Origin of the sequence: Pseudocitrobacter sp. RIT415 (assembly GCF_003057695.2) — a bacterium.
In the GTDB taxonomy this organism is placed as follows: domain Bacteria; phylum Pseudomonadota; class Gammaproteobacteria; order Enterobacterales; family Enterobacteriaceae; genus Pseudocitrobacter; species Pseudocitrobacter faecalis.
Map to the genome: position 1 here is coordinate 1 of NZ_QBJC02000023.1, position 56,303 is coordinate 56,303.

The following is a 56,303-nucleotide window of genomic DNA, read 5'->3' on the forward strand; positions in this document are numbered from 1 at the left end:
TGGAGATATGCATGCGTAAGAATATATTAATTTTATCAATGAGCGCGATGCTGGGATGGGGTAGCGCCATGGCAGCCGATGATACTGCCGAAACAGACGGTAGCCTGACAATCACCGGTGAAGTTGTTGCTCCGGCCTGCACTATTGCGCCAGAAAGCGAGTCTGGATCTGTTGCGATGGCGAAAGTGAGCGCGACAAAACTCCAAACGCTGGGCCAGGAGTCTGGGGTGAAAAAAGATATCCCGATTAACCTGAAGGATTGTGACAACACGGTGACAAGCAACGCGGCATTTACGTTCACCGCAGAAGCCGATCCTGCCGTTGCCAGCGCGTTTAAGAATCAGAACTCGGGTAACGGCGCGGCGACCAACGTCGCGGTACAGATGTATATGCCTGATGGCACGACGAAAATTTTGCCAAATACCGAAACCGCACAAAACGGTATTCCGCTCGCCGCGACGGCTGACCAAACGATAACCTTTAAAGCGGATTACGTGGCAACGGGCAAAGCCACGGCAGGTACGGTTCAGGTTGCGACCACATTCCATATTAACTACTACTGATTTTGCCCCTGTATCCTGAAGGGGCGGGAAAGGCGAAAGGTACCCTCAAGTGAATACCCGCAAAGTAATAAGCATGGCTGCCGTGAGTTTTATCGGCACATTAACCCTCAGTGCGCCCGCCTGGGCTAACGATAGCGGCGGAGTGGGGTTAGGTGCGACGCGGGTGATTTACAGCGAAGGTGATGCGCAGGTCGCGCTGAGTGTGAGAAATACCAGTAAAACCGTACCGTATTTAATTCAGGCATGGGTGATGACGCCCGATAATAAAAAAACGCAGGACTTTATTACGACGCCACCGCTATTTGTGCTTAACCCCGCCAGTGAAAATTTACTGCGTATTATGTACGTCGGGCCTGCGTTGCCAAAAGACCGTGAATCGTTATTTTACGCAAGCCTACGCGCGGTGCCGTCAACGACAAAAAAAGAGGGGGGCAGTGTGTTAAAAATTGCCACCCAGAGCGTCATTAAGCTGTTCTGGCGTCCGAAAGGGCTCTCAATTTCTGTTAATCAGGCGGCAGAAAAACTGCGTTGCGATTGGTCAGGGCAGAGCGTCACTGTCCATAATCCCACGCCCTATTACATTACACTAACCGGGCTGACGCTCGGTGGTAAAGGCCTGAAGAACCAGATGATCTCGCCGCTTGGCAGCTTCCGTTTTGACGTGCTAAACGGTGCTGTTAACCAGACAGTGAGCTACCGAACCATCAATGATTATGGTGCCGAAACGCCCTCTATGACGTGCAAGTCCTAATGGATTGACGCTCCCGGACGCGAAATGTCGAGTTCTCCACGCCAACGCTGTCATCCGCTTGCCAGTACGATTCCCTCCTTTTTAGGCGGGCTGGCGGTGTTCGCCTCAACCTCATTGAGCGCGCTGGCTGACACCTGGTTTGATCCGGCTTTCTTTAAAGACGATCCGTCGCTGGTCGCAGACCTTTCACGTTTTGAGCAGGGCCAGCAAATCGCGCCAGGAAAATATCGGGTTGATGTCATTTTCAACCAAAGCTTTATTGCCACCCGCGATATTGAGTTTGTTGCCAATAACGAAAATCATCAGGTTGAACCCTGTCTGAATAAAACATACCTCAGCCAGATTGGCGTGAATATCGCCGCGTTCCCGGCGTTTAACGCGCTGGATGACGCCGCGTGTGTACCCCTGCCGAAGATGATTTCTGATGCCAGCGTTGCATTTGATGCCCGACAGCTTCGGCTGGAGATTTCTGTGCCGCAAATTGCGGTTAAAAATGATGCCCGTGGCTACGTTCCGCCAGAACGATGGGATCGCGGAATCAATGCATTGCTTTTAGGATATTCTTTCAGCGGGGCGAACGATGTGGAGAGCAGCGATGAAAACGGCGCCGACACGAACTATTTTCTCAACCTGAACAGTGGGCTGAATCTTGCGGGCTGGCGTCTACGCAATAACTCCACCTGGCGCTATAGCCAGGACGAACCAGGGCAATGGCAGAATATCAGCAGTTATATGCAGTACGCGTTCATTCCCGTAAAAGGCGAATTGACCGTTGGGGACAGTTATACCGGGGGCGATTTTTTCGATAGCGTCGGTTTTCGCGGCGTGCAGATAGCCTCGGACGACAATATGCTTCCCGATAGTCTGCGCGGTTTCGCCCCCACCGTGCGCGGTATTGCCAAAAGTAACGCTCAGGTAACCATTAAACAGAATGGCTATACGGTATATCAAACATACGTGCCTCCCGGCGCGTTTGAAATTAATGACCTGTTTTCCAGCGCCTCCAGCGGCGACCTGCAGGTGGAAATAAAAGAGTCCGACGGCACCCTCAACCGCTACACCATTCCTTACTCCAGCGTACCGCTTCTCCAGCGTCAGGGACGATTAAAATATGCACTGACGGCGGCACACTATCGCAGTAACAGCAACGATCAAGAGGAAAAAGCGTTTACCCAGGCGACGCTGCAATGGGGAGGGCCCTGGGGCGTCACCTGGTACGGCGGCGGGCAATTCTCTGAAGATTATCGCGCTGGCATGCTGGGGCTGGGATTTAACCTCGGTGAATTTGGCGCCATTTCGCTGGATGGAACATGGGCGAGCAGTACGCTGGCTAATCATCAGGATTCTCAGGGGCAATCCTGGCGTTTTTTGTATGCCAAAACGCTAAATCCCTTCGGCACCAACTTTCAGTTGATGGGCTACCGCTATTCAACCTCCGGTTTTTATACCCTTGCCGATACCATGTACGACCGTATGGAAGGTTACACGGAGAGTCAGGACGATGATACTCCGCTGTGGGCGCGTTACTACAACCTCTATTACAGCAAGCGCGGAAAGCTGCAAATCAATATTTCTCAACAGCTTGGTGAGTATGGCTCGTTTTACTTAAGCGGTAGCGAACAAACGTACTGGAACACGGATGACCAGGATCGCTTATTGCAATTCGGCTACAACACCCAGATTAAGGACATTACCCTGGGATTTTCGTGGAACTACAGCCAGTCTCGCGGCCAGCCCTCTGCCGATCAGGTCTTTGCGCTTAACGTCTCACTGCCGCTGGGCCAGTGGCTCTCCTCATCCGACGGTAATGTAAATAGTCGAGGCCACACTGCATGGATGACGTCCAATACCAGCGCCGACAACGACGGAAATGTGACGCAAAACGTGGGCGTTTCCGGTTCATTACTGGAAGACGGCAATCTCAGTTATAGCGTGCAACAAGGCTATGTGAGTCAGGGGGAGAGCGCCAGCGGGAACGCGAGTCTGGATTACAAAGGTTCCTGGGGCGAATCGAAAATGGGTTACAACTACAGCGATAACGGCAACCAGCAGCAGGTGAACTATGGGGTGTCCGGCAGCGTAATTGTGCATTCAGGCGGGGTGACCCTCGGCCAGTCGCTGGGGGAAACGAATGTTCTGGTTTCCGCGCCCGGTGCGGAAAATACCAAAATCGCCAACTACACCGGCATCAGCACGGACGGGCAAGGCAACTCGCTGCTTCCCTACGCCACGCCGTACCGCGAAAACCGTATTGCGCTGGATACCGCGTCTTTAAAACAAAATGTCGATATAGAGAACGCCGTGGTTAACGTGGTACCCACCAAAGGCGCGCTGGTGCGTGCAACGTTTAGCGCGCATGTGGGCGCGCGCGTGCTGTTCAGCCCGCTCATGAAAGGCAAGCCATTACGTTTTGGTGCGATGGCTACTCTCGATAACGGGGAAAAGATCAGCGGTATTGTGGGTGACGACGGCTCCCTGTATCTGTCCGGGCTACCTGAAAAGGGGAGCATCACCGTACGCTGGGGTGACGCACCAGAACAACAGTGTCGCCTGACGTTTGAACTAACGGCCGCAGAGATGGCCGCACCGATTACGCGCAAAAGCGCGCGATGCGAATAAACAGAGGAAACGGTCACATGCAACGAATCATCAAAATGCTGCTGGTGGGGGTTCTCATGTTAGCGAGCGCAAAAGTTATGGCTTACACCGGGCAGTGCCATACCGCCAGTGGCGATCCCTATATTGGCGTCAATTTTGGCGTGAGTACGATTTCTGAGGAAGAAAACCAGGCGGGGGTTGTTAAGGATAATTTTTATGCGTGGAATGAGGCCAATGATTATTACGTCTCATGTGACTGTAATAAAGACGCGGTAAGAGAAGGGCGCTGGGCGTTTGCGTCCGATTCCCCGCTGCCTGCGCTCGGCGAGAGTTGGTACAAAATTAATGATTACCTGGCAGCGCAGATTTGGTTAGGTGTAAAAGGTAACTCGCCGAGCAAAGTGCCGTTCGAAAATGTGGGAACCAGTGCGGATACTCGCTGGCACATTTGTGATCCTGGCGGTCAGCGACTGGGGGGCTCGGGGGCCAGTGGTAATGCCGGAAACTTCTCGCTCAAAATTCTGCAACCCTTCGTCGGATCGGTGGCCATCCCTCAAATGGTGCTGGCCAGACTCTATGAGTGCTACAACATTCCTGCCAGCGATACCTGCTCCGCCACGGGCTCGCCGGTACTCACTTATTACCTCACAGGTACCATCAACTCGCTGCAATCCTGCTCAGTTAACGCTGGTGAGACGATCGAGGTCGATCTTGGCGATGTCTTCGCGGCCAATTTTAAAGTGCAGGGGCAAAAACCGATGGGGGCGAAGACGGCGGCACTCTCGATTCCGGTGAGATGTAACACCGGCAATAGCGGGCTGGTGAATGTCAATCTTAGCCTGACGGCCACGCGTGATAACGATTACCCGCAGGCAATTAAAACCTCAAGGCCCGGGGTTGGCGTGCTGGTGACGGATGCGCAGGGAAATGCGGTCTCTCCCGATGGCGGTGCTATCTCGTTGGCTATACCGGATAACCGCGATGCCTACGCGCAGATGAATGTGTTTCCCGTCAGCACCACGGGTGTGCCGCCGGAAATCGGTAGCTTTGAGGCGACGGCCTCCATCCGTATCAATTTTGACTGAGGCGTGATGCAGATGGCTAAACGGTTGTGTTTCCTTCCCGGCATGTTCGCCCTCTGTGCCTTCTCCGCACTTGGCAATCTGAAAGGCGCCGATCAGGTGAACATGCATATTTATGGCAATGTTATCGATCAGGGTTGTGATGTGGCAACCAGCAGCGCCATGCAGAATATTTTTATTGGCAACTTTAATATCAGTGATTTTCAGGACGCGAATGCCGTCAGCGCGTCAGCCGATTTAACGATTGATATCAATGGTTGTGCGGCAGGGATAGAGGGGGCAAAAGTCTATTTTAGCGGCGATTCCGCTCCCCTTGCTCCAACGCTGCTGAAGCTAACCGATACCGGAGGGGGCGGCAATATGGCGACCGGGATCGCTGTACAAATTATTGATGCGCAAACTCAGGAAGAGATCCCGCTGAACCGTTTGACCGCGCGTAATCCACTCCAGGCCGGGGATAATGAACTGAAATACAAGCTGCGTTATAAATCGACGAAAGCGGGTGCCACGGGCGGAAATGCCACTGCGGTGCTCTATTTTGATCTGGTTTATGAGTAGGGCGCAGACGATGAAAACCAGGCAATGTCTCATTTATGCGCTGATGGCATGTAGCAGTCCCGCCTTTGCGCACGACGGTACCGTCAATATCAGCGGAACGTTTCGCAGCAACACCTGTATTCTTGCTCAGGACAGTAGAGCGATTCAGGTTCCACTCGGCACGCTTTCTATCAGTCAGTTTTCCGGGGGACACGCGTCGGTTGAAAAGGCGTTCGTTATTAATCTTGAGCAGTGCGGGGCAGATGTTAGCGCGGCGAACGTAACGTTTTCTGGTCAGTCGGACAGCGCAATGGCGGATCTGCTGGCGATAGAGACCGGGAGCGGCGCCGCAACCGGCCTGGCAGTCGCCTTGCTTGATGACCATCAGGCGATCGTCCCTTTAAAGCAGGAGAGTAAACCTTATCCATTAAAACAGGGCAAGGTCGCGCTGACGTTTTATGCGCAGTTACGCCCTACGGGCGGTGAGGTGACATCGGGGGCGGTGAATGCCAGCGCGACTTTTGTGGTGCGTTATGACTAGGTATGCATTGCTGTTGCTGTGCGCGGTGTCCGGTATCAGCCACGCCGGGGTGGTCGTCGGGGGGACACGCTTTGTTTTTCCTTCTTCAAGCGATACCCGAACAATCTCTGTGACCAATACCAGTCATGAGCCCTGGCTTATCAACAGCAAAATTAACGCCCCAACGGCGTGGCAGGGGGCGATTACTGTTAGCGGGCAGCCGCCGATGTTAGCAACGCCGCCGTTGTTTTTGCTGCAACCAGGTGCAACAGGAACGATTCGGTTAGTGAAAACAGATAACCGGATGCCTGAGGATCGCGAAACGCTGTTCGCGCTCAGTATCGCGTCGATCCCTTCGGGGCGGGTGGAAGATCGCAGTGTTAAAGTGGCGCTGCGCTCCTCCTTCAAACTCTTCTGGCGTCCTGCTTCGCTGAAGGGCAGCCCTGACAACGCGTGGCAACAGGTTTTATGGCAGCGTGACGCACAAGGCGTGACGGCCAGCAACCCTACGCCTTTTTACATCAACCTGGCACAGGTGAGCGTAAATGGCCGCCAGGTCGATGATGCTGGCGTGATCCCGCCATTAACGCAGCGCCATTTTGCCTGGTGTACCACAAAAATGCCCTGCAGCTTGCGCTGGCGAACCCTGAATGACTTAGGTGGGTTCACGCCAGTGAAGGAACAACGTTTTGCACAATAACGTGCGTGATGAAAACGTTTGCGTTTTTTTTGTTCCTGGTCAATTCCCTTTTTGTGCGCAATCACACATAATACGCCCCCGGTTTGCACACCGGGAATCCAGGAGAGTTCATGTACTACCCCTTCGTTCGTAAAGCCCTTTTCCAGCTCGATCCTGAGCGCGCTCATGAATTTACTTTTCAATCATTACGCCGGGTAACCGGAACGCCGTTTGAAGCGCTGGTTCGCCAGAAGGTGCCTTCAAAGCCGGTGAGCTGTATGGGATTGACCTTTAAAAATCCGCTGGGTCTGGCGGCAGGTCTGGACAAAAATGGCGAGTGCATTGATGCGCTCGGTGCGATGGGTTTTGGCTCGATCGAAATCGGCACCGTTACACCGCGTCCGCAGCCGGGTAACGATAAGCCGAGGATCTTCCGTCTGGTTGATGCCGAAGGTTTGATCAACCGTATGGGCTTTAACAACCTGGGTGTTGATAACCTGGTTGAGAACGTTAAAAAAGCGCATTTCGACGGCGTACTGGGTATTAATATTGGAAAAAATAAAGATACACCGGTTGAGCAGGGTAAAGATGACTATCTGATTTGTATGGAAAAAATCTATGCCTACGCCGGATATATTGCCATTAACATCTCTTCGCCAAATACCCCAGGGTTGCGTACGCTACAATATGGTGAAGCGTTGGACGATCTGCTTTCCAGTATTAAAAATAAGCAGACTGAACTTCAGGCGAAACACCATAAATATGTCCCTGTGGCGGTGAAGATCGCACCGGATCTTTCTGTCGAAGAGTTGATCCAGGTTGCCGATAGTTTAGTTCGCCATAATATCGATGGGGTGATTGCAACCAATACGACATTGGATCGTTCTCTGGTTCAGGGGATGAAATATTGTGATGAAACGGGTGGACTGAGCGGTCGTCCATTGCAATTAAAAAGCACCGAAATTATCCGTATGCTCTCTGCTGAATTAAACGGACGCTTGCCGATTATCGGCGTGGGTGGAATTGACTCCGTTATCGCCGCCCGCGAGAAGATTGCTGCCGGGGCGACACTGGTGCAGATCTATTCCGGGTTTATTTTTAAAGGCCCGCCGCTGATTAAAGAAATCGTTACTCACATCTAATCTTTTATCTCATTATGTGAACCAGGGCTTTATTTTAAGCCCTGGTTGCTTTATATTTCCTCATTGTTGCTTATTTAAACATTTTAGTCTTTTATTATTTAGGCAGTAAAAACGACGCGGGAAAGATTACACAGCAAACGGATGCTGAAATGAGGGGAGCGGACAATGCGAATTAAACCAGATGATAACTGGCGTTGGTATTATGATGAAGAGCACGATCGTATGATGCTCGATTTAGCCAATGGCATGTTGTTTCGTTCGCGTTTTGCTCGCCGGATGTTAACCCCTGACGCCTTTGCCCCTACCGGATTCTGTGTGGAAGACGCGGCGCTCTACTTCTCCTTTGAAGAGAAATGCCGCGACCTCGAACTCTCTAAAGAACATCGCGCCGAACTTATTCTTAACGCGCTGGTGGCGATTCGCTTCCTGAAACCGCAAATGCCGAAAAGCTGGCACTTCCGTGCCCATGACGATAGCTGGTCACCGATTACCGGTGATGCGGCAAGCGTCTGGCTGAGCGATACCAATCAGCAGGTGAATTTGCTGGTGGTTGAACCGGGCGAAAATGCCGCACTGTGTCTGCTGGCGCAGCCAGGCCTGGTGCTGGCCGGGCGAACCATGCAGTTGGGTGATGCTATCAAAGTGATGAATGACAGGCTGCAACCCCAGCCAGGCCTGGCGGGTTACAGCCTGGAGCAAGCGGTTTAACTACGCAGTTTCAGTGCGGTTTTTGGCACACAGCTACAGCACAGTACGGTGCCATCGTTGCCAATCGCGCTCTTCTTGAGCGGCGTCACTTCACCTTCTTCCAGCGTAATACGGCAACTGCCACAAATTCCTGCACGGCAGGAGTAGGGTATACGTATGCCCTGTTGTTCGAGCTGTTCCAGTAAAACCTGCTGATTATTACCGTTAAATGTTTGCCCCTGCCAGTTGATATCCACTTTCGAAGCCAAATCTTGCTCGACGGTCAGCGTGTCATCGTCTGCGCCAGCACCGTACACTTTCCCCGGCCCGGTAGCTAAAATTTCCACTTCATCGCCCACGCGAACCACACCGCTATTGCGCGGGATCAGGTTCTGGCCAAAATCGACGTCGCCGTTATCCTGCGCGGTGCGGAAGGATTGCAGCGTGTGTAAGGGTTCGCCCGCCGGGTGTTTTTGGCCTTTCTCCGGGCTAATGGTGGTAAAAATGCAGCGGCTGCACGGTTTCACCACGTCAAAGACGACTTCACCAATGCGAATCGTTTTCCAGTTGTCTTCGTCCCACGCCTGCGCGCCGGTCACCACCAGATTCGGCCGGAACTGTTCCATTCTGACGCTGGCCGGGCAACGCTGCTGTAAATCGCGCAGAGACGCTTCGTTCGTCAGCAGGTAGGGGAAACCATCGGCAAACGAGAGCGGCACCGCGTCGTGACGTTTTACCCGACGCGTGAGCGTGTCGCCAAGCCAGCGCAGCTGCACATCGCGTTTAAAAAACGGTGACAGCCATTGATTGATCGCCTCCGGGGCGATGTGAGCGGTAAAATGGTTGCCCCACACTTCCGTTGGTTCAGCCTGTGCGGTGAAATCGGCAAAACGTACCAGTGCGCTGCTACCGTCCGGCGCTGTGAGATGCAGGCCGTCGCGCAGAATGGCCGGAGTGAAGCGCACCATCGCCGGGTACTGCCGCGCAGTGATAAACGTGCCATCGGGTTCGGTCACCATAAAGATACGGTCAAACGCCATTCCGCTCATATCTGCGAAGGCGTGAGTGAGCCCGATACCCCTCATGGATTTCACCGGGTGAATGAAAAGTCGCGATAACGTCAGCATGACGCATTCCCTGAGTCAGAAATAAGCCTTTAACTTTATGACATGGGGCCGAGATTGGCTATAATGCGCAACAATTTTCTGCAAGTAAAAGTGATGATATGAATTCTCTGTTTGCCAGTACGGCCCGTGGGCTGGAAGAGCTGTTAAAAACTGAACTGGAAGGTCTGGGCGCACAAGAGTGCAAAGTCACCCAGGGTGGGGTCCATTTTCAGGGAGACACGCGCCTTCTTTATCAAAGCCTGATGTGGAGTCGCCTGGCGTCGCGCATCATGATGCCGCTGGGCGAATGCAGTGTCTGGAGCGATCTCGACCTCTATCTCGGCGTGCAGGCGATCGACTGGACGGAGATCTTCACCCCGAACGCCACTTTTGCCGTGAGCTTTAACGGGCTGAACGATGAGATCCGTAACAGCCAGTACGGCGCGCTGAAAGTGAAAGACGCCATCGTTGATGCGTTCACGCGCAAGAATTTGCCGCGTCCGAATGTCGATCGCGAAAATCCTGACCTGCGCATTAACGTGCGGTTAAACAAAGAGAAAGCGTTTATCTCTCTTGATCTGAGCGGTGAAGGTCTGCATCTGCGCGGCTACCGTGACCGCACGGGTCTGGCGCCAATTAAAGAGAATCTCGCGGCGGCGATTGTGATGCGTTCTGGCTGGGTGCCGGGTACACCGATGCTCGACCCGATGTGTGGTTCCGGTACGCTGCTGATTGAAGCGGCGATGTGGGCGACCGATCGCGCGCCGGGTCTGCATCGTGGCCACTGGGGCTTTAGTGGCTGGGCGCAGCATGACGACGCTATCTGGCAGGAAGTGAAAGCCGATGCGCAGACCCGCGCACGCGCAGGCCTTGCTGCTTATGAATCCCGTTTTTATGGCTCCGACACCGATCGCCGCGTAGTGGAAATTGCGCGCAGTAACGCCCGTCGTGCCGGTATCGGCGAACTGATCACCTTTGAACAAAAAGATGTGGCTCAGTTGACCAATCCACTGCCGAAAGGCCCGTACGGTACCGTTATCAGCAACCCGCCATACGGCGAGCGTCTGGAGAGCGAACCGGCGCTGATTGCCCTGCACAGTCTGCTGGGGCGGATCATGAAAAACCAGTTTGGCGGCTGGAATCTGTCGCTGTTTAGCGCCTCACCGGAACTGCTGAGCTGCGTTTCGCTGCGTGCTGAACGCCAGTTTAAAGCCAAGAACGGCCCGCTGGATTGTATCCAGAAGAACTATCATGTGTCGGAAAGCACCGGCGAAGTGAAAGCTACCGTTGCGGAAGATTACGCCAATCGCCTGCGTAAAAATCTCAAGAAACTGGAGAAGTGGGCGAAGCAGGAAGGCATTGAGTGCTATCGCCTGTACGATGCTGACCTGCCGGAGTATAACGTCGCCGTTGACCGCTACGCCGATTGGGTCGTGGTGCAGGAATACGCGCCGCCGAAAACCGTTGATGCGCACAAAGCACGTCAGCGCCTGTTTGATATCATCGCCGCCACGATCTCCGTGCTGGGCATTGCGCCGAATAAACTGGTGCTGAAAACCCGTGAACGGCAGAAAGGTAAAAATCAGTACGAGAAGATGAACGAGAAGGGCGATTTCATGCAGGTAAGCGAATACAACGCTCGCCTGTGGGTCAACCTGACCGACTACCTCGATACTGGCCTGTTCCTCGACCACCGCATCGCCCGTCGTATGCTGGGTCAGATGAGTAAAGGCAAAGATTTCCTTAACCTCTTCTCCTACACCGGTAGCGCCAGCGTTCATGCGGGCCTGGGCGGCGCGCGTTCTACTACAACGGTTGATATGTCGCGCACCTACCTTGAGTGGGCCGAACGGAACCTGCGTCTGAATGGCCTGACCGGTCGTGCCCATCGTCTGATGCAGGCTGATGTGCTCGCCTGGCTGCGCGATACTGACGAACAGTTCGACGTGATCTTCATCGATCCGCCGACCTTCTCCAACTCAAAACGTATGGAAGATGCGTTTGATGTTCAGCGCGATCATCTGCGCCTGATGAAAGACCTGAAGCGTCTGCTGCGTAAGGGCGGCACCATCATGTTCTCGAACAACAAACGCGGTTTCCGTATGGATCACGACGGCCTGGCCGAACTGGGACTGAAAGCACAAGATATCACCCATAAAACACAGTCTCAGGATTTCGCCCGTAACCGTCAGATCCACAACTGCTGGCTGATTACCGCAGCCTGAAAGGAATAAAGAATGTCATTAATTAGTATGCATGGCGCGTGGCTATCCTTCAGCGATGCGCCGCTCCTCGATAATGCCGAATTGCATATCGAAGATAACGAACGTGTCTGTCTGGTGGGGCGTAACGGCGCTGGTAAATCGACGCTGATGAAGATCCTCAACCGCGAGCAGGGTCTGGACGACGGGCGCATTATTTACGAGCAGGACCTGGTGGTGGCGCGTCTGCAACAGGATCCGCCGCGTAATGTGCAGGGCAGTGTTTATGACTTCGTCGCTGAAGGCATTGAAGAACAAGCGGTTTACCTGAAGCGTTACCACGATGTTTCGCAACTGGTGATGACGGATCCCAGCGATAAGAATTTGCAGGAACTGGCAAAGATTCAGGAACAGCTGGATCACCATGGTCTGTGGCAGCTGGAAAATCGCATTAACGAAGTGCTTAACCAGCTAGGACTCGAACCGAATATGGAGCTGGCCTCGCTTTCTGGCGGTTGGCTGCGTAAAGCGGCGCTGGGCCGGGCACTGGTCAGCGCGCCGCGGGTGCTGCTGCTTGACGAACCCACGAACCACCTCGATATCGAAACCATCGACTGGCTGGAAGGGTTCCTGAAGACATTCAAAGGCACCATTATTTTCATCTCGCATGACCGTTCGTTTATCCGCAATATGGCCACCCGTATTGTCGATCTGGATCGTGGCAAACTGGTCACCTATCCGGGAAATTACGATCAGTATCTGCTTGAGAAAGAAGAAGCGCTGCGCGTGGAAGAGCTACAAAATGCCGAGTTCGACCGCAAACTGGCCCAGGAAGAGGTGTGGATCCGTCAGGGCATCAAAGCGCGTCGTACCCGTAACGAAGGCCGCGTTCGCGCATTAAAAGCGATGCGTAATGAACGCAGCGCTCGCCGTGAAGTCATGGGTAGTGCCAAAATGCAGGTCGAAGAAGCGTCCCGCTCCGGTAAAATCGTCTTTGAAATGGAAGATGTGAACTACCAGGTTGACGGAAAGGTGCTGGTAAAAGACTTCTCCGCCCAGGTGCAGCGTAGCGATAAAATTGCGCTGATTGGCCCGAACGGCTGCGGTAAAACCACGTTGCTCAAACTGATGCTCGGCCAGCTACAGGCCGACAGCGGGCGAATTCACGTTGGTACCAAGCTGGAAGTCGCTTATTTTGACCAGCATCGCGCGGAACTCGATCCGGATAAAACGGTGATGGATAACCTGGCAGAAGGGAAGCAAGAAGTCATGGTCAATGGGAAACCGCGCCATGTTCTGGGCTACCTGCAGGACTTCCTGTTCCACCCGAAACGCGCCATGACGCCGGTTCGTGCGCTCTCCGGCGGGGAGCGTAACCGTCTGCTGCTGGCGCGCCTGTTCCTCAAACCCAGCAACCTGTTGATTCTCGATGAACCAACCAACGACCTGGACGTTGAAACCCTCGAACTGCTCGAGGAGCTGATTGATGGTTATCAGGGTACTGTTCTGCTGGTAAGCCACGATCGTCAATTTGTGGATAATACCGTCACCGAATGCTGGATCTTCGAAGGTGAAGGTAAGATTGGTCAGTACGTCGGCGGTTATCACGATGCGCGTGGGCAACAGAGCCAATCGCAGACACAAAAACAAGCTATTGTTAAGAAAACAGCCGAAGCGACGCAGCCAAAAGCAGAAACTGTTAAACGAACCAGTACCAAACTAAGCTATAACCTGCAGCGCGAGCTGGAGCAGCTTCCGCAAAAGCTGGAAGAACTGGAAGCGAATCTGGAATCGTTGCAGGCACAGGTTGCTGATGCCTCCTTCTTCAGCCAGCCGCATGACCATACGCAAAAAGTGTTGTCTGAACTGGCGCAGGCCGAACAGGCATTAGAAGAGGCGTTTGAACGCTGGGAATATCTGGAAGCGTTAAAAAACGGTGCCTGATACCGAGGAGTTTTCATGTGCGATCAACATCATGCCGCGCGGCATATTCTGTGCCGTCAGTGTGACATGCTGGTGGCGTTGCCGCACCTTGAACATCGTCATAAAGCGGAGTGCCCACGCTGCGGCACAACGCTAACCACCGTATGGGACGAGCCGAGAACGCGTCCCACTGCTTATGCTATTGTCGCGCTTTTCATGCTGGTGCTGGCTAACCTCTTCCCTTTCATTTATATGAAGGTGGCAGGGGTTAATAGCGAAATTGAACTGCTGGAAATTCCGCGCGTACTGTTTAGCGAAGACTACGCAAGCCTGGGCACCTTCTTTATGCTGTTTGTGCAGCTGGTGCCTGCCTTTTGTCTGGTCACCATTTTACTACTGGTGAATCGGGTAAAAATGCCGCTTAGCGTGAAGTCGTTTCTCGCCAGAGTCCTGTTTCAGCTGAAATCCTGGGGGATGGCAGAAATCTTTCTCGCGGGTGTGCTGGTCAGTTTCGTGAAGCTGATGGCCTATGGTGATATTGGCATTGGTAGCAGTTTCATTCCCTGGTGTCTTTTCTGCATCCTGCAACTGCGTACCTTCCAGTGCGTCGATCGCCGTTGGTTGTGGGACGATATTGCTCCGATGCCAGCACTTAAGACTGAACCTCAGCCCGGTGTAACGGGGATACGACAGGGGCTGCGTTCATGCGCGTGTTGCACCGCCATTTTGCCTGCCGATGAACACGTTTGTCCGCGTTGTCACTCGAAAGGATATGTGCGCCGCAAAAATAGCCTGCAATGGACGATGGCGCTGCTGGTCACTTCTATCATTCTTTATCTTCCAGCGAATATTCTGCCGATCATGATTACCGATCTGTTGGGCGACAAAATGCCATCGACGATCCTCGCTGGGGTGATTTTGCTGTGGAGCGAAGGTTCCTATCCGGTGGCGATGGTCATTTTTATTGCCAGTATTATGGTACCAACGCTCAAGATGATTGCCATCGCGTGGCTCTGCTGGGATGCGAAAGGGCATGGACGTCGTGACAGCGAGCGTATGCACCTGATTTATGAAGTGGTGGAGTTTGTTGGCCGCTGGTCGATGATTGATGTATTCGTCATCGCAGTGCTTTCTGCTTTAGTGAGAATGGGCGGGCTAATGAATATCTACCCGGCGATGGGCGCATTGATGTTTGCGCTGGTCGTGATAATGACCATGTTTTCCGCAATGACCTTTGACCCTCGACTGTCGTGGGATCGGGATCCGGAATCAAGCCATGAGGAGTCGTAAAAGCATGGAAACGAAGAGTGGGGAGGCCAAAGTGCAGAAGGTGAAGAACTGGTCTCCGGTCTGGATCTTCCCAATTGTCACTGCGCTGATTGGTGCATGGATCCTGTTTTATCACTACAGTCACCAGGGGCCGGAGGTGACGCTCATCACCACCAATGCCGAGGGGATTGAAGGCGGTAAAACCACAATCAAAAGTCGTAGCGTTGATGTGGGCGTGGTGGAGAGTACAACACTGACGGACGATCTCACGCACGTGGAGATTAAGGCGCGCCTGAATGCCGGCATGGAAAAACTGCTGCACAAAGACTCGGTTTTCTGGGTCGTGAAGCCGCAGGTTGGACGTGAAGGGATCAGTGGGCTGGGTACGTTACTCTCCGGGGCGTATATCGAGTTGCAGCCCGGTAATAAAGGCGGTCAGCAGGAAGATTATCAGTTGTTAGATCAGCCGCCGCTGGCACCGCCGGATGCGAAAGGTATCCGCGTGATCCTCGACAGTAAAAAAGCCGGTCAGCTGAATCCTGGCGATCCGGTATTGTTCCGTGGCTATCGCGTCGGATCCGTTGAAACCAGTACCTTTGATGCGCAGAAACGTACAATCAGCTACCAGCTGTTTATCACCGCGCCAAACGATCGTCTGGTGACCAGTAACGTTCGCTTCTGGAAAGACAGCGGCGTAGCGGTCGATCTGACCTCTGCCGGGATGCGTGTAGAGATGGGCTCCCTCACCACGCTGTTTAGCGGCGGCGTGAGTTTTGATGTACCGGAAGGGCTGGATCTGGGACAACCGGTTTCCGAGAAGAGCGAGTTCAGATTGTATGATGATCAGAAAAGTATTCAGGACTCCCTGTACACTGAACATCTTGATTATCTGATGTTCTTTAAAGACTCTGTTCGTGGCCTGCAGCCTGGTGCGCCGGTGGAATTCCGCGGCATTCGTTTGGGTACCGTGGCGGAAGTTCCCTTTGATGTGAAAGGTCTGCGTCAGGCACTGAATAACGACTATCGTATTCCGGTACTGATTCGTATTGAACCTGAGCGTCTGGCAAATCAGTTGGGTGAGCACCCGGATCTGGGACAGCATCTTGAAGAGCTGATGAAGCGTGGTCTGCGTGGCTCGCTGAAAACCGGTAACCTGGTGACCGGCGCGCTGTATGTGGATATGGACTTCTATCCAAAAGAGCCGCAGATGACCGGTATCCGTGAGTTTAGCGGCTATGAGATTATCCCGACAGTGAGTGGCGGTCTGGCGCAAATCCAGCAGCGTCTGATGGATACGTTGGATAAATTCAACAACTTGCCGTTGAATCCGATGATTGAGCAAGCGACCAATACGTTGACCGAGAGCCAACGTACTATGCGTCAGCTGCAAACGACGCTGGATAACCTCAATAAGATAACGGCCAGCCAGTCGATGCAGCAACTGCCAGAAGACATGCAGAAAACGCTGCGTGAATTGAATCGCAGTATGCAGGGCTTCCAGCCAGGTTCAGCCGCTTACAACAAGATGGTCGCGGATATGCAACGTCTTGATCAGGTGCTGCGTGAGCTGCAACCGGTTCTGAAAACGCTGAACGAGAAGAGTAACGCGTTGGTGTTTGAAGCGAAGGATAAAAAAGATCCAGAGCCTAAGAGGGCGAAACAATGAAAAAATGGTTAGTGCTGGTGGCGGCCTGCCTGCTGGCAGCCTGTAGCAGCAGCGGTGAGAATAAAACCTACTACCAACTGCCGGTAGATAAAGGCACGGTGCAAAATAGCGCCAGCTCCGGTCAACATCTGTTATGGGTAGAGCAGGTCACTGTTCCGGATTACCTCGCCGGCAGCGGCGTGGTGTATCAGACCAGCGACGTGCAGTATGTGATTGCCAGCAACAATCTGTGGGCCAGCCCGCTTGACCAACAGTTGCGTACCACGCTTATCGCCAACCTGAGCAATCAGTTGCCAGGTTGGGTGATTGCGTCGCAACCTCTGGGTCACGATCAGGATACGCTCAATGTGTCGGTGAATGGTTTCCATGGGCGTTATGATGGAAAAGTTATTGTCAGCGGTGAATGGCTGCTGAACCATAATGGGCAACTGACTAAACGTCCGTTCCACATTGAACTGGCGCAGCAGAAAGATGGCTATGACGAGATGGTGAAAATGCTCGCACAATCGTGGAGTCAGGAAGCGGTCTCTATTGCGCGCTTTCTCAATCAGCAACTATAAGAAGAATTAATAGTACTTAAGACCGCCGTGGGTGAGAAATACACGGCGGTTTTTTTGTTTTTGTGCTCAGCAGGTTAATTGTCCCGGCTCACATTTTTTGTACAAATGAACTCTTGGGTAGCTCACAAATATGACACTGGCGTGAATTTTGCGCATTGACGATCGCGATGATTCAGGTTATTCGTAATGTGTGGTTGCACACTTTGTAATCACTGTTTTCATTTCCACCAGATAAAAGTAATGAGGGAAACGAGGCATGAAGAGACAAAAACGAGATCGCCTGGAACGGGCACATCAACGTGGATATCAGGCCGGTATTGCCGGTAAGTCGAAGGAGATTTGTCCTTACCAGACGTTAAATCAACGTTCACACTGGCTCGGAGGCTGGCGAGAAGCCATGGAGGACAGGACAGTTATCGCCTGACGCTGTCTCTTTAGAAGAAACCTCCGCGTCGCGGAGGTTTCGCGTTAATACGGGGTCTTAGAACGCAGAAGTATCCTGGAACAACCCAACCTTCAGATCGTTAGCGGTATAGATCAGACGACCATCTACCAGCACTTCGCCATCCGCCAGGCCCATGATCAGACGACGGTTAACGATGCGTTTGAAGTGAATACGGTAGGTCACTTTCTTCGCGGTCGGCAGAACCTGACCGGTGAATTTCACTTCACCCACGCCCAGCGCACGGCCTTTGCCTTCGCCGCCAAGCCAGCCAAGATAGAAGCCGACCAGCTGCCACATGGCGTCCAGACCCAGGCAGCCTGGCATCACCGGATCACCGATAAAGTGGCAGCCGAAGAACCACAGATCCGGGTTGATATCGAGCTCTGCTTCAACATAACCCTTATCAAAGTTGCCGCCGGTTTCGGTCATTTTAACGACACGATCCATCATCAGCATGCTAGGGGCTGGCAACTGCGGGCCTTTTGCACCAAACAGTTCACCGCGACCAGAGGCAAGAAGATCTTCTTTTGTATAAGATTCGCGTTTATCTACCATGTTTTCAGTAAGCCTTATTTTGAGTTCGGGACGCAGGATAGCTAACACGTGTACGCTGAACAAGTCCGATCAGTTCGAATTGAACCAGCCCAGCCAGCGCAGCGGCCACGGATAACGATGCCGCGCGTCGGGCTGTGTGGCCTGCGCGATACGTTCCTGAATCGTTTGCAACAATGTTGTCTGCCCTTCAGCATCCCAGTTTAGCTGGGTAAGAAGCGGCAGGGCCTCGGTTACATCATCGACCGCCCAGATAGAAAATTGCCCGGCTTCAACCGCTTCCTGAACATCCATGGACAAACTCAAATGGCGCACGTTGGCGTTGGGAATAATCACGCCCTGTTTACCGTTCAAGCCGCGCTGCTGACAGATAGCAAAGAAGCCTTCGATTTTTTCGTTCAGACCGCCAACTGGCTGCGCGCGCCCAAACTGGTCGACGGAACCGGTGATGGCGATGCTTTGATTAATCGGCACACCGGAAAGGGCGCTGATTAAAGCACACAGTTCAGCCATGGACGCACTATCGCCATCCACTTCGCTGTAGGACTGCTCGAAGGTTAATGATGCCGAGAACGGGATCTGCTGATCGAGTTCGAGTTCCGACATCAGAAATGCCTGCATGATCATCATGCCTTTAGCATGAATATTGCCGCCAAGCTCGGCTTTGCGTTCGATATCCGTAAATTCACCGTCACCGATGTGCACGACGCAACTGATACGGGAAGGTTCACCGAAGGCGCGCGGGTGGCCCGGAAATTCAATTACCGACAGGGCGTTAATCTGACCGACACACTCACCTTCTGTTTCAATCAGAATTTGCTCAAGCAGGATCTCATCCTGCATACGCTCGGCCAGATAGCCTTCACGCCACTGGCGCTGCTCAAGCATTGTTTTGAGCTGCTCATCACCAAGGGTTTCACCTTCGCAGAATGGTGCGGCTTCGCGCAACTGGCGGCTGACCCAAAGCGGGCAAAGCGGCAGCGTTTCCTGATCGCCGGTATAGCGAGCACCTTCCTGAATCAGACGCGGCCAGGCATCAGCCGCAAGCATCGGCAGATTTGCATCACGCGCAACCTGCTGTACCCACTGACACCACTGTTTTACGGTCTCTTCATCGGTGATCTGAAGATTATCCTCATACTCGCAGTAGAGCGATTTTTCTGCCAGCTCAGGTTCCATTTCCTGGAAATCGGCCAGTGCGTCCCGATCGCCTACCAGCATCACCTTCAGCGACAGCGGCATAGAAGGAATTGTCACCGGCAATGGACGTGACTCATCAAAGGAAAGCCACTCAAAACGCTGCCGGGTCACCTGTGATTTCAGACGCATCCACAGCAGGGGTTGGGCCAGTAACGCGCGCAGAGAGAGAATCAGCACGCCACCGTTGGCTTTGTGCACCAAACCAGGCTGAAGGGCGATCTCGCCATTGAACTGACGCACGCAGCCGAACAGCTGCTCGGCTTCCACCCAGTCTGCAAAGATGACCGGGCTAAGGCTCGCAAAATCATCGTCCGGTGACGTTGCCGCAGAGACACTGACCTGGCCCGCGGCGATGGTGTAGTTCACGCCGGTCAGTCGAGACGCTGAATCGCTGCGTAAGGCGAGGGTCACGTTGTGAAGCAGTTGCAGGTACGACTTTTCTTCTGGCGCTTTCACCAGTAAAAAGTCGCTGACGCCCTGAGGATGCAGAAACTGCTCCAGAGCATAATGCAAACGAGCCTGCAGCTCGCTGAATAAGGATTCATTAACTGACGAGATTTCAGGCAGAGTAAATAGCGCCTGGTACGCATCAGTCGCAGGGGCAAGGTCGCGCCGGGAAAGAGTATTTATGGTCAAAGTCGCTATTTTTAGTCAGATGTAAAGCGCGAGATTATACCTTATGCCGCAGGGAAGCTCACGGAGAATAGGGCGGTAATTCTGATATCGCCAACATTGTCTTCACGCTCACTGATTTCTTCTCAGCACATTGGCAAAAAACTGATATCCTGAAAAGAGTTACACGGTCACCTTGGGATCGCAATGAAATATCAACAACTGGAAAATCTTGAGAGCGGGTGGAAGTGGAAGTACCTGGTGAAGAAGCACCGGGAAGGCGAACCTATCACCCGTTACATTGAAACCAGCGCCGCGCAGGAAGCGGTTGATCTCCTGCTGAAACTTGAGCATGAACCGGTACTGGTGAATGAGTGGATTGCGCAGAATATCAATCCTGGCCTTGTGAACCGCATGAAGCAAACCATTCGCGCGCGACGCAAACGTCATTTTAACGCCGAACATCAACATACGCGTAAGAAGTCGATAGATCTGGAGTTCGCCGTCTGGCAGCGGCTGGCAGGGTTGGCTCAGCGGCGCGGCAAAACGTTGTCAGAGACCATTGTGCAGTTGATAGAAGATGCGGAAAACAAAGAGAAATATGCCACGAAGATGAGCACGCTGAAGCAGGATTTACAGGCCTTACTAGGCAAAGAATAAACGTTTACATCTTTTCTTCCGGCCAAAAAAAACCCCGCAGCGCGGGGTTTTTTCTTAAGACGATAACTTAAGCCTGCGGCTGAGCTACAACGTCTTTGATGCCTTTAACTTCGATCTCTACGCGACGATCCGGGGCCAGGCAGTCGATCAGTGCAGCGCGAGCTTTCACGTTGTCACAGGTGTTGCCGGTAACCGGGTTGGATTCGCCCATGCCACGTGCAGAGATTTTGTCAGAAGGAATACCTTTAGAGATCAGGTAATCAACAACGGACTGAGCACGTTTCTCGGACAGACCCTGGTTGTAAGCGTCAGAACCGATGCGGTCAGTGAAGCCCAGAACAACAACGGAACCGTCTTTCGGATCCAGGTTGCTCAGCTGGCTGTACATCTGATCCAGAGCCTGCTGGCCTTCTGGTTTCAGAGTTGCTTTGTTGAAGTTGAACAGAACGTCAGACTTCAGAGTGAAGTGTTTGGTCTGTACTTCTGGAGCTGGAGCCGGAGCCGGAGCTACGACTGGCGCATCTTCCTGCTGGCCGAAACGGTAGGAAACACCTACGCTCAGCAGGCCGTTGTCCGGACGACCACCAACGGTGTTCGCGTCACCGATGTTGTTAGTCCACTGGTATTCCAGACGGGTAGCGATGTCACGGGTAACCGCGTATTCAACGCCGCCAGCGAATACTGGGGATACGCCAGTGTCGTGGTCTTTGAAGCCGGTGTTGTTTTTAGCGTCTGCACGCCAAACCATACCACCCAGACGAGTATAGATGTCCAGATCGTCAGTGATTGGGTAACCCAGTTTAGCGGTCAGCTGAACGCCCTGAGCTTTGAAAGCACCGTTCTGCTCGCTGCCTTTGTACGGCATACGACCTAACCAGTCATAACCCATTTCGAAACCAACATACGGGTTAACCTGATAACCACCGAAGGCACCAGCGCCCAGTTGGCTTTCATGGGTCGGACCGTTGTTGTTGATCTGGTTGTTGCCGACATCGTGGAACTGAGACCAGCCCAGTTTAGCACCAGTATACCAGGTGTTATCTTTCGGAGCGGCCTGCGCTACGGTAGCGAAACCAGCCAGTGCCACTGCAATCGCGATAGCTGTCTTTTTCATTTTTTGCGCCTCGTTATCATCCAAAATTTGCCATGAAAATCTAAAAAGACTCACGGTTAAATCCTTCACCGGGGGCGTGACTTATTAATTACTCAGCAGATCTCTGCGGCGTAAGCTGATCACCCCTGGCGATGTAAAGTCTACAACGTAGTTGGAAACTTACAAGTGTGAACTCCGTCAGGCATATGAAAAAAAAGGGGTTGTATACACAATATTTAACATTTACGGCTAGAATTTAGACGAGATAAAATTCTGAGAACCGCATCACACCAGCGTTCTCAGGAATTTTAGCTCCTGAAACATGCCCGTAACGAGACTGCAAAAAAAATTCCAGGAAAATTCCTAATTTCTATCAATGATACAAATTTGAGTGAATTTTTAGCCCATTCAGTTGTCCTGCTGGAGAAGAGGACGAGTTAACCGGCCGCATGATAAACGCCATCGCATTTCCTTCTTCAGCCGCACGCATCAACCGGGCATGTTCCTGTTCCGACAATTCATCCGCCACCCAGGCAATGACCACACTATAGTTTCCTGTACGTAATGCGCGCTCCATCGAGTCGAGCATGTTGCACGAGGACATCTGGCGAAGCTGCATGACCTTGGACAATGGCAGGCCGGAAGCCTGAACCCACTGGCGGCTCAGTTTTTGTTGCGGCGTGAGCCAGAGCTGCCAGCGAGACTGCTGTCCCAGTTGTTGCAATAAAGGCAGCAGGAGCAACTGCGCCATCATGGGCTGATCTTCACGATAAACCACTTCGCTCACCAGGGCAGGGGAGGCCTGTACAGGAGACGCGAATGCGCGATGTGTCGCAGGTGCTGCCGCGACAGAAGAACGATTTACAACACCAGATGTATACATAGCTAATCCAACCTTGTGGGTTACTGTATGAATATACAGTACCTCCCCTGACACGAAAGATCAACCTCATTTTCTGAAAGCGACTCGCAAATTCGCACATCAAATTCACGCAGCCCTTGCTGTGCTGACGGAAGTTTTTTATGTTGCTCATTACTGGAACTACTAACAGTTTTTATGCTTCTAAAGGCATGATTAGTAAGGGATAATCATGAAAAAAATATCATATAAACGGATTTATCAATCCCAGGAATATCTTGCGCCTCTTGGGGTCGTGCGCTCCCGATCGCTCTTTGGTGGATATAGCCTCTCAATTAATAACACCGTTTTTGCCATGGTCTCTGAAGGGGAGCTATACCTTCGGGCTTGCGAGGAAACGGCGGTGTATCAACGGAAAGTGAAAACGCCACTTTTAACGCTGAAGAAGAGAGGCGGCCCGCTTCAGCTCAACTATTTCCGCGTCGATGATACGTTATGGCAGAACCAAAAATTGTTGCTGCGCTTAAGTAAGCTTTCGTTAAAAGACGCACAGCGCGAGAAAAAAGATCGTCAGGTTTCGCAACGGCTGAAGGACTTGCCTAATCTTTCCTTCCATATGGAATTGTTGATGGCCGAGGCGGGAATTAAGAACGTGGCTGATTTACGTCAATTGGGTGCCAAAGACGCCTGGGCCAAATTACGTCGCCTGCGCGAAAACCTGAGTGTGGGGTTTATTTTATCGCTCGAAGGGGCGCTGACGGGCGTTCATGCCGCAGCCATTCCGTTACGGCGACGCGATGAGTTGATTGACTGGGCAAGCGCGCTGAACCTCCACGCGCCCGCCCAGGCTGATTAGGCCAGAACGCGTTGCTGCAGACGACAGATTTCCGGCAGCAGGGCAACGAGCAAGCCTATTTGTTGCAGTACCAATGGCTCTTTACTGTCCGGGCGCGGTTCAAGATGGCGGATACGTTCCGCCAGCCCGGTTAGCGCCTCCTGAACGCGTTCCTCATCCGCGGGGAGATGATGGAACGCATCGTCGACATAGCATACGGCGTCATCCAGCAGCGCCAGAATTTCCGGGTTGGTGAGCTTTTCACGGTGTGCGCCCAGCGCGGAGATGTAGCTGGTGAGTGTATGGTTCAGACACAGCAGGCGGAATGCCGTTTCCCGCATCTCGTGAGTAACCTTTGGCTCCGTCGACATATTTGATACCACCGACGCCAGCTCAGCATCGCGGTTATGCGCGTCACGGCGAGCGATGCGATAGGCAAGACGGTTATCGCGACCCTGGTGATACTGTTCGAGGATGGCGTCCAGATAGCGGCAGTTGGCATCAACCGCACGCGCCAGCACCCGAGGGAGGTCGCGGAACTTCCAGTCCGGCCAGATAAAACTGACGGCAAACCAGGCGATACCACACCCTATCAGCGTGTCGATAACGCGCGGCAGCGCCACCTCAAAGCCTTCACCCAGTAGGTTGAAGCACAACAGCACCAGCAGGGTAATGAACATGGTGGCGTGGGCGTATTGTATGTTACGGAAGGCGAAGAACAGCACCCCGGTTACCACAATCAGCGCCAGTTGCCCTTCCAGCGACGGCACCAGTAGCAGAACGGGAATACCCAGAGCCACGCCGACCAGCGTACCAATTATTCGCAGCGCCAGACGGTGGCGCGTGGCGTTGTAGTTGGGCTGGCAGACAAACAGGCTGGTAAGCAAAATCCAGTAACCATGGTTCAGTCCGGTAAGCTGAATAAAGGCATATCCGGCGCAAAGCACCAACGACATTCTGACCGCATGGCGGAACAGGGCGGACTCAGGCGACATATTCATGCTCAGACGCAGACGAATGTCGCTAAAGCCGTGCAGGCCGTCATCGGCGAGCAGGGTTTCTGTTTCGCTTTTCGCCTGTGCTTGTGCCTGTTCGGATTCGATGGTGGCCAGTTGAGCGTCAATCGCGCGCAGGTTATTGAGCAGAAAACCCAGCGCTTTCATCTGTTCTGGCGACGCACCGCTCGCCCGAACGCGATCTAACGCGGCATCCAGATGGGTAAACGCCCGTTCAAAGCGGCTGTCATGCTGGTAAGGCGTGCGCAGCAAAATCGCTTTCGACAACTGCTGGCAAGCCTGGGCCTGCATAGAAAGGAGGCGCTGGAAGCGAAACATTACGTCACTGTAGCGGAAGTTATCGCGCAACGTCTGATACTGGATATGCGAGGAGCTGGCTCGTTCGTGGATATCCTGCGCCACAAAATAGTAGTGCAGCGTGCGACGCGTCCCGCGCTGACCGCGGTCGCCGCGCAAACGCGTGAGCAAGGAGGTTTTGGTCTGGTTGAGCGTCGCCATCAGCTTGCCGTTTGCCAGCGCCAGCTCATACAGCGGGGCCTGGTTTTCATCTTCAATGTCCGGGTCGAACAGACGTGATTTCAGTTCCAGATAATGTGCCAGCTGTTCATAACTGCGTGCGATATTATCCTGCAACGGACGGATCGGGAAAATCAGATGCCCGGTGAGGGTCAGCAAGTTATACCAGACGGCACCGGCGATCAGCAGCAGCGGTTGCTGATACCACTGGGAATAGAGGGAGACGCCCAGCATGGTATAGATGGCAATCAGCAGCGCGCCAAAAGCTATTGTGGCGTAGCGTTGCCCAAGGGCACCTAACAAAATAAAACCGGTCGTCGATACCGTCAGCCCCAGCGCAAACAGCCACGGCCAGGGGAAAAGCAGTTCAACGGAGGCGGAAGCAATAAAAAAGCAAATAAGCGTAATCACCAGATTACGCAGCCGTCCGGCTAAACGATCGTCAAGGTCTGTCAGCGCCGCCGCAACGACGCCGAGGGTTAATGGAATGGTCAGTTTTGAATCGCCAAGCCACCACGGCAGCGCCGTGGTGCCACACAGGGCGATAAAAATCCTGACGTTATAAAGCCATGCGCTGTTCCATGTATAGCGGCGCAGCAGGGGACTTAACATAAAGATAATCAGCCCCGATTACTGAAAGCGACGACGCGCATTGGCTTCGCGCGCGGCGCGAGCCACTTCAACCGGCACGACGCGCCGACCGACCGGCCAAAGCGCAATGGCGGCGATTTTAAAATTGGCGATACCCACAGGAATGCCAATGATGCTGATGCATTGAGTGATACCGACCGTGATATGGGTCAGGCATAACCACCAGCCAAACAGCACCAGCCAGACGATATTGAGCACGGTGCCGCCCGCATTCAGCACGCTGTTTTTCGACTGCGGATCCAGTTCATCGACATGCACCGCTTCGTTGCCATATGGGATCAGCGACAGCTTGGTGATTTCCCAGCAGGAGCGGGTGAGCGGCAGGGTGATAATAAAAATGATGCTGAAAAACGTTGCGACCAGCCAACCGAAGGTTGTGGCGAAACCACCTAATACAAAATTTAAAATATTCAGAACGGTACGCATAAATCCTCTGTGCGGCCTGTGAATAATAAGTCCGGGTAATTGTAACGTTTTTTTGCGCTGGAGCACCTATTCTCTGGCGGTTACACTGTGTGTTATCGAAAAAAGCAGGATTTGGCGAAGATGGAATTAAGAGCGACAACGTTGGGTAAGCGCATGGCGCAGCATCCTTACGATCGGGTTGAGCTTCTCAATGCGGGGGTTAAGGTATCGGGCGAACAGCATGAATATCTCATTCCTTTCAATCAGTTGTTGTCGATTAACTGCAAGCGCGGTCTGGTATGGGGCGAGCTGGAATTTGTGCTGCCCGAAGATAAAGTTGTCCGTTTGCACGGTACCGAATGGGGTGAAACCCAACGTTTCCATCGTCACTTAATCACCCGCTGGCAGGCATGGAGCCAGGAGATGAGCGACATATCCGCCGGGGTCTTACAGCAATTGTTGGCGGAAATCGCCGACAATAACGACGCCGATAAATGGCTTACCCGCCAGAAGACCTCAACGATCCGTCAGCGGATTTTACATGCGCTGGAAGGTTTGCCGGTGCCGGTAAGTCGCCTGAACAGCTTCGACAACTGTCGCGAGGCATGGCAGCAGTGCCAGGCCTGGCTCAACGATGTAGAAGCGAGCCGACAGGCACATAACCAGCGCTACACCGAATCAATGCTGGAACAGTACGCCGATTTCTTCCAACAGATCGAATCCTCGCCGCTGAATGATTCGCAGGCGCGCGCGGTGGTGAATGGTGAACGTTCACTGCTGGTGCTGGCGGGGGCAGGTAGCGGTAAAACGTCAGTGCTGGTGGCGCGTGCAGGCTGGCTGATGACACGCGGGGAAGCGGCAGCAGAGCAAATCTTACTGCTGGCGTTTGGTCGCAAAGCGGCGCAGGAGATGGATGAGCGTATTCAGGCGCGCCTGCATACGGATGCGATATCCGCGCGAACCTTCCATTCTCTGGCGCTGCACATCATTCAGCAGGGCAGCAAAAAAGTGCCGGTGGTCAGCAAACTGGAAAATGACACCACTGCCCGCTACAAACTTTTCACCGACTGCTGGCAGCAGCAGTGCAAAGAGAAAAAAGCCCAGGCCAAGGGCTGGCGCTTATGGTTGCAGGAAGAAATGGGGTGGGAGGTTGGCGAAGACAATTTCTGGAATGATGCGAAGATCCTCAAACGGATGGGCAGCCGACTGGATCGCTGGGTTAGCCTGATGCGCATGCACGGCGGTACACAGGCCGAGATGATCGACAACGCGCCGGAAGAAGTTCGTGAACTGTTCGGTAAGCGCGTTAAGCTGATGGCCCCTCTGCTGAAAGCGTGGAAAACCGCGTTAAAAGAAGAAAACGCGGTGGATTTCTCCGGGCTGATTCATCAGGCGATTAACGTGCTGGAAAAAGGCCGCTTTGTTAGCCCCTGGAAACACATTCTGGTCGATGAATTCCAGGATATCTCTCCACAACGCGCAGCATTGTTAGCAGCATTACGTAAGCAGAATTCACAAACCACACTCTTTGCCGTGGGTGATGACTGGCAGGCTATTTATCGTTTCAGTGGCGCGCAATTGTCGCTTACCACTGCCTTTACGCACTATTTCGGCGAGGGTGATAACTGCGCGCTGGACACAACCTATCGCTTCAATGGCCGCATCGGTCAGATAGCCAACCGCTTTATTCAGCAAAACCCGCATCAGTTGCGTAAACCGTTAAACAGCCTCACCGCAGGTGATAAAAAAGCGGTCACGCTGTTGCCGGATGACCAGTTAGATGCACTTTTCGACAAACTGAGCGGTTACGTCACCCCGGAGCAACGTATTCTGGTGCTGGCGCGTTATCATCATTTGAAACCGGCCACCCTGGAAAAAGCCGCTACCCGTTGGCCGAAGCTGTCTATCGATTTTATGACCGTGCATGCCAGTAAAGGCCAGCAGGCGGATTACGTGATTGTGCTGGGGTTGCAGGAAGGCCAGGACGGCTTCCCGGCACCGGCGCGGGAATCGATCATGGAACAGGCACTGCTGCCGGAGCCTGAGGATTTCATCGACGCCGAAGAACGGCGTTTGCTGTATGTGGCGATGACCCGCGCCCGTCACCGCGTGTGGTTGATGTTCAACAAAGAGAATCCGTCGCCGTTTGTCGAAATCCTGAAACAGCTGGATGTCCCGGTGGCGCGTAAACCCTGAAAAGAAACCCGGCGTGATAGCCGGGTTGATGAATTATTTCAGACGTTCTGCCAGATAACGTTGATAATCCGGAATCAAAATCTCTACCGGGTCGCTGAAATGCGGCGACTGAATAATAAGATCTGCCGTTGAGGCGTTTGTAGCGACCGGAATGTTCCAGACGGTCGCCAGACGCAGCAGCGCTTTGACGTCCGGATCGTGCGGCACGGCGTTGAGTGGATCCCAGAAGAAAATCAGCACATCAATTTTTCCCTCTGAGATCAACGCGCCGACCTGCTGATCGCCGCCCATCGGGCCGCTCAACAAGGCATTCACTTCCAGACCCGTGGCGCGAGCCACCAGATTCCCCGTCGTGCCGGTCGCCGATAAGGCGTGCTGCGCCAGCACGGCCTTATGGCGGTCGACCCATTTCAAAAGCATATCTTTGCAGTGGTCGTGGGCAACCAGCGCAACGTGTTTGCGCGCCGGCAGTGTGCGAGTGGTGAGTTCCATAACGTAATATCCTAATCAATAAATGCAGACAGATTACTGGATGCGAATAGTGCTGCAAGCATTAAGGATAAAAAATATGATGAGTGGCGAAATTGGCGGCAGTGTGCGCGTTTATGGCTGCCCTGTGCGGATTGGCGTACACTTAACGTAAAGGCCTGGAGGATAATGATGACTGAAAGTGATATTGCAGACATCCTGAACAGCACGCGCACCATTGCGCTGGTTGGGGCAAGTGACAAACCGGATCGCCCAAGTTATCGGGTGATGAAATATTTACTGGATCAGGGCTACCACGTGATCCCGGTCTCGCCAAAAGTGGCGGGTAAAGAACTGCTGGGCCAGAAAGGCTACGCAACCCTTGCGGATGTGCCGGAAAAAATTGATATGGTTGATGTTTTCCGTAACTCAGAAGCGGCCTGGGGCGTGGCGCAGGAAGCGGTAGCGATAGGTGCAAAAGTGCTGTGGCTACAGCTGGGCGTGATTAACGAACAGGCGGCCGTGCTGGCGCGCAATGCGGGGCTGAGCGTGGTGATGGATCGTTGCCCGGCGATCGAAATCCCGCGTCTGGGGCTGGCAAAATAATCCATTCCGCCCGAAGAATCTCACGGGCGGTCTCTGATTTTCCTGCCTACAGCACGCCATCAAACGGTCAGCGCATCCACCACCTCAGCGACGCTGACAACGGCTTTAATGCCGCCAATCCCGGTTCCCAGTGAGATATAGCCTTCATCCGTATTGCCTTCCAGCATGCCTAACCGCAAGCCGCGAAGCCCGCCCATCGCGTGAGCAATCTCCTCTTTGCTGGCCCCTGACTTGTCCATCGCGACCAGTTTCTCGGTCAGTTTCCCCGGAAGAGAGCGATAGTAATCCGGCAGAGTACGGAACAGACGTAAATCCAGCCCGTTCGCGGCAACAATTTTCTCTTTAATCGACAGCGGTACGCGGTTTTCCAGCGTGCTGATAAATACTGAACCCGCGAATACACCTTCCGCACCCAATGCATGGGCGGCTCTGGCCGTACGTTTATCAACAATCCCCCCGGCTGCAAGAACCGGCACGTTTTCTACAGCATCGACAATCATCGGAACGACGGAGAAAGTGCCCAGTGCGGTGGCAGGTAAGGTTCCGCCTTCGTCAAAACCGGTGGCCACGATGATATCTGCCCCGGCGCGTTCGGCTTCTCGGCTGTTGGCGGGCGTGGGGTTGATATCACGATAGATAATCGCAACGCCAGCGGCTTTTAGCTCAGCAAACAGCGCAGGAATAATCGCGCCCTCGCCATAGCCGGTATAGACCACCGCTTTTACCGCTTCTTCTTTGATAACCCGCACGATGCCCGGCGTCCAGATATCATTTTCTGGCGAAGGGATCAGGTTCACGGCAAATGGCTTTTCGGTTAATTGTTTGGTTTTGCGGATCTCTTCGCGCATTTTCTCGGCGGTTTCTTCAGGAGTAGAGACCGCCGTTGCCGCGGTCAGACCTGCATTTGGCCCCAAAACACCCAGCCCGCCGGCGTTACTCACGGCGGCAACCAAACGCGCGTCGGTTAACCACGAGAGTGGGCCCTGAATAACCGGCTTTTCAATACCTAAAATCTGGCAGATACGATTCTTTTTCATGATCTTATTTCCTCGTCACGAACGCATTTCTGATGTGGGAGGGAGTGTATAGCGATTTATTGTTCATAAAAATAGTGAAAAAAGTTCTTCACTATTATTAAATTAGTAACAATATAAACGGGATGATGGTCATCGCGCATGCAATTAAATCTGTTTGAAAACATTAAGATTTTTATGGAAATTGTGGATGCCGGGAGTTTTACTCAGGCGGCAGAGAACCTGCAACTGCATCGCCCGGCGGTCACCAGGGCAGTGCAGCAACTGGAAACGCAATGCGGCGTTCGCTTACTGCAGCGCACCACGCGTCGCATCGCGTTAACTTCGGAAGGCGAAGAGTTTTATCGCCGCAGTAAACCCTTGTTGTATCAGGCCGATGAATTGCTGGCGTCGTTTGCGCCAGACCGCCCCCTTCACGGACAACTGCGCGTTGATATGCCGGTTGCCTTTGCGCGTCAGTTGGTGGTTCCCCGGCTCGCTGAGTTTTATGCCAGACACCCTGACCTCGAAATCATCCTCACCGGTAGCGATGTGCGGCGCGATATGCTGCGCGAGGGGCTGGACTGCATGCTGCGCGTCGGGAAGCTTGATGATGGCGACTATATGGCGCGCCCGATGGGCGAGGTGAGGAGAATGACCTGCGCCAGCCCTGGTTATCTTGCACAGTATGGCACGCCGCAGACGCTTGACGATCTGCGTCAGCATCAGGCTGTTAACTGGATTGTCAGCAATAACCGGGAGATTGTGCCCTGGCACTTTACGACGCCTCAGGGCGTCGAAGAACGGTTACTGCCGGGAAAATTGATTCTGGATAATGCCGAGGTTTATATTTCGGCGGGTCTTTCCGGGCTTGGGTTATTGCAGGGGATGAATTTCTTCTTACAGCCCTATATCGATAGCGGTCAGTTGGTCGAGGTTCTGCCGAATTTTCCCTGCCCATCGCGTAAGTTATCGCTTATTTACCCGCATCGGCATCTGCCGCAGAAGGTCAGGGTATTTGCGCAATGGCTGGAAACCGTGTTGCAGGCGTTATGACGGAATGAATGTAAAAAAACACCGCCCACGTAAGTGAACGGTGTGATAAGGAGCGGGGGGTTAGTTACGCAGTCGCGGCGCCTGAAGCTGCTGGCGAATAGTGCGAGCCAGCTCATCCATTGAAGGTTGTTCCGGATGATCTTCACGCACTTCACCGCTCAGTTGCGCTTCAGCCAGATAGGTGTGAACCGGCTGGCCGTCTTCATCTTCCATGACCACGTGATACCACGGCAGCATACGCAGTTCATCGTTTGCCGCCAGTTCATCGGGCTCTGGTTCATCAAGTGAGTATTCCGGGTCGATATCGACAACTACGCCCAGATACCCTAACAAGGAATGACGGACCTGTTGGCCGATACCGAATTTGCTGGCAATCATAGTCACCTCCCGGGAAACATTAACTACATACAATATGTGGTCGTTGTTTCGCTTTTCAAGTTACATGACGCGACAGGCAAACCCTTTCAAATACAGCCCTTCGGGATAAGTCGCGATCACCGGGTGATCGGCTGCCTGACGGAACTGCTCTATAAATTGTACATCACGACCAGCATCTATTGCGGCATCAGCGATGATTTTCTGGAATAAATCTGTTGTCATCAGCCCGGAGCAGGAGAAGGTCAGCAGCACACCGCCCGGATTCAGCAACTGGATAGCCAGCATGTTGATATCTTTATAGCCACGGCAGGCGCCCTGAAGCTGGCTTTTGTTCTCAACAAATTTCGGCGGATCCATCACGATAACGTCGAATTTCTCGCCCTGATCGCGATATTTACGCAGCAGTTTGAAAACATCGTCACGGACAAATTCCGCTTTACTGAGATCCAGCTTGTTCAGCTTGACGTTCTGTTTTGCGACGTCCAGCGCTTCCTGCGAGGTATCAACGCTGGTGACCTGACGGCAACCGCCCATCAGTGCAGAGACGGCGAAACCACCGGTATAAGAGAAACAGTTGAGGACGCGTTTGTCGGCCACATAGCGGCGTGTCGCCAGACGGCTGTCGCGCTGATCGAGGTAATAACCGGTTTTATGACCGTGCTGGATATCCACCAGCAGCTTCATACCGTGCTCCTGAATTGGCAGCAGGGCTGGCGGCAGCTCACCGGTAACCGGGCCTTGCGTCAGTTCCATTCCTTCCTTTTTACGCACCGCAACGTCGCTGCGATCGTAAATCGGGCACTCCGGATACAGGGTTTGCAACGCGCTGATTAATGCCGCGCGTTGGTATTCCGCGCCGGCGCTCAACAGCTGCAATACGAGGAAATTGCCAAAGCGGTCAATGGTCACGCCCGGCAAGCCGTCAGATTCGCCGGCAATCAGACGATAGCTATCGAGGCCATCCTGCAGTGCCAGCCAGTCGCGCCACTGCTGCGCCTGCTGCAGGCGACGAACAAAAAAGTCGATATCAATGGTTTCATCGGCATCGAACGTCCAGACGCGTGCGCGGATTTGCGATTCTGGAGAATAAGCCCCGCGGGCTAACCATTTCCCTTTGTGATCGACGATATCAATGGTTTCACCGAGGTTGGCTTTGCCTTCCATGCGGGCAACGGCCCCGGAAAAGACCCAGGGATGACGGCGGAGTAAGGATTTCTCACGCCCTTTGGCTAACACTAAACGTACGCTCATAGATAATTATTCTGGCTATTCGATGGGAAGGGCTGCATTTTCCCGACTTCGCCATCCAATTGCAATGAACATGGCAATATTGCGGCCTCCCGTTCGGTAAAATGTCTGGAAAATGTCATACTTAACAGAACTTCAGGGATTGCGACGGGAGGCAAAATGGCAGCAGTGTGCACGATTGCGTGGATCTATGGCATGGTTCAGGGCGTAGGGTTTCGCTACAGCACTCAGCGAGAAGCATTGCGTTTAGGGCTTAAGGGCTACGCTCGTAATCTGGACGACGGTAGCGTGGAAGTGGTGGCCTGCGGCGAACAGGAGCAGGTTGAAACGTTGCTGGCGTGGCTAAAAGCCGGAGGCCCACGCAGCGCCAGAGTTGACCGGGTTCTGGCCGAACCGCATCAACCCCAGAAAGCGTGGGATGGTTTCAGTATTCGCTATTAAATGCATTTTACCGGTTTAGGCAGGCCAGCAATTTTTGTTGCCTGCTTGGCCGGGCCTTTCGGGAACAAACGGTAAAGGTAGCGGCTGTTGCCTTTCTCTTCGCCAAACTTATTGGCCATCGCCTTCACCAGCATGCGGATAGCGGGGGAGGTATTAAACTCCAGATAAAACTCGCGCACAAAACGCACCACTTCCCAGTGCTCCGGGCTCAGTTCAATGCCTTCATTTGCGGCAATGGCGACTGCCATGCCTTCACTCCACAGGGTGGAGTCTTTCAGATAACCGTCGTTATCGGTCTCAATTTCGCGGTCTTCGTAGATCAACATAATTTTTCACACGTCATACAAACGGTGGGCAGTGTAGCAAAAAAAAAGACCCCGCATAAGCGAGGCCTCGTGTCGTTCAGTTTGCGTTATTAATCGCGGCTGGCAAAGCCCAGGATGCTCAGCAGGCTGATAAAGATGTTGTACAGCGACACATACAGGCTCACAGTTGCGCGGATGTAGTTGGTTTCCCCGCCGTGAATGATGTTGCTGGTTTCATACAGAATCGCGCCTGATGAGATCAGGATGAACACTGCGCTGATCGCCAGATGTAGCGCTGGCAGTTGCAGGAAGATGTTTGCCACCATACCAATCAGCACCACCACGATACCCGCCATCAGCATACCGCCGAGGAAGGACATGTCTTTGCGTGTGGTCAGCACGTAGGCTGAACAGCAGAAGAACACCAGTGCGGTACCACCCAGCGCCATACCAATCACATCGCCCATACCAGCGGAAAGGTAGGCGTTGAGGATTGGCCCCAGGATATAACCGAGGAAGCCGGTGAAGGCGAACGCAGAGATAATCCCGGTCGGTTTGTTCGCGGTTTTATAGGTCAGGAACATCAGGCCGTACATGCCGACCAGCGTCAGAATCAACCCCGGAGACGGCAGCATCAGCACCGTGCTTGCCGTTGCGGTAATAGCCGAAAACGCCAGCGTCAGGCTCAGCAGGAAATAGGTGTTACGCAGAACTTTATGCGTGCTCAGCAGGGACGAGCGGTCACGCGATGAGGTAATTATGCGATCCATGATTCACTCTCTTTATGATGGATATTAATAGTGAAACAGCATAAGAAATGTCCTGCATATCCCCTAATCCTTTTACCCATCTTTACTCAGCGCAAAGAGCGAGATCAACCTCTTATAGGTGACTGAAAATCATTGCCTAATTTCAATACCAGCGCTAAGAGTGAAGAGGGTGTCTCGACAATTAAAATAAAGGCAAGGGAAATGAAACCACATCATCACAACCGTATTACCGCCATCATGCTGGCAACAGGGCTGGCGTTCTTCACTACCGCAGTCAGCGCGGCGAACGTACCGGAAGGCACGGTACTTGCGGATAAACAGGAACTGATCAGAAACAACGGCAGCGAGCCCGCCTCGCTCGACCCGCATAAAGTGGAAAGTGACGTTGAGTTTAATATCATCAGCGACATGTTCGACGGGCTGGTGGCGGTGAAGCCTGATGGCACGATTGAACCCCGGCTGGCGGCATCGTGGGAGAACAAGGGTAACTGGATATTCCACCTGCGCGAGGGCATTACCTGGTCCGATGGCACACCGATTACCGCGCAGGATGTCGTCTGGAGCTGGCAGCGGCTGGTTGACCCGAAAACGGCGTCACCCTACGCCAGCTATCTGGGCAATATGAACATCGTCAATGCTGGCGATATCGCTGAAGGGAAAAAAGCGCCGGATACGCTGGGCGTTAAAGCGCTTGATGATAAAACGCTGGAAATTACGCTCACGCAGCCTACCGCCGCGTTTTTGCCGATGCTGGCGCACCCGTCGTTGGTGGCGCTGGATAAGACGCTGGTCACCCGCTTTGCCGAGAAATGGACTAAGCCCGAGCACTTTGTCAGCAGCGGCCCCTACACATTGTCGCAATGGATCGTCAATGAGCGAATTGTCGGCAAACGCAATCCGCGTTACTGGGATGACGCCCACACGGTGATCAATCAGGTCACTTATCTGCCCATCTCATCGGAAGCGGCGGATGTAAACCGCTATCGAGCGGGAGAAATCGACATTACCTCAACGGTGCCGATTAACCAGTTTGCGCTGCTGAAGAAAACGATGCCGGAACAGCTTGATGTTTCTCCTCATCTGGCGACCTATTACTATGAACTCAACACCACGCGTCCACCTTTCAACGACGCCCGCGTGCGCCGTGCGCTGAATATGGCGCTGGATAAAGAGATCATTGCTGAGAAAGTATTAGGACAGGGGCAACGTCCGGCATGGCTGGTGAGTCAGCCGGAGATAGGCGGTATCACGCTTAAGAACCCCGAATATGCCAGCTGGCCACGCGAGAAACGGATTGCCGAAGCCAAAAAGTTGCTGACGGAAGCCGGTTTTGGCGACGACCACCCGCTGAGTTTTAATCTGCTCTATAACACTTCGGAATCGCATCAACGGATTGCTATTGCTGCGGCATCAATGTGGAAGAAAAATCTCGGCGTGGAGGCCAAACTGCAAAACCAGGAGTGGAAAACGATGCTCGACGCGAAACGCACGGGAAATTTTGACGCCGTACGCTACGCCTGGATTGCCGATTATGACGATGCCACCACCTTCCTTAACAACTACCGTACCGGCGATAGCAGTAATACCAGCCGCTACAGCAACCCTGCCTACGACGCCGCACTGCTGAATGCGGCGAAAGCCCCTGATATCGCCGCGCGCGGACGTTATTATCAACAAGCTGAAGATCTGTTAGCGCAGGATGTGCCCTCTATTCCGGTATACCACTATGTCCGCTCGCACCTGGTGAAACCGTGGGTGGGGGGCTTTACGCCCGACAGACTGGGTTATTACTTCACAAAGGATATGTACATCAAGAAGCATTAATCGAAATGAGCGCGCTGTAAGTGCCGAAAAACTCGCCATTTTGTTGTAATTTCAGACGAATAACACGTTTTTGACTGTTTTTCAGGCAAACGAACAAAATGGGGCTTTACAGGTCGGGGCGGGATGTTTATAGTGCGCCTCATTGGAAGCGTGGCCGAGCGGTTGAAGGCACCGGTCTTGAAAACCGGCGACCCGAAAGGGTTCTAGAGTTCGAATCTCTACGCTTCCGCCAAATACGAAACCCCAGACAAGAAATTGTCTGGGGTTTTTGCTTTTCCGCATCCTTTCAGTGTCATCACACCCTCCGCATGACCCAATCGCCAACATGAACATCGCTCATGTTGCAGTGAAATTAACTCGCTTTCTCTTCCCCTGCGGCTCTGTCATTAATATCACCATAACTTACTGACAACATGAATAGTGCGGCGTCAACAAGCCAGTTACATCTGACTTGTTGACGCTAATGCGCGGTTTCATGTCTGAACCCAGGGTGCCAGAAAACGATGAATAACGAATTTACTTTTACCATCAAGCGCAGTCGATTTGATGAGAATTATAACCCTTCAGAAAACACGCGTATTACCACTAACTTTGCGAATCTGGCGCGTGGGGAAAATCGTCAGCAGAATTTACGCAACACCTTAAAGATGATCGATAACCGATTTAACTCGCTGGCCTATTGGGATAACCCGAAAGGCGATCGCTATTCAGTCGAGCTGGAGATTATCTCCGTAGACATGAGCATCAAAGGCCAGAACGACGTCTTCCCGGTGATCGAAATATTACAAACCACGATTCTCGACAAGAAAGTGGGAGAGCGTATCGACGGTATTGTGGGAAATAATTTCTCATCCTACGTGCGTGATTATGACTTCAGCGTATTGCTGTTAGAACATAATAAAAATACGACCCAATTCAGTATTCCGGGGAATTTTGGTGAGCTGCACGGGAATATCTTCAGGCATTTCATCCACTCCCGTGTCTATAGCGATAACTTCAAAAAATCGCCGGTTATCTGTCTGAGCGTGTCGAGCAAAGACACCTATCAACAAACCGGAAATCAACATCCTGTGCTTGGTCACGAGTACCAGCAGGAAGGCACCTCGTTAACGGAGAAATACTTCAATAAGATGGGGTTACAGGTACGCTATTTTATGCCGAAAGGCAGCGTGGCACCGCTCGCCTTTTATTTCACCGGCGATTTACTGAGCGATTATACCGACCTTGAATTGATCGGCACGATTAGCACAATGGAGACATTCCAGAAGATCTATCGCCCGGAAATTTATAACGCGAATTCACCTGCCGGGCTGCACTATCAACCGGATCTCAATCATGACGATCACTCGTTAACGAAAATTGTCTATGACCGCGAAGAACGCAGCCAGTTGGCGATTGAACAAGGGAAGTTCACCGAGCAACACTTTATTAAACCGTACCAGCATATTCTTGAGCAATGGTCCGCTCACTACGCGCTTTGATTAATTGAAAAGATAAGGTCACCTGTTATGAAAACATTGCTCCCAACCTCGACTGCTGGCAGTTTACCGAAACCGTTATGGCTTGCTCAACCCGAGACGCTCTGGTCGCCGTGGAAATTGCAAAACGAAGAATTAATTGCGGGCAAACAAGATGCCCTACGTTTATCACTGGACGATCAGTTACGCGCGGGCATTGATATTGTCAGTGATGGTGAGCAAACGCGTCAGCATTTTGTGACCACGTTTATTGAGCACCTCAGCGGCGTGGATTTTGAAAAACGTGAAGTCGTTAAAATTCGTAATCGCTATGACGCCAGTGTTCCCACCGTTGTCGGCGCCGTTGAACGTCAAAAACCGGTGTTTGTCGACGATGCCCGCTATCTGCGCCAGCTTACGAAACAACCCATTAAATGGGCGCTGCCTGGGCCGATGACCATGATCGACACGCTGTATGACGCGCATTATAAAAGTCGTGAAAAACTGGCATGGGAATTTGCCAAAATCCTCAATCAGGAAGCCAAAGAGTTAGAAGCGGCGGGCGTCGATATTATCCAGTTTGATGAACCGGCCTTTAACGTGTTTTTTGATGAAGTGAATGACTGGGGCATCGCCGCGCTGGAAAGAGCCGTTGAAGGGCTGAAATGCGAAACGGCGGTGCATATCTGCTATGGATACGGCATCAAAGCTAACACCGACTGGAAAAAGACGCTGGGCTCCGAATGGCGGCAATATGAAGAGGCGTTTCCGAAACTGCAACAATCGACAATCGATATCATCTCGCTGGAGTGCCACAACTCGCGCGTCCCGATGGATCTGCTGGCGTTGATTCGCGGTAAAAAAGTGATGGTCGGGGCCATTGATGTGGCAACCTCTGCCATTGAGACGGCGGAAGAGGTTGCTGATACCCTGCGCAAAGCGCTTCAGTTTGTCGATGCAGATAAGCTTTACCCTTCGACTAACTGTGGGATGGCGCCTTTGGCCCGTCAGGTGGCGGCAGGAAAACTCAATGCGTTGAGCGCTGGTGCGGAAATTATTCGCCGAGAGTTGCTGGCGAAATAGTGTTATCGCATTTCGTATCAAAAAGTATTGAGATCGTACTGAATTAATCGCCCCGCTATTTGGGGGGCGTGGCTTTATCAACATGAGTGCCAGGATTACAGGCTTAGCACTCATTTCAATTATCTGCAATTTGCAAATGGTAATGGATGTATTGTTATTAATAGCCAATACCTTTACTATTTCTGTATCTGTTTTCCCCCGATGTTCCTCGTTTTACCCGTATAGCGCGATAATGATAAATCGATGAAACTTTTTAGCGATGTTATTAATTGCACACAAATACACCATTCAGGCTGAGTAATTTCTAAATAGCACTTTTTGCATGTTGAAACGTTAAGGCAATCCGGGGTTCGTCAACTAAACTGAGACACTGAGTATCCTGATTTGATGTTGTAAGGTAATTCTGAAGGAATAGAATGCGCATGTAAAAAGTAGTGTTATCTCATCGCGATGGCGCTTTTTACGGGAATGGCCTTCAGACGTATCTGAAGCGCCTTCACTCAATGTCATAAAAGAGTGTTTTGTAATTTATTGTTTTATCTAGGGAAATATCATGCAGTACTTATCGCTGGACAAATATAAAAATGGTTTTTTACTGGTAGCCCGTATTTTACTGGTAATCCTGTTTGTGTTATTTGGCTGGCAGAAAATGATGGGGTTTGAGGGTACCGTGGGCTATATGGCGTCGGTTGGCGCACCGTTGCCGCAACTTTCCGCGATTATTGCCGTTATTGTTGAGCTGGTGTTTGGCTTGCTGATTGTTGCCGGTTATTTCACCCGCCCACTGGCACTGCTTCTGGCCGTCTACACCGTGGCAACGGCTATAATCGGCCATCCTTACTGGAGCATGACCGGAATGGACCAGTACATGGCAATGACCAATTTCTTTAAAAACGTCAGTATCTGCGGCGGATTCTTACTGCTGGCTTTCACCGGCCCTGGCAGCTATTCACTCGATCGCAAATAATCTATAGCATTAATGGTCTATCATTGATGCCATAATTATGCCTTCAGGCCCATTAAGAGGCCGAAAGGTTAATGACTCATATTGCCATTCGAGCGATTTTGTTGGAATGGTAATATTTCTTTTATTGGCTAGGTATTTTCTTATTCGGTAGCGTGTGAAAATTAATTGAAGGGATGTGTGACAATGTCGAGCGAGAAAACAAACAGTTCGAGACGTGACTTTCTGGTCAAGTCGATGACGTTAATTCCTGCGGTAGTGGTGGGCGGCAGCAGTGTGGGCGCCCTGGGGATGGTTGAAAACGCCGTCGCCGCAGAAAGTAAGCCTCACTCAACGCCCGACCAGGGTGAGTGGACGCCGCAATTTTTTAACAGTGATGAGTGGACGTTTGTCAAAGCCGCCGTCGCGCGGCTTATTCCTGCGGATGAACGCGGCCCAGGCGCGCTGGAAGCGGGCGTCCCTGAGTTCATCGATCGCCAGATGAATACGCCGTATGCCACTGGCTCGATCTGGTACATGCAGGGCCCATTTAACCCGGATGTACCGAAAGAGATGGGTTATCAACTTCCGCTGGTGCCAAAGCAAATCTATAACCTGGGCATTGTCGAAGCCAACGACTGGTGCCGCCAGCAGTATGGCAAACCGTTTGCCGAGCTGGACGGTGCAAAGCAGGACGCCGCCCTGAGCCAGTTTGAATCAGGTGCCGCCAGCTTTAAACAGCTTCCCGCCTCTCTGTTCTTCTCCTACTTACTCCAGAACACCCGCGAAGGATTCTTCAGCGATCCGATTCATGGCGGTAACAAAGGCATGGTGGGCTGGACGTTGATCAATTTTCCCGGCGCGCGCGCCGACTTTATGGACTGGGTTGAACGGGGCGAGCGTTACCCCTTCCCGCCGGTATCAATTAATGGGGAGAGGGCATAACGATGGCAACAGTAATGAAAAAAACCGACGCGGTGATCGTCGGATTCGGTTGGGTTGGCGCAATTATGGCCAAAGAACTGACCGAGGCCGGGCTGAACGTGGTGGCGCTGGAGCGCGGCCCGATGCGCGACACCTGGCCGGATGGCGCATATCCTCAAGTTATTGATGAACTGACCTACAATATTCGTCGCAAGCTGTTCCAGGATCTCTCCAAAAGCACCGTCACGATTCGCCATAACACCAGCCAGACCGCGGTTCCCTATCGTCAGCTTGCCGCATTCCTGCCGGGTACGGGTGTCGGCGGCGCCGGGCTACACTGGTCAGGTGTGCATTTCCGTGTTGATCCGGTCGAACTGCGTATGCGCAGCCACTACGAAGAACGTTACGGGAAAAACTTCATTCCGCAGGACATGATCATTCAGGACTTCGGGGTGACCTACGACGAGCTTGAGCCGTTCTTCGACAAAGCGGAAAAAGTATTTGGTACCTCCGGTACCGCCTGGTCAGTGAAAGGAAAAGTGGTCGGCAAAGATCGCGGCGGTAACCCGTTTGCGCCGGATCGTTCAGACGATTTCCCGCTGCCTGCGCAGAAAAATACCTGGTCTGCGCAACTGTTTGAAAAAGCGGCGCGCGAAGTGGGCTATCACCCTTATAACCTGCCGTCGGCGAATACCTCCGATTCCTATACCAACACCTACGGCGCGCAGATGGGGCCGTGTAACTTCTGCGGATTCTGTAGCGGTTATGCCTGTTACATGTACTCCAAAGCCTCGCCAAACGTGAATATTCTGCCTGCGCTGCGGATGGAAAAACGCTTTGAACTGCGTACCAACTCGAACGTACTTAAAGTCAATCTGACCGATGATAAAACCCGTGCGACGGGGGTGACCTATGTCGATGCGCAGGGGCGTGAAGTGGAGCAGCCAGCCGATCTGGTGATCGTCGGCGCGTTCCAGTTCCACAACGTCCACCTGATGCTGCTGTCGGGTATCGGTAAGCCTTACAACCCTGAAACCGGGGAAGGCGTGGTAGGGCGTAACTTTGCCTACCAGAACATGACAACAATTAAAGCTATCTTTGATAAAGATACCTTCACTAACCCGTTCATCGGGGCAGGCGGTAACGGCGTGGGCATCGATGATTTCAACGCTGATAACTTTGATCACGGTAGTGCTGGTTTTGTTGGCGGCTCGCCGTTCTGGGTAAACCAGGCTGGTACTAAACCGATCTCCGGCCTGCCTGTGCCTCCGGGAACCCCGGCATGGGGAAGCAAGTGGAAAGCGGCGGTCGCCGATACCTATACGCATCATCTGTCGATGGATGCCCACGGCGCACACCAGTCCTATCGTCAGAACTATCTTGACCTCGATCCTCACTACAAAAACATCTACGGCCAGCCGCTGCTGCGTATGACGTTCGACTGGCAGGAAAACGACATCAAGATGGCGCAGTTTATGTACGACAAGATGGCACCGATCGCTAAAGCGATGAACCCGAAATATATGCTCGGCAGCCCGAAAAACGCCAACAGTCATTTCGATACCACCACCTATCAGACCACCCACATGAACGGTGGGGCGGTGATGGGCGAAGATCCAAAAACCAGTGCGGTGAACCGCTATCTGCAAAGCTGGGATGTGCACAATGTGTTCGTTATTGGCGCTTCGGCCTTCCCGCAGGGGCTGGGATATAACCCAACAGGGACGGTTGCCGCGCTGGCGTATTGGTCTGCAAAAGCGATCCGTGAACAGTATCTGAAAAACCCAGGCCCACTGGTACAGGCATAAGGAAGGCAACGATGAAAATTCAACTGTTATCGGCGCTGGTGCTGGGCGCGCTGAGCTTCGCAAGCTTCGCGCAGGATGCGACAACCGACAGCAATCTCATTCGTCAGGGGGAATACCTGGCGCGGGCGGGCGACTGTGTGGCTTGCCATACCAACGGTAAGGACGGCAAACCGTTCGCCGGTGGCCTGCCGATGGAAACACCGATCGGCACCATTTACTCGACCAACATTACGCCGGACAAAAAGAACGGCATCGGCGATTACACCTTCGAAGAGTTTGACGATGCGGTGCGTAAAGGGGTACGCAAAGATGGATCAACGTTGTACCCGGCGATGCCATTCCCGTCGTTTGCTCGCGTGAGTGAAGCGGATATGCGCGCGATGTACGCCTACTTTATGCATGGCGTGGAACCGCAGGCCGAGCCGAACCGCGACTCCGATATTCCGTGGCCGCTCTCAATGCGCTGGCCGCTCTCTATCTGGCGTTTGATGTTTGCGCCAACGCCAAAAGACTTTGTCATCAATCCCAACGCCGATCCGGTGCTGGAACGCGGCCGTTATCTGGTGGAAGGGCTGGGGCACTGTGGCGCATGCCATACGCCGCGTAGCCTGACCATGCAGGAAAAAGCCCTGAGCGAGAAAGATGGCGATAACTATCTTTCCGGCAGCAACAGCCCGATCGATGGTTGGGTGGCGTCGAGCCTGCGCGGTGAAAACCGTGACGGTCTTGGCACCTGGAGCGAAGCGGAGCTGGCGGAATTCCTGAAAACCGGGCGTAACGACAAATCCGTGGTCTTCGGCGGTATGAGCGATGTGGTTGAGCACAGCCTGCAATATCTCTCTGACGAGGACATTACGGCGATTTCCCGCTACCTCAAATCCCTGCCGCCGCGCGACGGTAAGCAGACGCCTGCGCCGGTTGAAGACAGCGTGGCGAAAGATTTGTGGAAAGGGAATGACAGCAAGCCTGGCGCGTCGCTATATGTGGATAACTGCGCAGCCTGTCACCGTACCGATGGCGTAGGCTATAAACGTGCATTCCCGTCGCTGAAAGGTAACCCGGTGGTGCAGACGGAAGATGCCACCTCGCTGATTCACATCATCCTCACCGGTAGCACAACGCCGGCGGTGAAAGGGGCGGTGTCGAACCTGACCATGCCATCATTCGGCTGGCGTCTGGACGATCAACAGGTAGCGGACGTAACCAACTTCATCCGCACCAGTTGGGGCAACAACGCGCCTGCGGTCAGTGCATCGGATGTGGCGAAGGTGCGCAAATCGCTTTCTCATGACGAAAAAGCGATGGGCAACGCCGATATCTCCAAACTACCAACGCCGTAACGGACAAACGGGGAGCCTCGCTCCCCGTTAAAGGGTTTTTCATGCTGCACGCAAATCAACTGACCTGCGTCTACGAAGAACGGGTGCTATTTGAGTCGCTATCTTTTACGGTAGAACCGGGAGAAGTGGTGCAGATAGCGGGCGAGAACGGTTCTGGTAAAACCTCTCTGCTGCGCCTGTTAACCGGTCTCACTCAGCCCGAAAGTGGCTATGTATGCTGGCAAGGCGAGCGGCTTTCTCGCGTGCGCGACACGTTCCATCAACAGATGTTGTGGATTGGGCACAAACCGGGCGTCAAAGCCTCGCTGACTGCCGACGAGAATCTGCGCCTCTTTTATCCGCGATCGACGCTTGAAGCGCGGGAAGCGGCGCTGTTGGCGATTGGCCTTGCGGGATTCGAAGATTTACCGCTGTATCAGCTATCGGCAGGACAGCAACGGCGCAGCGCACTGGCGCGACTGTGGTTAAGCGATGCCGCGTTATGGATCCTCGATGAACCGCTGGCGGCCCTTGATGTCGCCGCGATTGAAACATTGACCCATCGGCTGGAAAAACATGTGCAGAGGGGAGGCAGCGTCATACTGACCACTCATCAGCCGCTGCGTTCGCTGGACTGCCCCTTACGCGTCTTAAGGTTATCCGGCGGGGAGGCGTACGCCTCATGATCCGGACGATTTTTCTCTGCGAGCTGCGCCTGGCCTGGCGGCGAGGCGCGGACATCCTAAACCCGCTGTGGTTTTTCCTGATTGTCATCACGCTGTTTCCCTTTAGCGTTGGGCCGGAAAACGCCCTGCTGGCGCAAATCGCGCCAGGCGTTATTTGGGTCGCGGCATTGTTGGCCGCTCTGCTGGTGATGGATCGCTTATTTCGCGATGACCTGCTCGACGGTTCGCTGGAGCAGCAATTACTGCTGCCGACGCCGCTCCCGGGCGTGGTGATGGCGAAAGTGCTGGCGCACTGGATGATGACCGGGCTGCCGCTGCTGCTGGTTTCCCCCCTGGCGGCGCTGCTGCTGGGAATGAATGCACACAGCGCAGGCGTGCTGTTTCTGACGCTACTGCTGGGCACGCCAACCCTGAGTTTTATTGGTTCGGTCGGCGCGGCGCTCACGGTGGGGTTGAAACGCGGTGGCGTTCTGCTCAGTTTACTGGTGCTGCCGCTCTCGGTTCCGATGCTGATTTTTGCTTCCGCCGCCTGCGAAGCGGCCGCTGCGGGTCTACCCGTCGACGGTTATCTCGCGGTGCTCGGCGCGTTTCTGGCGGGGAGCGCGACGCTATGTCCGTTCGCCACCGCTGCCGCATTGCGGCTTTCCGTTTAACGGGCCTGTTTTCACCAGGAAGGGCAATTTTATGTGGAAATTATTACATCAACTGGCGATACCGGAGCGGTTATACACCCTCTGTGGCCGCTGGCTTCCATGGCTGGCGATGCTCAGCGCACTGTTGTTGATTGTCGGGCTGGGGTGGGGATTCATCTACGCGCCAGCTGATTATCAACAGGGTGAAAGCTACCGCATTATGTACGTGCACGTACCGGCTGCAATATGGTCAATGGGGATTTACGCCATGATGGCGGGCGCGGCGTTTGTCGGCCTGGTCTGGCAGATGAAAATGGCTGACTTAACCCTTATGGCGTTGGCTCCGGTTGGCGCAGGCTATACGCTTATCGCCCTGGTGACGGGCGCGGCCTGGGGCAAACCGATGTGGGGCACCTGGTGGATCTGGGATGCGCGCCTGACATCTGAACTGGTGCTGCTGTTTCTCTATGCAGGGATAATCGCATTGTGGAACGCCTTTGATGACCGACGCCTTGCCGGACGTGCCGCGGGGATCCTCGCGCTGGTTGGCGTCGTTAATTTGCCGATCATTCATTATTCGGTTTTATGGTGGAACACCCTGCATCAGGGTTCCACCAATATGCAGCAGACCATTGACGTCAGCATGCGTATGCCGCTGCGGTTGTGCATTTTCGGTTTCCTCTGCCTGTTTATCACCTTAACGCTGTTGCGTTTGCGCAACCTGATCCTCTGGCAGGAGCGCCGCCGTCCGTGGGTGGCGACGCTCGCAAACAAAGGAGGCGCGCAATGACGCCTGCTTTCTCATCATTCGCCGATTTTCTGGCGATGGGCGGCTACGCCTTTTATGTTTGGCTTTCGGTGGCAACGACGCTGGTTGTGCTGCTGGGGCTGGTAGGTTATTCGCTCTGGCAACATCACGCATTATTACAGGCTGTAAGGCGTCAGCAGCGTCGCGAGCAGCGGCTTCGTCATGCGCGCGAACACATGAACAAGGAGCAGGCTGATGCAGGCACGCCGTAAAACTCGCCTTTATCTGGTACTGGCCGTGCTGGCAGGGCTCGGGCTGGCGGTGACCCTGGTGCTGTATGCCCTGAGCACTAACATCGACCTGTTCTATACGCCAGGGGAAATCCTCAACGGCAAAAATGAAACGCAGGAAAAGCCGCATATCGGTCAGCGCCTGCGCGTGGGGGGCTATGTTGAAGCGGGCAGCATCAAACGTGATGATAAAACGCTGGATGTCACCTTCCGCCTGTACGACGCGCGTGGCGCGGTCTCAGTAAGCTATAAAGGCATTTTGCCGGACCTGTTCCGCGAAGGGCAGGGGGCGGTTGCGCAGGGGATCCTTGACGGCGAACGCCATATTACCGCCCAGCAGGTGTTAGCGAAGCACGATGAAAACTACACGCCGCCGGAAATCCACAGCGCGATGACTACCGCGCCAACCGTGCAAAAGGAAAACCACCCATGATGCCGGAACTGGGCAACTTTTTACTCTGTCTGGCGTTAGGGTTTTCGCTGCTTTTGGCGATTTACCCCCTGTGGGGCGCGTATCGCCAGAGCCGCTGGCTGATGGCGCTGGCACGGCCCTTAAGTTGGGCGCTGTTTTTCACGATTCTCGCCGCGTTCCTGGTGCTGGTGCATGCCTTCGTGGTCAACGATTTCACGGTGCGCTATGTAGCGGATAACTCTAACGTTGCGCTGCCCGTCTGGTATCGTGTCGCCGCCACCTGGGGCGCGCACGAAGGTTCGCTGCTGTTGTGGGTGCTGTTGATGAGCGGCTGGACTTTTGCCGTTGCGCTGGGCAGTCGCCGGATGCCGCTGGATGCCGTCGCGCGCGTGCTGGCGGTGATGGGCATGGTCAGTGCCGGTTTCCTGCTGTTTATTCTGTTCACCTCTAACCCGTTTACTCGCGGGCTGCCGGAATATCCCATCGATGGGCGCGATCTCAATCCGCTGTTGCAGGATATCGGCATGATCTTCCACCCGCCGCTGCTCTATATGGGCTACGTCGGTTTCTCGGTCGCGTTTGCTTTTGCGATAGCCTCGTTACTGGCCGGGCGTCTTGATACCGCCTGGGCGCGCTGGTCGCGCCCGTGGACGCAGGCGGCGTGGGTCTTCTTAACGATGGGTATCGTGCTCGGCTCGGCATGGGCCTATTACGAGCTGGGCTGGGGCGGCTGGTGGTTCTGGGATCCGGTCGAAAACGCCTCGTTTATGCCGTGGCTGGTGGGAACCGCACTCATGCACTCCCTGGCCGTGACTGAAAAACGCGGCAGTTTCCGTGCCTGGACGGTACTGCTCGCGATCAGCGCTTTCTCGCTGTGTTTGTTAGGCACGTTCCTGGTACGCTCCGGCGTGCTGGTGTCGGTGCACGCTTTCGCCTCCGATCCGGCGCGGGGTATGTTTATTCTGGCGCTGCTGGTGCTGGTTATCGGCGGCTCGCTGCTGCTGTATGCCCTGAAAGGCGGCAGCGTGCGGGCGCGAGTGGAACACACAGTATGGTCGCGGGAATCTTTCCTGCTGGGCAACAACATCTTGCTGATTGCCGCCATGCTGGTGGTGCTGCTGGGTACACTTCTGCCGCTGGTGCATAAAGAGCTGGGACTGGGGAGTATCTCCATCGGTGAGCCGTTCTTTAATTCCCTGTTTACCGTGCTGATGGCACCGTTTGCACTGCTGCTGGGTATCGGCCCGCTGGTGCGCTGGCGTCGCGATGATGCGAAGAAACAGATTAAGCGGCTGGTCATTTCGCTGCTGCTGACGCTGGTGTTGTCCATTGTTCTGCCGTGGTGGCTCCAGGATCGCATCGCCGCAATGACGGTTATCGGTCTGATGATGGCGCTGTGGGTCTTTATCTTCGTACTGATTGAACTGCATGAACGTGCCACCCATCGTCACGGTTTCTGGCGTGGGTTGACGAAACTTTCTCGCAGCCAGTGGGGCATGGTGCTGGGGCATATTGGCGTGGCGGTGACTGTCACCGGTATCGCCTTTAGTCAAAGCTACAGCGTCGAGCGCGATGTGCGCATGAAGGCGGGCGACAGCATTGATATCCACGCGTATCACTTTGTATTTAAAGGCGTACGTGACATTGTCGGGCCGAACTGGTTTGGTGGGGAAGGTATCATCGAGGTAACGCGTCATGGTCGCGCAGAAGCCACACTGTATGCGGAAAAACGGTTTTACAGCGCCAGCCGAATGATGATGACCGAAGCGGCCATTGATGGCGGCCTGACGCGCGACCTGTACGCGGCGCTGGGTGAAGAGCTAGATGACGGCAGCTGGGCGGTGCGTCTCTATTACAAACCGTTTGTTCGCTGGATCTGGTATGGCGGCGTACTGATGGCGCTGGGGGGACTCTGCTGCATGCTCGACCCGCGCTACCGGATGCGGAAATCTCGTCAGGAGGTCAGTCATGACGCGTAAGGCACTTTTTATCCCACTGGTGCTGTTTCTGGCGCTGGCGGTTGCACTACTGTGGCAACTGATGCGTAACGCGGGCGGGGATGATCCGACGTCGCTTGAATCGGCGCTTATTGGCAAACCGGTTCCCGCCTTTCGTCTTGAATCGCTGAATAATCCCGGCGAGGAATACGATCGTTCGGTACTGGTTAGCGGTAAACCGCTGCTGCTCAATGTGTGGGCAACCTGGTGTCCAACCTGCCGCGCCGAGCATCAGTTCCTCAATCAGCTCTCTGCGCAGGGCGTAAGAGTTGTGGGGATGAACTATAAAGACGATCGCCAGAAAGCGATCGACTGGTTGAATCGCCTTGGTAATCCTTACTCGCTAAGCCTGTTTGACGGCAACGGCATGCTGGGGCTGGATCTTGGCGTCTACGGTGCGCCAGAGACGTTTCTCATTGATGGTCAGGGCGTGATTCGCTGGCGTCATGCGGGCGCGCTGGACGACCGCGTCTGGCGGGAACAGCTGGCCCCACTCTGGCGGCAATACAGTAAAGAGGCGTCATCATGAGGCGCTGGATACTCGGTCTTGTCGCGCTGCTGCTGGCCTGTAACGCGCTGGCGGCCATCGACACCTGGCAGTTTAAAGATGACGCCCAGGAGCAGACGTTTCGCGAAATCACGTCGCAACTGCGCTGCCCAAAATGTCAGAACAACAGTGTCGCGGACTCCAACGCGATGATCGCCGCGGATATGCGGCTAAAAGTCTATGAACTGTTGCGCCAGGGGCAGAGCAAACAGCAGATTATTGATTACATGGTGGCGCGCTACGGTAATTTTGTCAGCTATGAACCGCCTCTCACGCCGGGAACAATTGCGCTATGGCTGATTCCGGCGCTGTTTATCGTAGCGGGCGCGACGGTTGTGGTGACTCGCGCCCGGCGGCGCATGACGCAAAGTGACGCGCTCAGCGACGAAGAGCGCGAACGTCTGACTGCCCTGTTAAACAAAGAGAAAGATCTATGACCTTGTTTTTAATCGTCGCCGCGCTGCTGCTGGTCGGCGCACTTGCGCTGCTTTACTTCCCGTGGTCTTCGCGCGACGACGTCAATCACGACGCGTTGAACCGCGCGTTTTATCACTCGCGCCTGCAGGAAATTGAGCAGGAAGCGCCTCAGGATCGTGATGCGATGGTGGTGGAACTGCAACGTACGCTATTGTCAGATATTCCTGAAACGGCCTCGCCGACCGCTCGCCCACAGAGTCGCTGGCTGCTGTTGCCCGGCGCGCTGGCGCTGGTGATTATCAGCGTCGGGGTATTTTTGAAAACCACCGATATCGGTAACGTGCTGACGCTACGTCTGGCACAAAATGAACTTCGTGGTCTTGTGCAACGCGCGTTAAACCCCGCAGAACGTCCATTGCGTACGGATGAAGTGGAACAACTGGGGCTCGGCCTGCGCAGCCACGTCCAGAGTGCGCCTGACGATCTCGATGCCTGGCGTTTACTGGGGCGGGTAGGCATGGTGCTGAATAACGGCGACATGGCGATAGGCGCATACGCCAGAGCGAGCCAGCTCGCGCCGGACAGCCCCGCCATCGCACTGGATTACGCCGGTGCCTTGCTGTGCACGGGAGATGAAAGCGCGAACCGACAAGGCGAAATGAAGCTACACGAATTACTGAAAAAATACCCCGAGAGCGTGCGCGCGGCGTCGATGAACAGCACTCAGCCGCCACTCAATCTGTTAAATAACAGAGGAATGCGCTGCGATGTGATGGTACACCGTTTCCTCGACATTCTGGCGCGGGGCGGTAAGCCGTAACAGACGTGCAACCTGACGCGCTGGCACTTACAATGATTAGCGTTGATGGCCTGATGTAGTGAGCATCCCGTACCGTTGGTGGAAGAATGCAGTTAGAAGATATCCGAATATTTGTCACAATTGTGAATATGGGAAGCTTTACGGCAGCGGCGGAACATTTGCAGCTGTCGAAACAATATGTCAGCCGGCGCATGGCGGCACTGGAGAAAAAAGTTGCCGCCCGTTTACTGGTACGCAATACGCGAAAACTGTCTGTCACCGATACCGGGCAGGTTTTTTTTCATCATGCACAGCGTATTCTCGAAGAAGTTCAAGAAGCCGAACAGGTTATTTCCGCCCGTCAGCAAAAACTGACGGGCTCTTATCGTATCAGCCTGCCAATGATTTATGGTGTGCGACGATTGGCGCCGCTGGTCGTGGAGTTTCAGTCCGCGCATCCGGAATTAGCGATGCATATCGATATGAGCGATCATTATGTCGATGTGGTCGGCGAGGGCTACGATATGGTGTTGCGTATTGGCAACCTGATGGATTCCACGCTGATTGCCCGCTGTCTGGGTAAACTGGCAATGGTGCTCTGCGCCAGCCCGGACTACCTGAAGGTACACGGCACGCCGCGCTCATGTGACGATTTAAGTCAGCATAATTGCCTGTTATACGGGCGCGAAGGACAACTCGGCTGGAAATTAAAATCGGATGGGGCGGTCAATACCTTTGCGGTAAAAGGCAGCCTGAGCAGTAATAATGGTGAAGTGATCCGTGACGCCGCCGAAGCTGGTGTCGGCGTGGCGCTGCTACCCACCTTTATTGTGGAAGAGTCGCTGCGTCAGGGCTCACTGGTACAAATATTAGCGGAATGTTCACCCCCGCATCTCACCCTCAGCGCACTGTATCCCAAACATCGACAGAATAGCGCGGTAACGCGAGTACTGCTCTCTTTCCTGGCAGAAAGAGTGGCGGGGATTGTCGATGAGGATGCGGGTGATGAAATATGAATTGTGGTTGCCCGGATAATGTCCGGGTAACCCCTCTCGACACTCCACGCTTTTGAATACCGAATGCAGGCGAAATCATCGGAACAATTTTTCCTCTATACCCTGCTACATCCCTCTGAACAGGTTGAACTGGCTACCTGCTGCTGGGGCTTTTTCGCCGGTGCGGCTTTCAGCTTGCTGCTGGAGTAGATGAAGAACAACGCCATACCCAGGCAGACGATGGCGCCGAGTCGGCTCATCGAGAACGGAATCGGCGCATTGCCCAGCCAGCCGAAGCTATCGATCAGCATGCTCATCGATAGTTGGCCAAAAATGACGGCGACCGTGGCAACCGCTGCGCCAATGCGCTGGACAGCCAGTACCATAATGACGATATACGGCACGCCAAACATTGCCCCCAGCAGCTGCCATTTAGGCACGTCCATCAGGGTCAGGGCGTGTTTGGGTTCGAAGAAGAAGATAAGCAGCCCTGTCACCAGCGCTCCGACTGAAAATGTCAGGAACGCGCTTTTGAATACGCCGACCTTGCTGCCCAATTGGCCGTTGATAGCCGCCTGGATACTCAGCATGGCACCCCCGGCGACGGCGAGAAGAATCATAATAAGCGTCATACTGTTACTTACCCCTGTGCAACCATAACTAGCGCCGCAATGATGAAAATCAGCGCGATGATACGTTTTCTGTCAATTTCCCTGTGCGGCGTACCGAGCAGGCCGAAGTGGTCAATTATCAGGCTCTTGAAGACCTGGCCTGCCAGTATGCCGATCATCGTCATGGCGATACCGATTACCGGCGTTGCCACGGTCAGGATAATGACATAAATCGGCCCAAGTACCCCGCCCAGCAACTGCCATGATGGCTGGGCAAAGAATGAAGGGCTATTACGCGGGCTGAAAAAAAGCATCAGCAGAAAGGTCAGCGCCGCACCCACGCCAAAGACACTAAAGGTGGCCCAGAGGTCACCGACCTCCCCGGCAAGTGGCCCGAGCAATCCTGCCTCTATGGACAGTCCCATGCCTCCGGCAATAACGATAAAAATTAATATCAGTTGCATAGCAATCAGTCTCCCATTGTCCTGGCGGAGAAGATTACGTCTTAACATGAATGATAAAAATGCAATAATGAGATAAACACTTATGCAGGATATGCATCAATGAATGAGGCTGGTAACATCAGTATTCGTGCGCTGCTGATTTTTATTGACGTTTATGAAACGCAGAATTTCTCTGTGGTGGCGCGGCGGGAGGGGATATCCGCCTCTCAGGTATCGCGCGTCATCCATCAAATGGAGGATGCGCTCGGGCAGCAGCTCTTTTACCGCAATACCCGGGCTATTATCCCGACGGAAAGTGGCCATCTTTTTATCCGCTATGCGCGCGCGATGACGGGTAGCCTGGAGGAGGCCCGGCGGGAACTCAACGAGAGAACGCTTGAGCCTTCCGGAATGGTTCGCATAAACGCCCCTGTATTCTTTGGACAGCGCCATGTAGCCCCCGCGTTACCCCGCCTGATGGAACGCTATCCGAGGCTTAACATTGAGCTTACGCTGACTGATGATTACATTGATCCGCATCGGGAGGCGGCTGACGTCATTTTCCGGATTGGCGCGCTGAAGGATTCCTCATTTCATGCGCGCGTGTTTGGCCAGCAGTTCTATCATCTTGCCGCGTCACCGGATTACATCCGCCGACACGGCATGCCTGATTCACCTGACGAGCTCGCACGTCATAAATGCTTGGTCTATAGCGGCTCATCAGGGCCAAACCGCTGGCTACTGCGCAGGCATGGCGAGGAGTGGGTGCACTATCCTGTCTCGCCCCTGATGTCATCCAATAATGCTGAATCGCTGCTGATTGCTGCCCTTGGGGGAATGGGGATTGTGCTGTTTCCTGACTGGCTGATTGGAGACCGCCTGAAGAGCGGTGAGCTTGTCGGGCTGCTGCCGGAGCTGGACACGTCCATAAAAACGGAGCCGCAGCACATCGCGGCAATTTATCCACATGCCCGCCATCCACCATTAAACGTTCGGGCAATTATCGATTACTACATTGACGCGTTCGGTTCACCGCTTTACTGGCAGGCAGAGTAAGATATTCGATTCTTATGGCAAAAAATGCCCTGGCGTTTTACCTATAATGGCCCGAAAGGCGGCGGAAAACGCGGCTGGGCATGAGAAGCCAAGCTGATAAGCGACCTGCTTTACAGGGATGCCGTTTGCGAGAAGATCCAATGACGCGCAAACTCTGGCACGTTGCTTCCATGTTCTGAAGCTGAACCCGGTATCCTTGATAAAAAGCCGTGAGAATGTGCGTTCGGACATATTAGCGATATACGCCAGGTCGCTCATTGCCGCTTCCCAGCGATGGTTAACCAACAATTCCTGAGTTGCACAGAACAACCGTTCATCACGCGGCATGGGAAGTTCCGTGGCTAAAGGGGCCGCCTCACTTAAAATTTCCAGAAGTAGCAGCGCCATTTTTCGTTGGCTCGATCCGTTATATTCCTGGCTAAAGATTCCCTGAATGAGTTCTTTCACCAGAGGCGTGGCGGTTATGACATGCACATCGTGACTTTTTGTGAAGTTCGTACACTCGGCGATAAGACTACTGCTGAAATAGACCGATTGCAGGTCTGTTTGTGATAACAGGTGATAGCTGTGGATTTGCAGGGGCGGAAGCCATAATGCGCGCTGCGGCGGTATGACCCAGCGATGACCTTCGGTTTCAACGAGCATCACGCCTCTGGAAGCAAACAGTAACTGCCCTTCAAGATGATGATGAGGGGGATCTGACTCGCCGCGCTGATAGTGTATTGCCGTGCCGGACCAGCCAACACGTTCATCATGCCTTGGCGTTTTATCTATACTTCCTGGCATTTAAGATTCAACTCCTGCGCTTATGATGATGGCGTCATCCCCCTGAGCCAGAATCAGACTGGCTCGCTGAGGTGGTATTCATAATTATCATAAGTATTACAGGAGCATATGCAAATGAGAGTTCACTTCATCGTTCACGAGAGTTTTGAGGCACCAGGCGCTTATGAAACGTGGGCAAGAAAGAAGGGGCATGACGTCACTTATTCGCGCCTTTATGCGGGTGAAAAACTCCCAACGAATAACGGTGACATTGATTTGTTGATTGTGATGGGCGGCCCGCAGGATCCGAGCGTGACGACTGACGAATGCGCCCATTTTGATGCAAAAAGTGAACAAGCCTTTATTGCTTCTGTTATCAGATCAGGAAGCGCCGTAATCGGAGTGTGTTTAGGCTCGCAATTGATTGGCGAAGCGCTTGGTGCGCCTTTTGCGCACAGCCCGGAGAAAGAGATTGGCAAATTCCCGGTTTATCTGACGAAGGATGGAAGCAAGAGCGAGATGTTCAGTCATTTTGGCCCCATGCTCGAGGTGGGGCACTGGCATAACGATATGCCTGGCCTGACGGCTGATGCGGTCATTATGGCTTACAGTGAAGGGTGTCCACGCCAGATTGTGGCTTATTCCGATCGCGTTTACGGTTTTCAGTGCCATTTGGAGCTAACGCTGGAAGTCGTTGAACAACTTATTGCCCATTCAGCATCGGAGCTGAGTCGGTCCAGTGAATATCGTTTTGTCGATACGGTGGAGAAACTTCGGGCACATGATTACGGTGAAATGAATGCGGCTTTGTTCATCTTCCTTGATAAACTTGAAGCGCGCTGCGCATTAGTGCGCCCCTAAAAACGAAGCCAGAATCGGGTGACAGACATGAGCAAGGCGCTGAAAGAGAGTAAAAGATTGACAGACTTCCTGTTTAAATGGTTGTATAATGCAACTATATAAGCAAGGGTAATGTGAATGAATCCAGAATTGCAGACCATAAAAAATGTACGTGAAGCTTCTCGTTTAATGGTGCGCGAGCTGGGTTTTATGAACCAGACGCTGGCGGCGACGGATTATCCTCCTTCCGCCGTTCACGCCCTGCTGGAAGTTGAAACGCATGGGGCGATATCAGCGGCTCAGTTGGTACAGATTCTGGGACTGGAGAAATCCAGCGTGAGTCGCATGCTCGCAAAGCTTGTCAAAGCCGGCGAACTGGAAGAAAGACCTTCCGCCGAAGATGCGAGGACGAAACTGTTAAATCTCACCGAAAAGGGGAGAGTGACTGTCCAGACCATCAATGCTTACGCTGACGACCGTGTCATCGCCGCACTCAAAAAGTTGGCCCCATTTACCCAAATAACGACCTCGCAGGGGCTTTCATCCTATGCCTGCGCCCTGAAGGCTAGCCGCGAAAACACGGACGTCAACGCAAGCAATAGTGTCAAAATTGTCACGGGGTACTATCCAGGAATGATCGGTCGCATTGCTGAAATGCATGGCGTCTATTATGCAAGGGAGCATAACTTCGGCATTATTTTTGAATCGAAGGTTGCTGCGGGCCTTGCTGATTTTTCTGCCCGTCTGGATAAACCCTGCAACCAGATTTGGTTGGCAATGGTAAACGACAGAATCGTCGGCTCGGTAGCCATCGACGGTGAGGATCTGGGAAATAACGACGCGCATCTGCGTTGGTTCATCCTCGACGATGGATGTCGTGGCAGTGGACTGGGTAGAAAACTCATTGCAGAGGCGATGTCATTTTGTGTCGAGCAGAGGTTCTCTTCGGTACAGCTATGGACATTTAACAAACTGACAGCGGCAATACGATTGTATGAATCATTTGGTTTTAAATTGTCCAAAGAATGGGAAGGCGACCAGTGGGGAAGTATCATTACGGAGCAACAGTTTATTCGAAAAATCACCTGAGCATTCCTG

The 56,303-nt window shown here is 53.4% G+C and carries 57 protein-coding genes and 1 tRNA gene; 42 read left to right on the plus strand and 16 right to left on the minus strand.

Annotated elements, in window-relative coordinates; all coding sequences use genetic code 11:
- The first annotated feature begins 11 nt into the window (after positions 1–11).
- From DBY68_RS18695 to zapC, 9 genes are all read left to right on the plus strand, one after another.
- Positions 12–563 (plus strand): fimbrial protein, encoded by a 552-nt coding sequence (locus tag DBY68_RS18695; RefSeq protein ID WP_108474566.1) that lies wholly within the window; start codon positions 12–14, stop codon positions 561–563.
- 73 nt (positions 564–636) lie between these two features.
- On the plus strand, positions 637–1,314 hold the full coding sequence (locus DBY68_RS18700) for a molecular chaperone (protein WP_108474565.1): 678 nt from the start codon (positions 637–639) through the stop codon (positions 1,312–1,314).
- A 24-nt stretch (positions 1,315–1,338) separates the two neighbouring features.
- The gene (locus DBY68_RS18705; protein WP_108474564.1) at positions 1,339–3,933 is read left to right on the plus strand and encodes a fimbrial biogenesis usher protein; all 2,595 of its coding nucleotides are present in this window, start codon (positions 1,339–1,341) and stop codon (positions 3,931–3,933) included.
- Complete coding sequence (locus DBY68_RS18710; protein WP_108474563.1) at positions 3,924–4,997, plus strand: fimbrial protein; 1,074 nt, start codon at positions 3,924–3,926, stop codon at positions 4,995–4,997. The genes DBY68_RS18705 and DBY68_RS18710 overlap by 10 nt, the downstream gene beginning before the upstream one ends.
- A gap of 42 nt (positions 4,998–5,039) precedes the next feature.
- Positions 5,040–5,552, plus strand: coding sequence for a fimbrial protein (locus DBY68_RS18715; protein WP_349254583.1), 513 nt, complete (start codon positions 5,040–5,042; stop codon positions 5,550–5,552).
- A gap of 10 nt (positions 5,553–5,562) precedes the next feature.
- Positions 5,563–6,072: a fimbrial protein gene (locus DBY68_RS18720; RefSeq protein WP_108474562.1), complete on the plus strand. Its 510-nt coding sequence runs from the start codon at positions 5,563–5,565 to the stop codon at positions 6,070–6,072.
- Positions 6,038–6,751: a fimbria/pilus periplasmic chaperone gene (locus DBY68_RS18725; protein ID WP_199538675.1), complete on the plus strand. Its 714-nt coding sequence runs from the start codon at positions 6,038–6,040 to the stop codon at positions 6,749–6,751. Before DBY68_RS18720 ends, DBY68_RS18725 begins: the two co-directional genes overlap by 35 nt.
- 110 nt (positions 6,752–6,861) lie before the next feature.
- On the plus strand, positions 6,862–7,872 hold the full coding sequence (gene pyrD / locus DBY68_RS18730) for a quinone-dependent dihydroorotate dehydrogenase (RefSeq protein WP_108474560.1): 1,011 nt from the start codon (positions 6,862–6,864) through the stop codon (positions 7,870–7,872).
- A gap of 165 nt (positions 7,873–8,037) precedes the next feature.
- Positions 8,038–8,580, plus strand: coding sequence for a cell division protein ZapC (gene zapC, locus DBY68_RS18735; protein WP_108474559.1), 543 nt, complete (start codon positions 8,038–8,040; stop codon positions 8,578–8,580).
- On the opposite strand, the gene DBY68_RS18740 is transcribed toward zapC, so the two are convergent.
- Positions 8,577–9,686 (minus strand): YcbX family protein, encoded by a 1,110-nt coding sequence (locus DBY68_RS18740; protein WP_108474558.1) that lies wholly within the window; start codon positions 9,684–9,686, stop codon positions 8,577–8,579. The two genes, zapC and DBY68_RS18740, sit on opposite strands and share 4 nt — an antisense overlap.
- 98 nt (positions 9,687–9,784) lie before the next feature.
- Between DBY68_RS18740 and rlmKL the strand changes: the two genes are divergently transcribed.
- From rlmKL to rmf, 6 genes are all read left to right on the plus strand, one after another.
- Entirely contained in the window at positions 9,785–11,890 is a 2,106-nt protein-coding gene (rlmKL, locus tag DBY68_RS18745) for a bifunctional 23S rRNA (guanine(2069)-N(7))-methyltransferase RlmK/23S rRNA (guanine(2445)-N(2))-methyltransferase RlmL (protein ID WP_108474557.1), read from the plus strand.
- 12 nt (positions 11,891–11,902) lie between these two features.
- Positions 11,903–13,810, plus strand: coding sequence for an ABC transporter ATP-binding protein (locus DBY68_RS18750; protein ID WP_108474556.1), 1,908 nt, complete (start codon positions 11,903–11,905; stop codon positions 13,808–13,810).
- A gap of 15 nt (positions 13,811–13,825) precedes the next feature.
- Complete coding sequence (pqiA, locus tag DBY68_RS18755; RefSeq protein WP_108474555.1) at positions 13,826–15,079, plus strand: membrane integrity-associated transporter subunit PqiA; 1,254 nt, start codon at positions 13,826–13,828, stop codon at positions 15,077–15,079.
- A gap of 4 nt (positions 15,080–15,083) precedes the next feature.
- Entirely contained in the window at positions 15,084–16,724 is a 1,641-nt protein-coding gene (pqiB, locus tag DBY68_RS18760; RefSeq protein ID WP_108474554.1) for an intermembrane transport protein PqiB, read from the plus strand.
- Complete coding sequence (gene pqiC, locus DBY68_RS18765; protein WP_108474553.1) at positions 16,721–17,284, plus strand: membrane integrity-associated transporter subunit PqiC; 564 nt, start codon at positions 16,721–16,723, stop codon at positions 17,282–17,284. The genes pqiB and pqiC overlap by 4 nt, the downstream gene beginning before the upstream one ends.
- Before the next feature lie 256 nt (positions 17,285–17,540).
- On the plus strand, positions 17,541–17,708 hold the full coding sequence (gene rmf / locus DBY68_RS18770; RefSeq protein WP_015965056.1) for a ribosome modulation factor: 168 nt from the start codon (positions 17,541–17,543) through the stop codon (positions 17,706–17,708).
- Between the two features lie 57 nt (positions 17,709–17,765).
- Here rmf and fabA read toward each other — a convergent pair whose 3' ends face one another.
- Both fabA and DBY68_RS18780 read right to left on the minus strand, forming a co-directional pair.
- A complete protein-coding gene (gene fabA, locus DBY68_RS18775; protein ID WP_010429339.1) occupies positions 17,766–18,284 on the minus strand; it encodes a bifunctional 3-hydroxydecanoyl-ACP dehydratase/trans-2-decenoyl-ACP isomerase in 519 nt (172 codons plus the stop codon).
- 69 nt (positions 18,285–18,353) lie between these two features.
- Entirely contained in the window at positions 18,354–20,117 is a 1,764-nt protein-coding gene (locus DBY68_RS18780) for a Lon protease family protein (RefSeq protein WP_108474552.1), read from the minus strand.
- Between the two features lie 183 nt (positions 20,118–20,300).
- Here DBY68_RS18780 and matP point away from each other — a divergent pair, with 183 nt between their 5' ends.
- Entirely contained in the window at positions 20,301–20,753 is a 453-nt protein-coding gene (gene matP, locus DBY68_RS18785; protein WP_108474551.1) for a macrodomain Ter protein MatP, read from the plus strand.
- 67 nt (positions 20,754–20,820) lie between these two features.
- On the opposite strand, the gene ompA is transcribed toward matP, so the two are convergent.
- Entirely contained in the window at positions 20,821–21,867 is a 1,047-nt protein-coding gene (gene ompA / locus DBY68_RS18790; RefSeq protein ID WP_108474550.1) for a porin OmpA, read from the minus strand.
- A 352-nt stretch (positions 21,868–22,219) separates the two neighbouring features.
- Positions 22,220–22,729, minus strand: coding sequence for an SOS-induced cell division inhibitor SulA (gene sulA, locus DBY68_RS18795; RefSeq protein ID WP_108474549.1), 510 nt, complete (start codon positions 22,727–22,729; stop codon positions 22,220–22,222).
- Positions 22,730–22,937: 208 nt separating this feature from the next.
- Between sulA and DBY68_RS18800 the strand changes: the two genes are divergently transcribed.
- Positions 22,938–23,561, plus strand: coding sequence for a TfoX/Sxy family DNA transformation protein (locus tag DBY68_RS18800; RefSeq protein ID WP_108474548.1), 624 nt, complete (start codon positions 22,938–22,940; stop codon positions 23,559–23,561).
- Here DBY68_RS18800 and yccS read toward each other — a convergent pair.
- Positions 23,558–25,684 (minus strand): YccS family putative transporter, encoded by a 2,127-nt coding sequence (gene yccS, locus DBY68_RS18805; RefSeq protein ID WP_108474547.1) that lies wholly within the window; start codon positions 25,682–25,684, stop codon positions 23,558–23,560. The two genes, DBY68_RS18800 and yccS, sit on opposite strands and share 4 nt — an antisense overlap.
- 18 nt (positions 25,685–25,702) lie before the next feature.
- Positions 25,703–26,149 carry a YccF domain-containing protein gene (locus DBY68_RS18810; protein ID WP_108474546.1) on the minus strand — a complete coding sequence of 149 codons (447 nt, stop codon included), beginning with the start codon at positions 26,147–26,149 and terminating at the stop codon, positions 25,703–25,705.
- A gap of 120 nt (positions 26,150–26,269) precedes the next feature.
- Here DBY68_RS18810 and helD point away from each other — a divergent pair, with 120 nt between their 5' ends.
- Entirely contained in the window at positions 26,270–28,324 is a 2,055-nt protein-coding gene (gene helD / locus DBY68_RS18815; protein WP_108474545.1) for a DNA helicase IV, read from the plus strand.
- A 33-nt stretch (positions 28,325–28,357) separates the two neighbouring features.
- Here the strand turns inward: helD and mgsA are convergent, their stop codons facing one another.
- Positions 28,358–28,816 (minus strand): methylglyoxal synthase, encoded by a 459-nt coding sequence (gene mgsA / locus DBY68_RS18820; RefSeq protein ID WP_108474544.1) that lies wholly within the window; start codon positions 28,814–28,816, stop codon positions 28,358–28,360.
- Positions 28,817–28,984: 168 nt separating this feature from the next.
- On the opposite strand from mgsA, the gene DBY68_RS18825 reads away from it, so the two are divergent.
- Positions 28,985–29,398 carry a CoA-binding protein gene (locus tag DBY68_RS18825; protein WP_167405869.1) on the plus strand — a complete coding sequence of 138 codons (414 nt, stop codon included), beginning with the start codon at positions 28,985–28,987 and terminating at the stop codon, positions 29,396–29,398.
- Between the two features lie 59 nt (positions 29,399–29,457).
- Here the strand turns inward: DBY68_RS18825 and DBY68_RS18830 are convergent, their stop codons facing one another.
- Positions 29,458–30,435 carry a nitronate monooxygenase gene (locus tag DBY68_RS18830; protein WP_108474542.1) on the minus strand — a complete coding sequence of 326 codons (978 nt, stop codon included), beginning with the start codon at positions 30,433–30,435 and terminating at the stop codon, positions 29,458–29,460.
- Positions 30,436–30,573: 138 nt separating this feature from the next.
- Here DBY68_RS18830 and DBY68_RS18835 point away from each other — a divergent pair, with 138 nt between their 5' ends.
- The gene (locus DBY68_RS18835; RefSeq protein ID WP_108474541.1) at positions 30,574–31,467 is read left to right on the plus strand and encodes a LysR family transcriptional regulator; all 894 of its coding nucleotides are present in this window, start codon (positions 30,574–30,576) and stop codon (positions 31,465–31,467) included.
- Between the two features lie 60 nt (positions 31,468–31,527).
- Here the strand turns inward: DBY68_RS18835 and hspQ are convergent, their stop codons facing one another.
- Positions 31,528–31,845: a heat shock protein HspQ gene (gene hspQ / locus DBY68_RS18840; protein WP_108474540.1), complete on the minus strand. Its 318-nt coding sequence runs from the start codon at positions 31,843–31,845 to the stop codon at positions 31,528–31,530.
- Positions 31,846–31,905: 60 nt separating this feature from the next.
- Positions 31,906–33,096, minus strand: a complete 1,191-nt coding sequence (gene rlmI, locus DBY68_RS18845) for a 23S rRNA (cytosine(1962)-C(5))-methyltransferase RlmI (protein WP_108474539.1) — start codon at positions 33,094–33,096, stop codon at positions 31,906–31,908.
- Positions 33,097–33,252: 156 nt separating this feature from the next.
- Between rlmI and yccX the strand changes: the two genes are divergently transcribed.
- Positions 33,253–33,534, plus strand: coding sequence for an acylphosphatase (gene yccX / locus DBY68_RS18850; RefSeq protein WP_108474538.1), 282 nt, complete (start codon positions 33,253–33,255; stop codon positions 33,532–33,534).
- Here yccX and tusE read toward each other — a convergent pair.
- Together tusE and yccA are read right to left on the minus strand one after the other, a co-directional pair.
- Positions 33,531–33,860, minus strand: coding sequence for a sulfurtransferase TusE (tusE, locus tag DBY68_RS18855; RefSeq protein ID WP_108474537.1), 330 nt, complete (start codon positions 33,858–33,860; stop codon positions 33,531–33,533). The two genes, yccX and tusE, sit on opposite strands and share 4 nt — an antisense overlap.
- An 89-nt stretch (positions 33,861–33,949) precedes the next feature.
- Positions 33,950–34,609: an FtsH protease modulator YccA gene (gene yccA / locus DBY68_RS18860; protein WP_015965039.1), complete on the minus strand. Its 660-nt coding sequence runs from the start codon at positions 34,607–34,609 to the stop codon at positions 33,950–33,952.
- A 201-nt stretch (positions 34,610–34,810) separates the two neighbouring features.
- On the opposite strand from yccA, the gene DBY68_RS18865 reads away from it, so the two are divergent.
- The 18 genes from DBY68_RS18865 to DBY68_RS18950 all read left to right on the plus strand — a co-directional run bounded on the left by DBY68_RS18865 (position 34,811) and on the right by DBY68_RS18950 (position 51,511).
- A complete protein-coding gene (locus tag DBY68_RS18865) occupies positions 34,811–36,433 on the plus strand; it encodes an ABC transporter substrate-binding protein (RefSeq protein ID WP_108474536.1) in 1,623 nt (540 codons plus the stop codon).
- Positions 36,434–36,577: 144 nt separating this feature from the next.
- Positions 36,578–36,665: transfer RNA gene (locus DBY68_RS18870), tRNA-Ser, on the plus strand.
- A 271-nt stretch (positions 36,666–36,936) separates the two neighbouring features.
- Complete coding sequence (locus DBY68_RS18875) at positions 36,937–37,914, plus strand: DUF1852 domain-containing protein (protein ID WP_108474535.1); 978 nt, start codon at positions 36,937–36,939, stop codon at positions 37,912–37,914.
- A gap of 27 nt (positions 37,915–37,941) precedes the next feature.
- Positions 37,942–38,973: a methionine synthase gene (locus DBY68_RS18880; protein WP_108474534.1), complete on the plus strand. Its 1,032-nt coding sequence runs from the start codon at positions 37,942–37,944 to the stop codon at positions 38,971–38,973.
- 553 nt (positions 38,974–39,526) lie between these two features.
- The gene (locus DBY68_RS18885; RefSeq protein ID WP_108474533.1) at positions 39,527–39,940 is read left to right on the plus strand and encodes a DoxX family protein; all 414 of its coding nucleotides are present in this window, start codon (positions 39,527–39,529) and stop codon (positions 39,938–39,940) included.
- A 183-nt stretch (positions 39,941–40,123) separates the two neighbouring features.
- Positions 40,124–40,861: a gluconate 2-dehydrogenase subunit 3 family protein gene (locus tag DBY68_RS18890; protein WP_108474532.1), complete on the plus strand. Its 738-nt coding sequence runs from the start codon at positions 40,124–40,126 to the stop codon at positions 40,859–40,861.
- Positions 40,862–40,863: 2 nt separating this feature from the next.
- On the plus strand, positions 40,864–42,648 hold the full coding sequence (locus tag DBY68_RS18895) for a GMC family oxidoreductase (RefSeq protein ID WP_108474531.1): 1,785 nt from the start codon (positions 40,864–40,866) through the stop codon (positions 42,646–42,648).
- Between the two features lie 11 nt (positions 42,649–42,659).
- Positions 42,660–43,988 (plus strand): cytochrome c, encoded by a 1,329-nt coding sequence (locus tag DBY68_RS18900; RefSeq protein WP_108474530.1) that lies wholly within the window; start codon positions 42,660–42,662, stop codon positions 43,986–43,988.
- Positions 43,989–44,029: 41 nt separating this feature from the next.
- Positions 44,030–44,653, plus strand: a complete 624-nt coding sequence (gene ccmA, locus DBY68_RS18905) for a cytochrome c biogenesis heme-transporting ATPase CcmA (protein ID WP_108474529.1) — start codon at positions 44,030–44,032, stop codon at positions 44,651–44,653.
- Positions 44,650–45,306 (plus strand): heme exporter protein CcmB, encoded by a 657-nt coding sequence (gene ccmB / locus DBY68_RS18910; protein WP_108474528.1) that lies wholly within the window; start codon positions 44,650–44,652, stop codon positions 45,304–45,306. Before ccmA ends, ccmB begins: the two co-directional genes overlap by 4 nt.
- Positions 45,307–45,337: 31 nt before the next feature.
- The gene (locus DBY68_RS18915) at positions 45,338–46,075 is read left to right on the plus strand and encodes a heme ABC transporter permease (RefSeq protein WP_108474527.1); all 738 of its coding nucleotides are present in this window, start codon (positions 45,338–45,340) and stop codon (positions 46,073–46,075) included.
- Positions 46,072–46,305: a heme exporter protein CcmD gene (ccmD, locus tag DBY68_RS18920; protein WP_108474526.1), complete on the plus strand. Its 234-nt coding sequence runs from the start codon at positions 46,072–46,074 to the stop codon at positions 46,303–46,305. The genes DBY68_RS18915 and ccmD overlap by 4 nt, the downstream gene beginning before the upstream one ends.
- Positions 46,289–46,756 carry a cytochrome c maturation protein CcmE gene (gene ccmE / locus DBY68_RS18925; protein ID WP_108474525.1) on the plus strand — a complete coding sequence of 156 codons (468 nt, stop codon included), beginning with the start codon at positions 46,289–46,291 and terminating at the stop codon, positions 46,754–46,756. Before ccmD ends, ccmE begins: the two co-directional genes overlap by 17 nt.
- Positions 46,753–48,714, plus strand: coding sequence for a heme lyase CcmF/NrfE family subunit (locus tag DBY68_RS18930; RefSeq protein ID WP_108474524.1), 1,962 nt, complete (start codon positions 46,753–46,755; stop codon positions 48,712–48,714). Before ccmE ends, DBY68_RS18930 begins: the two co-directional genes overlap by 4 nt.
- A complete protein-coding gene (locus DBY68_RS18935; RefSeq protein WP_108474523.1) occupies positions 48,704–49,261 on the plus strand; it encodes a DsbE family thiol:disulfide interchange protein in 558 nt (185 codons plus the stop codon). Before DBY68_RS18930 ends, DBY68_RS18935 begins: the two co-directional genes overlap by 11 nt.
- On the plus strand, positions 49,258–49,716 hold the full coding sequence (locus tag DBY68_RS18940; protein ID WP_108474522.1) for a cytochrome c-type biogenesis protein: 459 nt from the start codon (positions 49,258–49,260) through the stop codon (positions 49,714–49,716). The genes DBY68_RS18935 and DBY68_RS18940 overlap by 4 nt, the downstream gene beginning before the upstream one ends.
- Positions 49,713–50,516, plus strand: coding sequence for a c-type cytochrome biogenesis protein CcmI (ccmI, locus tag DBY68_RS18945; protein ID WP_108474521.1), 804 nt, complete (start codon positions 49,713–49,715; stop codon positions 50,514–50,516). Before DBY68_RS18940 ends, ccmI begins: the two co-directional genes overlap by 4 nt.
- Positions 50,517–50,602: 86 nt before the next feature.
- On the plus strand, positions 50,603–51,511 hold the full coding sequence (locus tag DBY68_RS18950) for a LysR family transcriptional regulator (RefSeq protein ID WP_108474520.1): 909 nt from the start codon (positions 50,603–50,605) through the stop codon (positions 51,509–51,511).
- A gap of 95 nt (positions 51,512–51,606) precedes the next feature.
- Here the strand turns inward: DBY68_RS18950 and DBY68_RS18955 are convergent, their stop codons facing one another.
- Positions 51,607–52,122, minus strand: a complete 516-nt coding sequence (locus DBY68_RS18955) for a DMT family transporter (RefSeq protein ID WP_108474519.1) — start codon at positions 52,120–52,122, stop codon at positions 51,607–51,609.
- Between the two features lie 8 nt (positions 52,123–52,130).
- Complete coding sequence (locus DBY68_RS18960; RefSeq protein WP_108474518.1) at positions 52,131–52,565, minus strand: DMT family transporter; 435 nt, start codon at positions 52,563–52,565, stop codon at positions 52,131–52,133.
- A 99-nt stretch (positions 52,566–52,664) separates the two neighbouring features.
- On the opposite strand from DBY68_RS18960, the gene DBY68_RS18965 reads away from it, so the two are divergent.
- Entirely contained in the window at positions 52,665–53,600 is a 936-nt protein-coding gene (locus DBY68_RS18965; RefSeq protein ID WP_108474517.1) for a LysR family transcriptional regulator, read from the plus strand.
- 12 nt (positions 53,601–53,612) lie between these two features.
- Here DBY68_RS18965 and DBY68_RS18970 read toward each other — a convergent pair whose 3' ends face one another.
- Positions 53,613–54,386, minus strand: a complete 774-nt coding sequence (locus DBY68_RS18970) for a helix-turn-helix transcriptional regulator (RefSeq protein ID WP_108474516.1) — start codon at positions 54,384–54,386, stop codon at positions 53,613–53,615.
- A 114-nt stretch (positions 54,387–54,500) separates the two neighbouring features.
- Between DBY68_RS18970 and DBY68_RS18975 the strand changes: the two genes are divergently transcribed.
- Together DBY68_RS18975 and DBY68_RS18980 are read left to right on the plus strand one after the other, a co-directional pair.
- Positions 54,501–55,226, plus strand: a complete 726-nt coding sequence (locus DBY68_RS18975) for a type 1 glutamine amidotransferase (RefSeq protein WP_108474515.1) — start codon at positions 54,501–54,503, stop codon at positions 55,224–55,226.
- Between the two features lie 117 nt (positions 55,227–55,343).
- Positions 55,344–56,294, plus strand: a complete 951-nt coding sequence (locus DBY68_RS18980) for a bifunctional helix-turn-helix transcriptional regulator/GNAT family N-acetyltransferase (RefSeq protein WP_108474514.1) — start codon at positions 55,344–55,346, stop codon at positions 56,292–56,294.
- Positions 56,295–56,303 lie beyond the last annotated feature (9 nt).

What these genes read in the sequence shown, in the direction of transcription:
- ccmA (WP_108474529.1), top strand. Translation starts at nt 44,030, where the DNA reads ATGCTGCACGCAAATCAACTGACCTGCGTCTACGAAGAACGGGTGCTA.
- DBY68_RS18975 (WP_108474515.1), top strand. Translation starts at nt 54,501, where the DNA reads ATGAGAGTTCACTTCATCGTTCACGAGAGTTTTGAGGCACCAGGCGCT.
- DBY68_RS18695 (WP_108474566.1), top strand. Translation starts at nt 12, where the DNA reads ATGCGTAAGAATATATTAATTTTATCAATGAGCGCGATGCTGGGATGG.
- rmf (WP_015965056.1), top strand. Translation starts at nt 17,541, where the DNA reads ATGAAGAGACAAAAACGAGATCGCCTGGAACGGGCACATCAACGTGGA.
- DBY68_RS18705 (WP_108474564.1), top strand. Translation starts at nt 1,339, where the DNA reads ATGTCGAGTTCTCCACGCCAACGCTGTCATCCGCTTGCCAGTACGATT.
- pqiC (WP_108474553.1), top strand. Translation starts at nt 16,721, where the DNA reads ATGAAAAAATGGTTAGTGCTGGTGGCGGCCTGCCTGCTGGCAGCCTGT.
- DBY68_RS18965 (WP_108474517.1), top strand. Translation starts at nt 52,665, where the DNA reads ATGAATGAGGCTGGTAACATCAGTATTCGTGCGCTGCTGATTTTTATT.
- DBY68_RS18970 (WP_108474516.1), bottom strand. Translation starts at nt 54,386, where the DNA reads ATGCCAGGAAGTATAGATAAAACGCCAAGGCATGATGAACGTGTTGGC.
- yccX (WP_108474538.1), top strand. Translation starts at nt 33,253, where the DNA reads ATGGCAGCAGTGTGCACGATTGCGTGGATCTATGGCATGGTTCAGGGC.
- matP (WP_108474551.1), top strand. Translation starts at nt 20,301, where the DNA reads ATGAAATATCAACAACTGGAAAATCTTGAGAGCGGGTGGAAGTGGAAG.
- DBY68_RS18750 (WP_108474556.1), top strand. Translation starts at nt 11,903, where the DNA reads ATGTCATTAATTAGTATGCATGGCGCGTGGCTATCCTTCAGCGATGCG.
- DBY68_RS18800 (WP_108474548.1), top strand. Translation starts at nt 22,938, where the DNA reads ATGAAAAAAATATCATATAAACGGATTTATCAATCCCAGGAATATCTT.
- ccmE (WP_108474525.1), top strand. Translation starts at nt 46,289, where the DNA reads ATGCAGGCACGCCGTAAAACTCGCCTTTATCTGGTACTGGCCGTGCTG.
- mgsA (WP_108474544.1), bottom strand. Translation starts at nt 28,816, where the DNA reads ATGGAACTCACCACTCGCACACTGCCGGCGCGCAAACACGTTGCGCTG.
- rlmKL (WP_108474557.1), top strand. Translation starts at nt 9,785, where the DNA reads ATGAATTCTCTGTTTGCCAGTACGGCCCGTGGGCTGGAAGAGCTGTTA.
- DBY68_RS18955 (WP_108474519.1), bottom strand. Translation starts at nt 52,122, where the DNA reads ATGACGCTTATTATGATTCTTCTCGCCGTCGCCGGGGGTGCCATGCTG.
- ccmI (WP_108474521.1), top strand. Translation starts at nt 49,713, where the DNA reads ATGACCTTGTTTTTAATCGTCGCCGCGCTGCTGCTGGTCGGCGCACTT.
- DBY68_RS18810 (WP_108474546.1), bottom strand. Translation starts at nt 26,149, where the DNA reads ATGCGTACCGTTCTGAATATTTTAAATTTTGTATTAGGTGGTTTCGCC.
- zapC (WP_108474559.1), top strand. Translation starts at nt 8,038, where the DNA reads ATGCGAATTAAACCAGATGATAACTGGCGTTGGTATTATGATGAAGAG.
- DBY68_RS18700 (WP_108474565.1), top strand. Translation starts at nt 637, where the DNA reads ATGGCTGCCGTGAGTTTTATCGGCACATTAACCCTCAGTGCGCCCGCC.
- DBY68_RS18950 (WP_108474520.1), top strand. Translation starts at nt 50,603, where the DNA reads ATGCAGTTAGAAGATATCCGAATATTTGTCACAATTGTGAATATGGGA.
- DBY68_RS18960 (WP_108474518.1), bottom strand. Translation starts at nt 52,565, where the DNA reads ATGCAACTGATATTAATTTTTATCGTTATTGCCGGAGGCATGGGACTG.
- DBY68_RS18740 (WP_108474558.1), bottom strand. Translation starts at nt 9,686, where the DNA reads ATGCTGACGTTATCGCGACTTTTCATTCACCCGGTGAAATCCATGAGG.
- ccmB (WP_108474528.1), top strand. Translation starts at nt 44,650, where the DNA reads ATGATCCGGACGATTTTTCTCTGCGAGCTGCGCCTGGCCTGGCGGCGA.
- DBY68_RS18895 (WP_108474531.1), top strand. Translation starts at nt 40,864, where the DNA reads ATGGCAACAGTAATGAAAAAAACCGACGCGGTGATCGTCGGATTCGGT.
- helD (WP_108474545.1), top strand. Translation starts at nt 26,270, where the DNA reads ATGGAATTAAGAGCGACAACGTTGGGTAAGCGCATGGCGCAGCATCCT.
- hspQ (WP_108474540.1), bottom strand. Translation starts at nt 31,845, where the DNA reads ATGATTGCCAGCAAATTCGGTATCGGCCAACAGGTCCGTCATTCCTTG.
- yccS (WP_108474547.1), bottom strand. Translation starts at nt 25,684, where the DNA reads ATGTTAAGTCCCCTGCTGCGCCGCTATACATGGAACAGCGCATGGCTT.
- DBY68_RS18890 (WP_108474532.1), top strand. Translation starts at nt 40,124, where the DNA reads ATGTCGAGCGAGAAAACAAACAGTTCGAGACGTGACTTTCTGGTCAAG.
- yccA (WP_015965039.1), bottom strand. Translation starts at nt 34,609, where the DNA reads ATGGATCGCATAATTACCTCATCGCGTGACCGCTCGTCCCTGCTGAGC.
- DBY68_RS18865 (WP_108474536.1), top strand. Translation starts at nt 34,811, where the DNA reads ATGAAACCACATCATCACAACCGTATTACCGCCATCATGCTGGCAACA.
- sulA (WP_108474549.1), bottom strand. Translation starts at nt 22,729, where the DNA reads ATGTATACATCTGGTGTTGTAAATCGTTCTTCTGTCGCGGCAGCACCT.
- DBY68_RS18725 (WP_199538675.1), top strand. Translation starts at nt 6,038, where the DNA reads ATGCCAGCGCGACTTTTGTGGTGCGTTATGACTAGGTATGCATTGCTG.
- DBY68_RS18880 (WP_108474534.1), top strand. Translation starts at nt 37,942, where the DNA reads ATGAAAACATTGCTCCCAACCTCGACTGCTGGCAGTTTACCGAAACCG.
- DBY68_RS18940 (WP_108474522.1), top strand. Translation starts at nt 49,258, where the DNA reads ATGAGGCGCTGGATACTCGGTCTTGTCGCGCTGCTGCTGGCCTGTAAC.
- DBY68_RS18875 (WP_108474535.1), top strand. Translation starts at nt 36,937, where the DNA reads ATGAATAACGAATTTACTTTTACCATCAAGCGCAGTCGATTTGATGAG.
- DBY68_RS18885 (WP_108474533.1), top strand. Translation starts at nt 39,527, where the DNA reads ATGCAGTACTTATCGCTGGACAAATATAAAAATGGTTTTTTACTGGTA.
- DBY68_RS18835 (WP_108474541.1), top strand. Translation starts at nt 30,574, where the DNA reads ATGCAATTAAATCTGTTTGAAAACATTAAGATTTTTATGGAAATTGTG.
- DBY68_RS18900 (WP_108474530.1), top strand. Translation starts at nt 42,660, where the DNA reads ATGAAAATTCAACTGTTATCGGCGCTGGTGCTGGGCGCGCTGAGCTTC.
- fabA (WP_010429339.1), bottom strand. Translation starts at nt 18,284, where the DNA reads ATGGTAGATAAACGCGAATCTTATACAAAAGAAGATCTTCTTGCCTCT.
- ompA (WP_108474550.1), bottom strand. Translation starts at nt 21,867, where the DNA reads ATGAAAAAGACAGCTATCGCGATTGCAGTGGCACTGGCTGGTTTCGCT.
- DBY68_RS18915 (WP_108474527.1), top strand. Translation starts at nt 45,338, where the DNA reads ATGTGGAAATTATTACATCAACTGGCGATACCGGAGCGGTTATACACC.
- DBY68_RS18715 (WP_349254583.1), top strand. Translation starts at nt 5,040, where the DNA reads ATGTTCGCCCTCTGTGCCTTCTCCGCACTTGGCAATCTGAAAGGCGCC.
- DBY68_RS18930 (WP_108474524.1), top strand. Translation starts at nt 46,753, where the DNA reads ATGATGCCGGAACTGGGCAACTTTTTACTCTGTCTGGCGTTAGGGTTT.
- pqiB (WP_108474554.1), top strand. Translation starts at nt 15,084, where the DNA reads ATGGAAACGAAGAGTGGGGAGGCCAAAGTGCAGAAGGTGAAGAACTGG.
- pqiA (WP_108474555.1), top strand. Translation starts at nt 13,826, where the DNA reads ATGTGCGATCAACATCATGCCGCGCGGCATATTCTGTGCCGTCAGTGT.
- DBY68_RS18980 (WP_108474514.1), top strand. Translation starts at nt 55,344, where the DNA reads ATGAATCCAGAATTGCAGACCATAAAAAATGTACGTGAAGCTTCTCGT.
- ccmD (WP_108474526.1), top strand. Translation starts at nt 46,072, where the DNA reads ATGACGCCTGCTTTCTCATCATTCGCCGATTTTCTGGCGATGGGCGGC.
- rlmI (WP_108474539.1), bottom strand. Translation starts at nt 33,096, where the DNA reads ATGAGCGTACGTTTAGTGTTAGCCAAAGGGCGTGAGAAATCCTTACTC.
- DBY68_RS18830 (WP_108474542.1), bottom strand. Translation starts at nt 30,435, where the DNA reads ATGAAAAAGAATCGTATCTGCCAGATTTTAGGTATTGAAAAGCCGGTT.
- DBY68_RS18720 (WP_108474562.1), top strand. Translation starts at nt 5,563, where the DNA reads ATGAAAACCAGGCAATGTCTCATTTATGCGCTGATGGCATGTAGCAGT.
- DBY68_RS18825 (WP_167405869.1), top strand. Translation starts at nt 28,985, where the DNA reads ATGACTGAAAGTGATATTGCAGACATCCTGAACAGCACGCGCACCATT.
- DBY68_RS18710 (WP_108474563.1), top strand. Translation starts at nt 3,924, where the DNA reads ATGCGAATAAACAGAGGAAACGGTCACATGCAACGAATCATCAAAATG.
- DBY68_RS18935 (WP_108474523.1), top strand. Translation starts at nt 48,704, where the DNA reads ATGACGCGTAAGGCACTTTTTATCCCACTGGTGCTGTTTCTGGCGCTG.
- pyrD (WP_108474560.1), top strand. Translation starts at nt 6,862, where the DNA reads ATGTACTACCCCTTCGTTCGTAAAGCCCTTTTCCAGCTCGATCCTGAG.
- tusE (WP_108474537.1), bottom strand. Translation starts at nt 33,860, where the DNA reads ATGTTGATCTACGAAGACCGCGAAATTGAGACCGATAACGACGGTTAT.